Below are 57,671 nucleotides of genomic sequence, written 5' to 3'. Positions count from 1 at the left end.
AGGCGAGGACCATGGGGAACGGCGCGCTCAACGGTGCGGTGATCGCGGTCGCCGGCGCGGGCGGACCCGCCGGGCGTGCGGCGCTGCGGCGGCTCGCCGAGGCGGGTGCGACCGTCGTCGGCGCGGACAACGACCCGGAACGGCTCGCCGAGGCCGTGGACGCCGCGCGGTACGCGCACGGCGGCGCCACCGTCACCGGCGAGACGGTCGACCTGCTCGACCTCGACTCCACCCGGGACTGGGCCGCGCGCACCGAGAAGGAGTTCGGCCGCGTCGACGGCCTGGTCCACCTCGTCGGCGGCTGGCGCGGCAGCGAGACGTTCGTCAAGACCAGCCTCGACGACTGGGACTTCCTGGAGCTGCTGCTGATCCGCACCGTCCAGCACACCTCGCTGGCCTTCTACGAGGGCCTCCAGCGCAGCGACCGCGGCCGGTACCTGCTGATCAGCGCCGCGGGCGCGACGAAGCCGACCGCGGGCAACGCCTCGTACGCCGCCGCCAAGGCCGCCGCCGAGGCGTGGACGCTCGCCCTGGCCGACGCCTTCCGCAAGGCGGGGGGCGAGCGGGGGCTGACGTCGGCGGCTGCGATCCTGGTGGTGAAGGCGTTGGTGCACGACGCGATGCGCGCCGAGCGCCCCCACGCGAAGTTCGCGGGCTTCACGGACGTCGAGGATCTCGCCGAGGCCGTCGTCGGCGTCTGGGACCGGCCCGCCGCCGAAGTGAACGGAAGCCGTCTGTGGCTCACAGAGAAGCCGTGAACCCTGCGAAGACCGACGCGCGTCGCCACCACGACCCCGAGGTCCGCGGTTTCGCCAGCGACAACTACGCCGGGGCCCACCCGGAGGTGCTCGCCGCCCTGGCCCTGGCCAACGGCGGCCACCAGGTCGCCTACGGCGAGGACGACTACACGCAGAACCTCCAGCGGATCGTCCGCAGCCACTTCGGCGCCACCGCCGAGGCGTTCCCGGTCTTCAACGGCACCGGGGCGAACGTCGTCGCGCTCCAGGCGGTCACCGACCGCTGGGGCGCGGTGGTGTGCGCCGAGAGCGCGCACATCAACGTCGACGAGGGCGGCGCGCCGGAGCGCATGGGCGGGCTCAAGCTGCTCACCGTGCCCACCCCGGACGGCAAGCTCACCCCCGAGCTGATCGACCGGCAGGCGTACGGCTGGGAGGACGAGCACCGCGCGATGCCGCAGGTCGTCTCGATCACCCAGAGCACCGAGCTGGGCACCCTCTACACCCCGGACGAGATCCGCGCGATCTGCGACCACGCCCACGCGCACGGCATGAAGGTGCACCTGGACGGCTCCCGGATATCCAACGCCGCCGCCTCCCTGGACGTCCCCATGCGGACCTTCACCAACGCGGTCGGCGTCGACATCCTCTCGCTCGGCGGCACCAAGAACGGCGCCCTGTTCGGCGAGGCGGTCGTGGTCGTCAACCAGGACGCCGTCCGGCACATGAGGCACCTGCGCAAGCTGTCCATGCAGCTCGCCTCCAAGATGCGCTTCGTGTCCGTGCAACTGGAGGCGCTGCTGGCGAAGGACCTGTGGCTGCGCAACGCCCGCCACTCCAACGAGATGGCGCAGCGCCTCGCCGAGGGCGTGCGGGCGGTGCACGGCGTGGAGATCCTCTACCCGGTGCAGGCCAACGCGGTCTTCGCGCGCCTCCCGCACGACGTGAGCGAGCGGCTCCAGAAGCGGTTCCGCTTCTACTTCTGGGACGAGACCGCGGGCGACGTCCGCTGGATGTGCTCCTACGACACCACCGAGGACGACGTGGACGCCTTCGTCGCCGCGCTCAAGGAGGAGATGGCCCGCTAAGCCTCTGCATAAGTATGCGGTCACCTGAAAAGTCATTGACTGTCGGGTGATCGCATACCTATGCTCTGCGGACATGCAGCTGATCCAGAACACCCCCGACCTCTCGGTATATCTCCAGGCCGACGAGGTCATCGACCACGAGCACCCGACGGTACGGGACACCGCGGCACGGCTCGCCAGGGGCGCCACCGACTCGTATGCCTATGCGCGGGTCGCCTACGAGTTCGTCCGCGACACCATCCCGCACTCCCAGGACTCCGGCGATCTGCGCGTCACCTGGCGCGCCTCCGACGTGCTCGCCCAGCGCACCGGCATCTGCTACGCCAAGGCCCACGCGCTCGCCGCGCTGCTGCGCGCCGAGGACATCCCCACCGCGCTCTGCTACCAGCGGCTGGCCGACGGCGACGGGACCGGACACGCCGTCCACGGACTGGTCGCCGTACGGTTCCACGGGGCCTGGCACCGGCAGGACCCGCGCGGCAACAAGCCCGGTGTGGACGCCCGCTTCTCCCTGGACGGGGAGCGGCTGGCGTGGGTGACCGACCCGCTGTCGGGCGAGGTCGACTACCCCGTGTTGTACGCCGAGCCGCACCCGCTCGTCCTGGACGCCCTCAGGAGCGCCCGGGACCGGCCGCACCTGTGGCGGACGCTGCCCACGGCGCTCGGTGCGGAAGGCTGACCTCAGCTCGCCTCGGCCGCGCGGACCTGCTCCGGCGTCGGGGCCGTGCCGCCGAGGTGGGCGGGCAGCCACCAGGAGTCGTCCGCGCCCTTGGGGCGGGCGGGGTAGGCGCGCTGGGCGGCGTCGAGCAGTTCCTGCACGCGCTCGCGCAGCCGCCGGGTGAGGGCGCCCGCGTACTGCTCCCGGGACGCCTCGATCGCCTCGCCGACCCGGATGGTCACCGGGATGTGGCTGCGCCTGAAGTTGCGCGGGTGGCCCTTCGTCCACAGCCGCTGGGTGCCCCAGACCGCCATCGGGACGAGCGGCACGCCCGCCTCCTGGGCCAGGCGCGCGGCGCCCGACTTGAAGCTCTTCAGCGTGAACGAGGGGGAGATGGTGGCTTCCGGGAACACCCCGATCACCTCACCCGAGCGCAGCGAGTCCAGGGCGTGCGCGTAGGCCGCCTCGCCCTGCTCCCGGTCGACCGGGATGTGCTTCATGCCGCGCATCAGCGGGCCGGAGACCTTGTGGCGGAAGACGGAGTCCTTCGCCATGAAGCGGACCAGGCGCTTCTGCGGCAGCGCGGCGAGGCCGTTGAAGATGAAGTCCAGGTAGCTGATGTGATTGCTCACCAGCACGGCACCACCCGAGCGCGGAATGTTCTCCGACCCCTTGCAGTCGATCTTCAGGTCCCACGCCTTGAACATCGTGAGGGCGAGACCGATGACGGGACGGTAGACAAGCTCGGCCATGGACGGTGGTGGCCCTTCCTTCTTCGCCTCTGCCTGGGAAGGGGATCCCGGCGGGAAAGTTACGCAGCCGTAGGTTTACGGCATCTCGCAGATCGTGCCCGAAGAACGCACGGGTAGCCAGCCCTGGTGCCGGTAACCGGGGAGATCCTCGTCACGTCCGCCCGGACGGCCGGGGAATCAACGCGCCACCGGGGGCGCTGAGACAGGGGACGGCCGGAGAGGGAGCAGCGGGAGGGGCGGTATGCGGGAGGACGGAGAACGGCTGCGCGCGGCCGACCTGGGCGGACCACTCGGCGAACGCGCCACCCTCGTGCAGTTCTCCACCGCGTTCTGCGCGCCCTGCCGCGCCACCCGGCGGGTCCTCGGCGAGGTCGCCGCCCTGGTCGAGGGCGTCACCCATGTCGAGGTCGACGCCGAGGCCCGGCTGGACCTGGTACGCGCCCTGGGCGTCCACAAGACGCCGACTGTACTGGTACTCGATGCCGGGGGCCGTATCGTGCGGAGGGCGGCCGGACAGCCGCGCAAGGCGGATGTGATCGCGGCACTGGGAGCGGCCGTCCAGGGGTGAGAGCGCTGGTGAGAGTCATCTCCCACTTCCTGGGACGAACTTGACTGTGCGGACCAACTATCGTCAGTCTGACTGTATGTCTGCGGAGACGACTCCATGACGGCAACGTCCGACCTCGGGGTACACCAGCTCGCCTCACCCGACCTGCTGCGGTCCGCCTTCCGGCACCACGCGGCCGGGGTCGCGGTGATCACCGCCCGTGGCGAGACGGGCCCCGTCGGCTTCACCGCCACCTCCCTGACCTCGGTCTCCGCCGAGCCCCCGATGCTCTCCTTCGGCATCAGCGGGGGCTCCTCCTGTTGGCCGGCGGTGTCCGCCGCCGACCACGTGGGCATCCACATCCTGGGCGAGCGCCAGCGCGAGCTGGCCGCCACCTTCGCCCGCAGCGGCGCCGACCGCTTCGCCGCCCCCACCTCCTGGCGGGAGGGCCCGGAGGGCGTTCCCGTCCTCGACGACGTGCTCGTCTGGCTGGTGTGCCGGGTGGTGGCGCTGGTGCCCGCGGCGGACAACCGGATCGTGCTGGCCGAGGTCGCCGGGGGCGACACCACGGGCACCGGTCGTCCGCTCCTCTACCACCAGGGCCGTTTCACCGGGCTGCGGGATTGACCACTCTCCGCCCCGCTCTGCGGAGCCGTCCTATTCCGGTTACGCTGCGTTGCGAAGGTCACAGTTCAAAGCGCTTGCTTAGCGGGCATGAACTAGGTGTACTGACGAGTAATATTCCGGTCGGAGCGCGGGCCGCCCCAACCGGGAATGGCCGCTTGGGGCGCCTATGCTGCCTGCAAGAGGCAGCCGAGAAATGACGATGCAGTAGGAGAGCCGGCGTGAGCTTGAGGATCGTTGTCACTGTGAAGTACGTGCCCGACGCCACTGGCGACCGGCACTTCGCCGATGACCTGACCGTCGACCGCGACGACGTGGACGGCCTGCTCTCCGAACTGGACGAGTACGCGGTCGAGCAGGCGCTCCAGATCGCCGAGGACGCCGACGACGCCGAGGTCACCGTCCTCACCGTGGGTCCGGAGGACGCCAAGGACGCCCTGCGCAAGGCCCTGTCGATGGGCGCGGACAAGGCGATCCACGTCGAGGACGACGACCTGCACGGCACCGACGCCATCGGCACCTCCCTGGTGCTGGCCAAGGCCATCGAGAAGGCCGGTTACGACCTGGTCGTCTCCGGCATGGCCTCCACCGACGGCACCATGGGCGTCGTCCCCGCGCTGCTGGCGGAGCGCCTGGGCGTCCCGCAGGTCACGCTGCTCTCCGAGGTCTCCGTCGAGGACGGCACCGTCAAGGGTCGCCGGGACGGCGACGCCGCGAGCGAGCAGCTGGAGGCGCGGCTCCCCGCGGTCGTGTCCGTCACCGACCAGTCGGGCGAGGCGCGTTACCCGTCGTTCAAGGGCATCATGGCCGCCAAGAAGAAGCCGGTGGAGTCCTGGGACCTCTCCGACCTCGACATCGACGAGGACGAGGTCGGCCTGGAGAACGCCTACACCACGGTCGACGCCGCGGCCGAGCGTCCCGCGCGCACCGCGGGCACGATCGTCAAGGACGAGGGCGAGGGCGGCAAGCAGCTCGCTGAGTTCCTCGCGGGCCAGAAGTTCATCTGAGCCCCAGTTCGCTGACCGCCCCTCATCTTCCGCAAGCAGGAGAGAAGAAGTCCCATGGCTGAAGTTCTCGTCTACGTCGACCACGTGGACGGCGCCGTCCGCAAGCCGACCCTTGAGCTGCTCACCCTCGCCCGCCGCGTCGGCGAGCCGGTCGCCGTCGCGCTGGGCAACGGCGCCGCGGACACCGCCGCCGCGCTCGCCGAGCACGGCGCGACCCGCGTCCTCACCCACGAGGCCGCCGAGTACGCCGACTACCTGGTCGTACCGAAGGTCGACGCCCTCCAGGCCGCCTACGAGGCCGTGTCCCCGGCCGCCGTGCTGGTGCCGTCCTCCGCCGAGGGCAAGGAGATCGCCGCCCGGCTGGCGCTGCGCATCGGCTCCGGCATCATCACCGACGCCGTCGACCTGGAGGCCGGTGACGAGGGTCCGGTGGCCACCCAGTCGGTGTTCGCCGCCGCCTTCACCACCAAGTCCCGCGTCACCAAGGGCACCCCGGTCATCACGGTGAAGCCGAACAGCGCCGCCGTCGAGGCCGCCCCGGCCGCCGGTGCGGTCGAGGCCCTGTCGGTGACCTTCTCCGAGAAGGCCACCGGTACGAAGGTCACCGCGCGCACGCCGCGTGAGTCGACCGGGCGTCCGGAGCTGACCGAGGCCGCGATCGTCGTCTCCGGTGGCCGCGGTGTCAACGGCGCCGAGAACTTCGCGATCATCGAGGCGCTCGCCGACTCGCTCGGCGCGGCCGTCGGCGCCTCGCGCGCCGCGGTGGACGCCGGCTGGTACCCGCACACCAACCAGGTCGGCCAGACCGGCAAGTCGGTCTCGCCGCAGCTCTACATCGCCTCCGGCATCTCCGGTGCCATCCAGCACCGCGCCGGTATGCAGACCTCGAAGACGATCGTGGCCGTCAACAAGGACCCCGAGGCCCCGATCTTCGACCTGGTGGACTACGGCGTCGTCGGCGACCTGTTCGACGTCGTCCCGCAGCTCACCGAAGAGGTCAAGACCCGCAAGGGCTGATCCCGCGCCAGCGCCACGAGGCCCCCGCGACCGACGCCGGTCGCGGGGGCCTCCGCGTCCGGGGGAAGGTGTTGACCGGCGGGAAGGGCGCCGGATAACTTCATTCAACAAATTGTTGATCTCGTATCGCGGAAGACGTGAGGACGTGGCATGGGCCAGGGGCAGCAGGAGCAGGTGGCGACGAGCCTCCCGGGCACCGTCACCGAGCAGGTCAGCGCCTCCCTCGCACCCGTCGACGCCGAACTGCGGCGCCGCTACCCCGGGGACCCCGGCACCCGCCAGCCCGTCCACACCGTCTACGTCCCCGGCGACGCCCTCACCGCCGACACCCCGCGCGCCTGGGGCGACCGCGCCCTCGCCGCCCTCGACGAGCACGCCCCGGACGCCGCCGCCCTCGCCGCCGTCCTCGGCCTCGACGACGACCTCGCCGAAGCCGTGTACGCGCGCGTGCGGGCCAAACTGGAACGCGAACCCGTGGAGGACCTCCGCGTCGACTTCGAGGACGGCTACGGCCCCCGCCCCGACGCCGAGGAGGACCGGACGGCCGCCCGCGCGGCCCGCCTGGTCGCCGCGGCGTACGCCGACGGCACCGCGGCCCCCTACACGGGCATCCGCGTGAAGTGCCTGGAGGCCGCCGTCCGCGACCGGGGCATCCGCACCCTCGACATCTTCCTCACCGGCCTGATGGCGTCCGGCGGGCTGCCCGACGGGCTGGTCCTGACCCTGCCCAAGGTGACCTACCCCGAGCAGGTCACCGCCATGGTCCGGCTCCTGGAGGCCTTCGAGGAGGCGCACGGCCTCGCCCCCGGGCGGCTCGGCTTCGAGATACAGGTCGAGACCAGCCAGGCCGTCCTCGCCGCCGACGGCACCGCCACCGTCGCCCGCATGATCCAGGCCGCCCAGGGCCGCGCCACCGGACTGCACTACGGCACCTTCGACTACAGCGCCTGCCTCGGCGTCTCCGCCGCCCACCAGGCCAGCGACCACCCCGCCGCCGACCACGCCAAGGCGGTCATGCAGGTCGCCGCCGCGGGCACCGGCGTACGCGTCTGCGACGGCTCCACCAACGTCCTGCCGGTCGGCCCCACCGAGCGGGTCCACGACGCCTGGCGGCTGCACTACGGCCTCACCCGCCGCGCCCTCGCCCGCGCCTACTACCAGGGCTGGGACATGCACCCCGGCCACCTGCCCACCCGCTACGCCGCCGTCTTCGCCTTCTACCGCGAGGGCTTCGCCGAGGCCGCCGCCCGCCTCGCCCGCTACGTCGGCCGCGCCACCGGCGACGTCATGGACGAACCCGCCACCGCCAAGGCCCTCAGCGGCTACCTGCTGCGCGGCCTGGACTGCGGCGCCCTCGACACCGCCGAGGTGTCCCGCGCGACGGCGCTCACGCGGGCCGACCTGGAGGGCTTCGCGCGGCCCCGGCGGGGGATCTGACGGCCGCGGGGGCGTGACCGGGCCCGTTCAGTGGGTTACGTAGGCCTCGAGTCCCGACCGCGTGACGAGCTTCTCCTCCGCCAGCAGCCGGGTCCCCCGGGCGCACAGCTCCGGGTTCCCGCGGGCGCGGGCACAGAACTCCTCGGGGGTCACCCCGAACAGCTCCCGCAACCTCGGCAGGGCCAGCAGGAGCTCGCTGAGGAGGGCGCGCTGGCCGGGGTGGCCGCGGGGGACGCCGGTGCCGTCGTGGAGGACGCCGTGCTGGTTGACGTAGACATGGGCACCCGGGAGGCGCTCGCCGCCGTCCAGTTCGACGCTCACCTCGCCGTCGGGCAGCCAGGCGCGGCGGTAGTTGCCGTCCGGCACGGGTACGCCCTCGCTGGCGTCGATGGCGGCGAGCTGGCGCGGGTCCAGCCAGAGGACGAACAGCTCGCGCACCGTCCCCGGCGCGCTGACCGGGGAGGCGCTGACGTAGCCCATCCGGCTCACGTGCGCGGAGACGCCGACGTCGACGCCGGTGACCCGGGCCCTGACCATGGGCAGCGGCCCGTCCACGCCGACCCGGGCCATCTTGTGGCGCAGCTGCCCGGGGCTGGCGTTGGAGCCGACGGCGAGGACCGGTGTGCGGTCCTCGTGCACCAGCCGGGTGAGGGGCAGGAACCGGTCGCCGTCCAGCAGCCCGGACTCCGACGGCCAGGCGCCGGGGTACGTCAGCGGGTGCTCGCGGGGCGCCGCGGCGAGACCCAGTGACTCCAGGGTGCGGTCGTCGACGGGCGCGGGGGTGTCGTCGTGAGGGTGCAGGGCCGTCTCCGGTCTACTCCGGGCGTGCGGGGTTCAGTCGGCCGGGGGGAGTTCACCCGAGCCGCGGGTGACGAGGCGGGTCGGCAGTTCTATCCGCTCCGGCAGCAGCAGGGTGCCGTCGAGCTGGCGGAAGAGGCGCTCGGCGGCGGTGCGGCCGAGGGCGGCGGAGTCCTGGGCCACGACCGTGACACCCGGCTGGAGCAGATCGGCCAGCTCGATGTCGTCGAAGCCGACGAGGGCGACCGGGCGGAGCTGTTCGGCGAGGACGCGGATCACGGTCACCGTCACCCGGTTGTTGCCGGTGAAGACCGCGGTGACCGGGTCGGGACCGGAGAGCATCTCCCGCGCGGACCGCCGCACCCGCTCCGGGTCGGTGACGCCGAGGGACATCCAGGCGTCCGCGACCGCTATCCCCGCGGCCTCCATCGCCGCCCGGTAGCCGCGCAGCCGCTCCGCCGCGGTGTGGATGCGGGGCATGTCGCCGATGAAGCCGATCCTGCGGTGCCCGTGCGCGATCAGGTGGGCGACGCCGTCGCGGGCGCCGCCGAAGTTGTCCGACAGCACCACGTCGGCGTCGATCTGCCCGGCCGGACGGTCCACGAAGACCGTGGCGACGCCCGCCTTCAGCTCGGGCTCCAGATAGCGGTGGTCGTCCCCGGCCGGGATCACGACCAGCCCGTCCACCCGCCGCGCGCACAGCGCGAGGACCAGTTCCTGCTCGCGGTCGGGGTCCTCGGCACTCGATCCGTTGATGAGCAGGGCGCCGTGCGCGCGGGCCACCTCCTCCACGGCCCGGCTGAGCGGCCCGTAGAACGGGTCGGCGAGGTCCTCCAGGACCAGGCCGATGCTCGCCGTACGGCCCTTGCGCAGCACCCGCGCGCTGTCGTTGCGGCGGAAGCCGAGCGCGTCGATGGCCTCCTGGACGCGGCGCTCCGTCTCCGGGGTGACCCCGGGCTCACCGTTGACGACGCGCGAGACCGTCTTCAGTCCGACCCCGGCACGCGCGGCGACGTCCTTCATGGTCGGGCGGTTGCCGTAGCGGTTCTCGGACCGGCGGTAGGTGTCGGGCACGTTTCGGCGTCCTGTCCTGTCGTTCACGGGGGTGCGTCGGCTCGTCGTTTGTATGAGGATGTGGCGTCGAGCATAGAGCCTGGACAACGTTGTCAGGCGCAGGGGACACTGTCCTCGCTGACTTCCGGCCCGCGCCCCCACCGCTGGACCGGCCTGCCCTTTTCCCCGCCGACGGGGGAAAGCCGACCTGGTTGACGGGGAGTTCTGAGACTCATGCACACCGATCTCGTGGCCGCACTCGACATCGGCGGGACCAAGATCGCCGGAGCGCTGATCGACGGTCACGGCCGGATCCTGGTGCGGGCGCAGCGCCCGACGCCCGCCCAGCAGGGCGGCGACACCGTGATGCGGGCCGTCGAAGAGGTGCTCGGCGAGCTGACCGCCGCGCCGCTGTGGGCCCGCGCGGGCGCCGTGGGCATCGGCAGCGCGGGGCCGGTGGACGCCTCCGCGGGCACCGTCAGCCCGGTGAACGTGCCCGGCTGGCGGGACTACCCGCTGGTCGAACGGGTCCGGGCGGTGACCGGGGGGCTGCCGGTCGAGCTGATCGGCGACGGCGTCGCGATCACCGCCGCCGAGCACTGGCAGGGCGCGGCACGCGGGCACGACAACGCGCTGTGCATGGTGGTCTCCACCGGCGTCGGGGGCGGTCTGGTCCTGGGCGGCCGACTGCATCCCGGGCCCACCGGCAACGCGGGTCACATAGGGCACATCAGCGTCGACCTCGACGGTGACCCCTGCCCGTGCGGGGCGCGCGGCTGCGTCGAGCGCATCGCGAGCGGCCCGAACATCGCCCGCCGGGCGCTGGCGGACGGCTGGCGCCCCGGCCCCGACGGCGACACCTCCGCCGCCGCGGTGGCCGCCGCGGCCCGGACCGGGGACCCGGTGGCGGTGGCCTCCTTCGAGCGGGCCGCGCGGGCGCTGGCCGCCGGGATCGCCGCCACCGCGACCCTCGTCGAGATCGACATCGCCGTGATCGGCGGCGGCGTCGGCAAGGCGGGCGACGTCCTCTTCGCCCCGCTGCGCAAGGCCCTGGGCGACTACGCCACCCTCTCCTTCGTCCGCCACCTGACCGTGGCCCCGGCCCGGATGGGCACGGACGCGGGCCTGGTGGGGGCGGCAGCGGCGGTGCTGGTGGGGCGGGAGAGGGCGGCCGCGGCAGGGGTGTGACGGAGGGGCCCGCGTGGCGGGACGGGTCGCGCTGCCCCTCCCACCGGCTCCGTCGTCTTCGTGAACCGGGCGTGACCTCCGTCCGGTTCCGGCCGTTGGGCCGGGCATGAAGAAGCGCAGCATGTTCGCCATCGCCTCCCTCGCCGCCGGGTTCGTCGTCGCGGCGGTCACCCCGTCGCACGCCGCCGTCGGTCCGCTGGGCGGGGTGGACGTCGAGAAGACCCTCGGCACCGTCGGCAAGACCCTCGGCAAGGACAGCCTGGACATGGGCGACGACGCCAAGGACGACGCAGCCGACGACGACGGGGCGCGGGAGAAGTAGGACTGACCAGCGCGACAGCCGCCCCGAGGCGCCGGGCCCCCACCGCGGGGGCGCCGGCGCCCGTCGCTTTTCGGGCCCTCAACTGCGGCTGGTTTCCATGGCAGGGTGGAGCGGGCAAGCCACAGGGGTCCAAAAGAGGAGGGGGGAAACGTGATCGTTGTTTGGATCAACGGCGCGTTCGGTGCGGGGAAGACCACCACCGCACGGGAACTGATCGAACTGATCCCGAACAGCACGCTCTTCGACCCCGAGGTCATCGGCGGGGCGCTCACCCACCTGCTGCCCGCCAAGCACCTGGCCGAGGTCGGCGACTACCAGGACCTGCCCATCTGGCGTCGGCTCGTCATCGACACGGCGTCCGCGATGCTGGCCGAACTCGGGGGCACCCTGGTCGTGCCCATGACCCTGCTGCGACAGGAGTACCGCGACGAGATCTTCGGCGGCCTCGCCGCCCGCCGGATACCGGTCCGGCACGTGCTGCTCGCCCCGGCCGAAACGATACTGCGCGAGCGGATGACACGCCGCGAGCCGCCCCGCCTCACGGACCCGGACCTCCGCGTGCGCCAGGGTTCCTACGACCACATGGAGCCGTACCGCACCGCCCTCGCCGCCTGGCTCACCGCCGACGCCCACCCCGTCGACAACGGCGGCCTCACCCCGTACGAGACCGCCGCCCGGATCGCCGAGGCCGTCACCTCCGGCACCGCGCCCGCCTGCGACATCGTGCAGTCCCCGGAGCCCACCGCCGAGACCCTCGCCGCGGGCGTCCTGCTCTTCGACGAGGACGACCGCGTGCTGCTCGTCGACCCCACGTACAAGCCGGGCTGGGAGTTCCCCGGCGGCGTCGTCGAACCGGGCGAGGCGCCCGCCCGCGCCGGGATCCGCGAGGTCGCCGAGGAGACCGGCATCCACCTCGACGAGCTGCCCCGGCTGCTCCTCGTCGACTGGGAACCGCCCGCCCAGCCCCGCTACGGCGGTCTGCGCCTCCTCTTCGACGGCGGACGGCTCGGACCCGCCGAGACCGCGCGGCTGCTGCTGCCCGGTCCCGAGCTGCGCGCCTGGCGCTTCGTCACCGAGGAGGAGGCGGCGGGGCTGCTCCCGCCGGTCCGCTACGAACGCCTCCGGTGGGCCCTGCGGGCCAGGGAGCGCGGGGCGGTGGTGTACGCGGAGGCGGGGATCCCGGTCGGCGGGTGGGGGTGAGGCGGGGGCGGGGCCGGCCGACGGGCGCCCCGTCGGGCCCGCGTGCCGTCGCCCCGCCCGCCCGGCTCAGCTCGCCGCGTAGTTGCGCAGGAACAGGGCCTCCGCCACCGACAGGCGCTCCAGTTCCTCCGGCGACACGCTCTCGTTCACGGCGTGGATCTGGGCCTCCGGCTCGCTCAGCCCGATCAGCAGGATCTCCGCCTCCGGGTAGAGGGCGGCGAGGGTGTTGCACAGCGGGATCGAGCCGCCCTGACCGGCGTACTGCATCCGCTGCCCGGGGTACGCCACCGCCATCGCGTCGGCCATCGCCTGGTACGCCGGGCTGCCGGTGTCGGCGCGGAACGCCTGACCCTGCCCGACCTGCTCCACGCTCACCCGCGCGCCCCACGGCGTGTGAGCCTCCAGGTGGGCCGTCAGCAGCTTGGTCGCCTCCGCCGCGTCCACGCCCGGCGGCACCCGCAGGCTGACCGACGCCCGCGCGCTGGCCTGCACGGACGGCGTGGCGCCCACCACGGGCGGGCAGTCGATGCCGAGCACGGTCACCGCCGGGCGGGCCCAGATCCGGTCGGCGACCGTGCCCGAGCCGATCAGGCCGACGCCGTCGAGCACCTTGGCGTCCGCGCGGAACTGTTCCTCGTCGTACTGGATGCCGTCCCACGACGCCTCGCCCGTGAGCCCGTCGACGGTCGTCGAACCGTCCTCGGCGCGCAGCGAGTCCAGTACGCGGACCAGGGCGGCCAGCGCGTCCGGTGCGGCGCCGCCGAACTGGCCGGAGTGCAGGTTGCCCGCCAGGGTGTCGACCGTCACCCGCAGCAGCGTCATCCCGCGCAGGGTGGCGGTGACCGTCGGCAGGCCGACGCGGAAGTTGCCCGCGTCGCCGATCACGATGGTGTCGGCCGCCAGCAGCTCCGGGTGGTCCTCGGCGTACCGCTCCAGACCGCCGGTGCCCTGCTCCTCCGAGCCCTCGGCGATCACCTTGACGTGCACGGGTATGCCGCCGTTGGCCTTCAGCGCCCGCAGCGCCAGCAGGTGCATGACCACGCCGCCCTTGCAGTCGGCGGTGCCGCGCCCGTACCAGCGTCCGTCGCGCTCGGTCAGCTCGAACGGCGGCGTCGCCCATCCGGCCTCGTCCAGCGGCGGCTGCACGTCGTAGTGGGCGTACAGCAGGACCGTCCTGGCGCCCTCGGGGCCGGGCAGGTAGCCGTAGACCGACTGGGTGCCGTCCGGGGTGTCGAGCAGGGCCACGTCCTCGAAGCCCTCGGCACGCAGCGCGTCGGCGACCCAGCGCGCCGCGCCCTCGCTCTCCTCGCGCGGGAACTGGTCGAAGTCCGCCACCGACTTGAAGGCCACCAGTTCGGTGAGTTCCGCCTTCGCCCGGGGCATCAGCGAGGCGACGGTCTCGGCGACCGGATTCGACGACATGGGCACGCTCCTTGTGGGTGCGACGTTGTACTTCTGGGTGGCTGTCGCGCGTCTCCGGCCGTCCGGTCGCGGTGACCGGGCGCCCGGGAGCCGGACGCCGCCGATCCTCCCACAGTGGCCTGCGGAGATCGTCGCCGTAGGATGCGGGAGACAACACGGGCAGGCGGCTGGATCGGGAGCAGTAGACCATCGTGAGCAGCGAGAACTCTTCGGCGGACGATGTGCGGCAGGTGTGGGACGTCGTCGTGGTGGGCGCGGGACCCGCCGGGGCGTCGGCGGCGTACGCCGCGGCGGTCGCGGGGCGCCGCGTGCTGTTGCTGGAGAAGGCGGAGCTGCCCCGGTACAAGACCTGCGGCGGCGGCATCATCGGCCCCTCACGCGACGCCCTGCCACCGGGCTTCGAACTGCCGCTGCGGGACCGGGTGCACGCCGTGACGTTCTCCCACAACGGCCGCTTCACCCGCACCCGGCGCTCCCGGCAGACGCTGTTCGGGCTGGTCAACCGGCCCGAGTTCGACCAGCAGCTGGTCGAGCACGCGCAGAAGGCGGGCTCCGAGCTGCGCACCGGCGTCACGGTGTCGCGGGTCGAGCAGCACGGCTCGGCGGTGCCCGACCGGCGCACGGTCGCCGTCGTCCTGCAGGGCGGGGAGACGGTGCTCGCGCGGGCCGTCGTCGGCGCGGACGGCAGCGCCAGCCGGATAGGGGCGCACGTCGGGGTCAAGCTCGACCAGGTCGACCTCGGCCTGGAGGCGGAGATCCCGGTGCCGGAGACCGTCGCCGAGGACTGGCGGGGGCGGGTGCTGCTCGACTGGGGTCCCATCCCCGGCAGCTACGGGTGGGTCTTCCCCAAGGGCGACACGCTCACCGTCGGCGTGATCTCCGCGCGCGGCGAGGGCGCGGCCACCAAGCGCTACCTGGAGGACTTCGTCGGGCGGCTGGGCCTCGCCGGGTTCGAGCCCAGCGTCTCCTCCGGCCACCTGACCCGCTGCCGGGCCGACGACTCGCCGCTGTCGCGCGGGCGGGTGCTGGTCTGCGGGGACGCGGCGGGCCTGCTGGAGCCGTGGACCCGCGAGGGTATCTCCTTCGCGCTGCGCTCCGGGCGGCTGGCGGGGGAGTGGGCGGTGCGGATCGCCGAGGCGCACGACGCCGTGGACACCCGACGGCAGGCGCTGAACTACGCCTTCGCGGTCAAGGCGGGCCTCGGCGTGGAGATGGCCGTCGGCAAGCGGCTGCTGACCGTCTTCGAGCGGCGGCCCGGCGTCTTCCACGCGGCGCTGACCGGACTGCGGCCCGCCTGGCGGGCGTTCACGGACATCACCCGGGGCTCCACCACCCTGGGCGAGATGGTCCGGACCCGGCCGATGGTGCAGCGCGCCCTCGCCATGCTGGACCGCCGCGTCGGGGGCGGCGACGGCACGCTCCCGGTGGGCGGACCGGCGGCGGAGAAGTCCGACGGGGACGGTGACGGGAACGTCACCGCGTGACGGTGACGCGGAAGACGGGGTGGTCGGGGGCGGCGGCGATGATCTCCTCGTCGGAGGACCTGGCCGTGACGCCCTGGAAGTACTGGTTGACCTCCCAGCCCCACTTCTCCAGGTAGCCGCGCAGGACCGGGAGCTTCTCGTCGTCGGGAAGCTCCACCACGGTGAAGGCGCGCACCTTGCGCCCGACGCGCAGCTCCCCGCCCCCGGCGGCGCGCATGTTGCGCACCCACTGGGAGTGGCCGCGGGCCGAGACCAGGTACTGCGCGCCGTCGTGGGTGTAGGGGTTGACGGGGATGCGCTGCAGGGCGCCGCTCTTGCGGCCGCGCACGGACAGCTCGGCGGTCCCCGCGAGGCTGACGCCGTGCCGGGCGAGCCAGCCGACGACGGTGTTGAAGCGCGCGGCGACGGGGCCTGCCTGGAAGTAGTAGGGCTGCGATGACGCCATGGGAGCCTCCGGTGACGGGATGAGAGCGGTGCTTCCTTTGGAGAGCACTGCTCTCGCTTGAGAACAGTGTGCGCTGTGTCGGCACAGGAAAGCAAGAGCGGTGCTCTCTTTCGAGTGCGCTGCTCTTGTTTCGTGCGACACTCGTCCCCATGAGCACCGCACACGGAGTCCGCGCCCGCGCCAGGATCGAAGTCACCGCCGCCATCAAGGACGCGGCACGCGAGCAACTCGCCGCCGACGGCGCCGCCAAGCTCTCCCTGCGTGCCGTCGCCCGCGAACTCGGCATGGCCTCCTCCGCGCTCTACCGCTACTTCCCCAGCCGCGACGACCTGCTCACCGAGCTGATCATCGACGCCTACGACTCCCTCGGCGCGGCCGCCGAGACCGCGCACGACGAGGTCGCCGACGCCCCTCCGACGCGGCGCTGGCGCCGGGTGTGCGAGGCGGTGCGCGCCTGGGCGCTCGCGCACCCGCACGAGTACGCGCTGATCTACGGCTCTCCCGTGCCCGGCTACAGCGCGCCCCAGACCACCGTCCCGGCCGCCGCCCGGGTCGGGCTGCTGCTCATCCGCGTCCTGCGCGACGCGCACCAGACGCACGGCCTGACCCCGCCCCCGCTCGCCGCCGGACTCCGCGCCGAGGCCGAGCGGATGACCGCCGACCTCGCCCCCGACCTGCCGCCGGAGGCGGTCGCGGCGCTCGTCGCGGCCTGGGCGCAGCTGTTCGGGCTGGTCGGGTTCGAGGTGTTCGGCCAGTTCAACCGGGTCGTGGAGGACCGCGAGCCGTTCTTCCAGCAGGCCGCGGCCCACCTCGCACGCGGGGTCGGTCTGAGAGACCCGCACTAGGTGTTCCGTCCACGGAGGTCGGTGACGGCGATCAGGGTGGCGTGTGATCTTGAAAGGGGTGAGGGCCTTCTGGCTCGGTGTGGATCGCGACATCTGCACCGGGGACAAGAAAGGCCCTGCCCCACCGTGACGCGCCCGTTGACCGGGGGCGGTACTCGCCCGGTGCCGGGCCGGTCCGCGCGGGAGAGCGGGCACGGGCGGGCGTCCGGCGCGGACGAGCCGCCGCGCTCGTACTTCCCAGGGAGTACGCGTGATCACCTCGCGCGGGGGACGTCGGCGTCGCCGTGCGGCGTCTAGCGTGGCGGGCATGGACGAGCAGGGCGTACGGGGCTCGGGGTCGCCGCCGACCGGGCGGTTCCGGCGTGGTGCCGCGTGGTGGCGGAGTGGGCCGCCGTGGGTCTCCCGCTGGGGTGCCGAGGGTGGGCGGGACGGCGGAGCCGCCTGGCCCTGGCCGTCCACGCTGCTGCTGACCGTCTTCGTGCTGGTCGGCTCCTCCTTCGCCGCGCACGGGCAGGAGGGCGAGCGGGCGGCCCTCGACCCGTTCGCGCGGGTGCTGCTGCTGGTCGCCGCGGGGCTGCTGCTGTGGCGACGGCGGCACCCGGTGGCCGTGCTCTTCGGCACGTCCGCCGCCGCCGCGACCTACCTGGGCGCCGGTTACCCGTACGGGCCGGTCTTCCTGACCGTCGCCGTCGCCTGCTTCAGTGCCGTCGTCGCCGGACACCGCCGGGCCGCCTGGGCCGCGGTGGGGGCGCTGTGGGCGGCGCACGTGCTGGTGGCCCACTGGCTGTACCGGTGGCTGCCGCCGACCGGGGACGCGGCGGTGTCCTGGGGACAGGAGGCCGTCGTCCTCGCCTGGGTGGTGGCGATCATGGCCGTCGCCGAGCTGGCGCGCGCCCGGCGCGAGCAGTGGGCCCGGGACCGGGCCGAGCGGGCGCAGGCGGCGCGGCGGCGCGCGGACGAGGAGCGGCTGCGCATCGCCCGTGAACTGCACGACGTCCTCGCGCACAGCATCTCCGTGATCAACGTGCAGGCGGGCGTCGGCCTCGCCCTCCTGGACAGCGACCCCGAGCAGGCACGCACCGCGCTCACCACCATCAAGGCCGCCAGCAAGGAGGCGCTGGGCGAGGTACGCCAGGTACTCGACAACCTCCGCGCCCCGGGCGAGGCGCCCCGCGCGCCCGCCCCCGGCCTGGACCGGCTGCCGGAGCTGGTGACCCAGGCGGCGGGCGCGGGCCTCACCGTCGAGGTCGAGGGCGAGCCGCCCCGGCTGCCCCCCGGCACCGACCTCGCCGCGTTCCGGATCGTGCAGGAGGCCCTCACCAACGTCGTACGGCACTCAGGTTCCCGGCACGCGCGCGTGCGGCTCGACAAAGCGGCCGGTACGGCGGGGGATCCGCGGGGCGCCGCGCTGCGGCTGTGCGTCGACGACGACGGGCCCGCGACCGGGGCCGACGCGGGCGGCAGCGGCAACGGTCTGGCCGGGATGCGGGAGCGGGCCGCCGCGCTGGGTGGCACCATCGAGGCGGGTCCGCGTCCGGACGGCGGCTTCCGGGTGCTCGCCGTGCTGCCGCTGGACGGCGCCACCGCCAAGGAGGGGGAACGGTGATCCGCGTACTGCTCGCCGACGACCAGTCACTGGTCCGCGCCGGGTTCCGGGCCCTGCTGGACGCGCAGCCCGACATCGAGGTGGCCGGGGAGGCCGCCGACGGCGAGGAGGCCCTGCGGCTGGTGAGGGAACTGCGGCCCGACGTCGTCCTCATGGACATCCGGATGCCCGCGCTCGACGGTCTATCCGCCACCCGGCACCTCACCGCCGACCCCGCCCTCGCGGACGTCAGGGTCGTCATGCTGACCACCTTCGAACTCGACGAGTACGTCTTCGAGGCGATCCGCTCGGGCGCCTCCGGGTTCCTGGTCAAGGACACCGAGCCGGAGGAGCTGCTGCGCGCGGTACGGGCGGTGGTCGCGGGCGACGCGCTGCTCTCGCCCGGGGTGACCCGCCGCCTGATCGCGGAGTTCGCGGCGCGTTCCAAGGAGCCCGCCCGGGCGGACGCCCTCGCCGAACTCACCGAGCGGGAGCGGGAGGTGATGGCACTGGTCGGCATCGGCCTGTCCAACGAGGAGATCGCCCGACGGCTCGTCGTCAGCCCGCTCACCGCCAAGACCCACGTGAGCCGCGCCATGGTGAAGCTGGGCGCCCGTGACCGCGCCCAACTGGTCGTCCTCGCCTACGAGTCGGGGTTGGTACGGCCGGGCTGGCTGGGCTGATCGGCTCCGCCCCGCCGGAAGCGGACGAGGACGGCGACGACCCGGACGGCGAAGAGGAGCGGCGCGAGCACCGTGCCGGTGCGCAGCAGCGCCGTCTCCACGGGGCGCGGCAGGTCGAACAACACGTTTCACACAGGGGCTGGAGTGAGGTGGGTGCGAGTCCGCCCCGCCGCCCGCGGGGCACGCGCGAGCGCCCGCCCCGCCTCGTGGCGGGAGCGGGCGCTCGTGGGTGCGGTGGGGAGCCGGGTCAGTCGCGGACGGCCACCCGCTCGCCCTCGGACTCCGCCTCCGGCGCGGCCGACTTGGCGACCACCACGGACGGACGGGCGGGGCGGGTGCGCAGTCCCGTCAGGGTGATGAGCAGGCCCGCGAGGGCGATGCCCATGATGACGACCAGGCCGGGGCGGTAGCTGTCCAGGACGGCCTGCGGGGAGGGGTCACCGGGGGTGTGCGCGGTCACCACCGCCGTCACCACGGCGAGGAAGATCGCGCCGCCGACCTGCACCGAGGTGTTGAGCAGTCCGGAGACCATGCCCTGCTCGTGGTCATCGACCCCGTTGGTGGCCTGGATGTTGAGCGAGGGGAAGACCAGCGCGCAGGCCGCGCCGATCAGCAACATGCTCGGCAGGATCGCCACCGCGTAGACCGGTTCGAGGTCGACGCCGAGGAACAGCGCGTAGCCGACGGCCAGGAAGGCGAAGCCCAGGGTGAGCAGCCGCGGGGTGCCGAACCGGTCGACGATCGCGCCCATCTTGGTGGCGGAGAGCGCGACCAGCACACCGGCGGGCAGGAAGGCGAGCGCCGTGTGCAGCGCGGACCAGCCCAGCAGGGACTGCATGTAGAGCGTGACCAGGAACTGGAAGCCGACGTACGACCCGAAGAAGGCCATCGCGCCGAGCTGGGCGCGGATCTGGTTGCCGGAGCGCAGCACGCCGAGCCGGATCAGCGGTCCGGGCGAGCGGCGTTCGACGGCCACGAAGACGGTCAGCAGGACGGCGACGGCCAGGAAGGACAGCAGTGTGCGGGCGCTGGCCCAGCCGACCTCGGGCGCCTGTACGACCGTGAACACCAGCAGCAGCATCGAGGCGGTACCGAGGACGGCGCCGGGGATGTCGTAGCCGTTGTGGTCCTTCTCGCGGGCGCTGCGGGGCAGCAGCTTCAGTCCGGCGAGCAGGGCCAGCAGGGCGATCGGCGCGGGCAGCAGCATGGTGAGCCGCCAACTGGCCTCGGTGAGCAGGCCGGAGAGCACCAGGCCCATGGAGAACCCGGTGGCGGCGCAGGTGGTGTAGATGGACAGGGCGCGGTTGCGCAGGGTGCCCTGCGGGAACGTGGTGGTGATGATCGACAGGCCCGCGGGGGCGGTGAAGGCCGCGCTGAGGCCCTTGACGAAGCGGCTGGCTATCAGCAGCGGACCCGAGTCGACGAGCCCGCCGAGCAGGGACGCGAGTGCGAAGACGCCGAGCGCGACCAGGAACACCTGGCGGCGCCCCAGCAGGTCGGCGGTCCGGCCGCCGAGGAGCAGCAGACCGCCGTAGCCCAGGATGTAGCCGCTGACGATCCACTGGAGCGTCGAGGTGGACAGGTCGAGGTCGGAGCCGATGGAGGGGAGGGCGACGCCGACCATGGAGACGTCGAGCGCGTCGAGGAACATCGCGGCGCAGAGCACCAGCAGGGTGCCCCAGAGCCGGGGCGTCCAGCGTCCCTCGGACGCGGGGAGGGTGTGCGGAGTGGTCATGGACCCCGACACTACATGCACATGCATGAGATGCAAGTGCATTTAATTCAGATGCATTGAGTTTGCCTCTCTGCTACCGTGCGGACATGGCGGCGAAGACGGTCGAACAGGCTCTCGTGGAGCAGTGGCGCGACATCCTGGCGCTGCACTCCCGCACCCAGTGCGAGATCGACCGCGCGCTGCACCAGCACGGCCTGTGCGCGAGTGACTTCGAGGTGCTCGACGTGCTCGCCGGGGACGGCGACGCGGCGGACCGCGTCCGCCCCTACCGCGTCCAGGAGATCGCCGAGCGCGTCCACCTCAGCCAGAGCGCCCTGTCCCGGCTGATCGCGCGGCTGGAGAAGGACGGGCTCGTGGAACGCGGCATGTGTCCGGAGGACCGCCGCGGTGTGCGCGTGGGGCTCACGGCACGCGGGCGCGCGCTGCACGGGCAGGTGCTGCCGGTGCAGCGCGCGGTCCTGACACGGATGCTGGCGGGCTGAACCCGTCGTACGCGACGGCTCAGCTCCAGGTGACGGCGGAGGTCGCGCGCCACAGGTCGGCGACCGCGCCGTCCCCGCTCACCTCCGGGAACGGCGCCCGGTTCCACAGCGCCAGGTAGAGTCCGCCCGCCGGGCCGGAGATCTCGCAGTCGGCGTCGGTGGCGTCGCTCCCGCTCTCCGTCTCCAGGGGGGCGTCGGACAGCCGTACGGTCCACAGTCCGCCGCCGTCCGGGACGTCCGTCGCCCGTATCCGCAGTACCCGGGGCTCGGCGCTGCGGACCCGGCTCCCGCCGCGGGCGTGGAAGCCGCGCAGCAACTCGTCGATGCCGTCGACCGCGAAGGCCGGGTCGACCTCGGCGGGCGCGCCGTCGCGGGCCGACTCGGCGTCGTGGCGGTGCACGGTCGTCTCGTGCGCCTGCCGCCGGGCCCAGAACGCCAGCGGTGACGGGGCGGGCAGGAAGTGCCAGCAGTCCAGGTCGGACGGGGCGGCGGCGAGGGTGTCGACCAGCGTCCGGTGGCCCTGCGCGAACCAGTCGAGGAGCGCGTCGCCGTCGAGGTCGGGCAGCCCGCCGTCAGGTCGGTACGAGGTGTGCTTCTCGGCGACGAACGCGGTGGCCCAGCGGTGCACCATGCCGGTGTGCCGCAGCAGGTCGCGCACCTGCCAGCCCGGACAGGTCGGCACCTTGGCGGCGGGCCCGGCCCCGGCGGCGGCAGCGGCAAGGGCACGGCCCTCCCGGTCCAGGACGTCGATGTAGTCGGCGGTATCCATGCGGGGAGTCTGCCCGAGGGAGGGGGCTCCAGGGCAAGGGGCGTCTCATGGACGGGTTGGACGGACCGGGGCGCTGGTTCCGCGGGTGGCGGGTGGCGGGTGCTGGTCGTGGGGGCGGGGGTGGGGGCGCTGGTCGCGCGGGTGGCGGGCGTTGGGTCAGCAGGTGGGGGGCCGCTGGTTCCGCGGGTGGGGGCGCTGGTCGCGGGGGTGGTGGGGACTGGTTCCGCTTTTCGGACGGGGCGGTGCGGGAACCCGGCGGGCCCCCGTATCGAGGAGGCCGACGTGACCGGCGCATCGCACCCGTCCCAGAACCCGGCGGCCCGGCACCCCCAACCGGACTTCCCCGCGCAGGACCAGCCGCACCCGGGCTGGACGGGACCCATGGACCCGCCTCCCGACCACGGCGAGGAGAGCTACCGCGGCAGCGGGCGACTGGCGGACCGCAAGGCCGTGATCACCGGTGGGGACTCCGGTATCGGGCGCGCGGTCGCCCTGGCCTTCGCCCGTGAGGGGGCCGACGTCCTCTTCACGTACCTGGAAGGGGAGGAGGACGACGCCCGGGAGACCGCCCGGCTGGTGGAGGACGCGGGCCGCAAGGCCGTCGCCGTCTCCTGCGACATCCGCGAGGAGGCCAACTGCCGGGAGTTGGCCGAGCGGGCCGCCGCCGAGTTCGGCCGGATCGACGTGCTCGTCAACAACGCGGCGTTCCAGATGTCCCAGCCCGACGGCATCGAGGCCATCCCCACCGAGCAGTTCGACCGGGTGATGCGGACCAACCTGTACGGGATGTTCTGGCTCACCAAGTTCGCCCTGCCGCACGTCCCGGCGGGCGGCAGCGTCATCAACTCCACCTCGGCGCAGGCGTACAAGCCCAGCCCGCACCTGCTCGACTACGCGATGACCAAGGGCGCCATCGTCACCTTCACCCACGGGCTCGCCCAGATGGTCGCGGAGCGCGGCATCCGCGTCAACGCGGTCGCGCCGGGCCCGGTGTGGACCCCGCTGATCCCGGCGACGCTGCCCGACACGGTCGAGTTCGGCAAGCAGAGCCCGCTCGGCCGTCCCGCCCAGCCCGCCGAACTCGCCCCCGCCTACGTGTACCTGGCGTCCCAGGAGGCCAGCTTCGTGACGGCGGAGATCCTCAACGCCACGGGCGGCACACCGCTGCCGTAGCGGCGAACTTCCCGGTTCCGGGCGGATCGCCCGCGAGGTCTACGGGGCAGACTACAGACGGTCGCGCGCTCCCGCGCGACCGCTGCCCGCGTCGGAGACCTCGACGGGAGGGACGTCCTATGAGGACCGGACCCCAGCGTTATCCGGGTGCCTCGACGGCGTACTGGTACCAGAACGCCTATCCGGGCTCTCCGATGGAGACCAACGTCATACTCTGGCACTCCACGGAGGGCACCTCGCTGCCCTCGTACGGAGGTGGCGCGTCCGCGCCGAACTTCACCGCGAAGCCCGACTTCGCCGCCAGACGCCTTGTCTGGTACCAGCACTTCGACTTCGACACGTCGAGCCGGGCCCTGCGCAACCTCTCCGGCGGCGTGGAGACGAACACGCTGAACGTCTGCCAGGTGGAGATCGTCGGTACCTGCGACCCGACCACCCACCGGCGGTGGGGTTCGACGCGCCACCTCTACACGCCCGAACTGCCCTCCTGGGTGGTGCGGGACCTGGCCGCGTTCGCCCGCTGGGCGCACGAGCGGCACGGCGTGCCGCTCACCTCCGGGCTGACCTTCAAGCCGTACCCCAGCTCGTACGGCTCCAACGGTGTGCGCCTGTCGGCCTCGCGGTGGCTCGGCTTCAAGGGCCACTGCGGGCACCAGCACGCCCCGGAGAACGACCACGGTGACCCCGGCGCGTTCCCCATGGCCGCCATCCTCGACGCCGCCAAGGGCACCCCCCAGGAGGACGACATGCCCCAGTACGTCAACCTCGGTCTCTCCGAGTCCTACACCCTGCGGCCCGGGGCCTGGGACTCCATCGAGTTCACCAGGGAGTGGAGCGACGAGACCGGCCACCACGCCACCAACGGCAGCGTGTGGGCGCGCGGTCCGGCCCGCTTCACCGGCTCCCTCAGCCTGACCGTCCTCGGCCTCCCGGCCGGTGCGGTGGTGCAGGCCCGGATGTCGGAGTACGAGGGCGACGAGCACCGCGCCGACCACCCCATCCACGAGATCGTCGGCACCTCGGGCAGCACCTTCGCCGTCATCCCGGTGACCAAACGGCTCGGCTCCCGCCGGGGGATGCGCGTCCGGCTCTTCAACCAGGCCGACGTGCCGGTCACCGTCAACAGTGCCGTCCTCACCGTGATGGTGTGGAAGGAGAACTGACGGTCACGCCACCGGCGCCCCCGACCCGGCGGCCGTCCGCGGGTCCGGGGTGCCGGGCGGGGTCGGCGGCAGGGCGTCGGCGATCGTCGCCATGATCGTGGGTGCCGTGCTGTGCAGGAAGAAGTGGCCGCCGGGCAGCATCCGCAGCTGGGATCCGCCCGACGTCTGCCGACGCCAGCCGTGCAGCCGGGCCGGGGAGACCAGGGCGTCCGCGTCGCCGCCGAACACCGTCAGCGGCACCGGCAGCGGGGGCTCGTCCCGGTACTCGTAGCTCTCCAGCACCGAGAAGTCGGCGCGCACGGTGGGCAGGACCAGCTCCATCAGCTCGGCGTCGTCCAGCAGGCTCTGCGGAGTGCCGCCGAGCTGGCGCAGGTGGTCCAGCACCTCCGCGTCCGGCGCGTCGTGGAGCCGCCGCCCGTCGTCGGGAGCGTCGGGCGCGGAGCGGCCGGAGACGAACAGGTGGGCGGGCAGCGGCAGGCCCCGCCGGACCAGGGTCCGGGTCAGCTCGAAGGCGAGCAGACCGCCCATGCTGTGCCCGAAGACCGCGAACGGCCGGTCCAGGAACGGCGTGAGGGCACCGGCCAGCGCGTCCACCAGCGGCCGCAGCCTGCTGATCGGGGGATCGGCGATACGGCCACCGCGGCCGGGCAGTTCCAGCGGGCACACCTGGATGTGCGCGGGCGCGAGCGGGTGCCAGGCGCGGTACGCCGCGGCGGCACCGCCCGCGTACGGGAGGCAGAACAGCCGGTAGGCGGCGTCCTCCCGGGGTCTCCAGGCGCCGAACCACGGGTCGTTCACTTCGCGTCTCCTTCAACAGCTCGGGCCGGTTCCCCGGCGGGCGGTGCGCGGTCAGCCCGCGGCGACGGTGTCCACCAGCTTCAGCGCGCGGGAGGGACAGCGCCCCACCACGCCCCGGACGGCCGGGAACCGCTCGGGCGGCGGGTCGGAGCGCAGCACCACCACGGTGCCGTCGTCGTCGGACTGGTCGAACAGGTCGGGCGCGGCCAGTGCGCACATGCCCGAACTGACGCAGACCTCGGGATCGGCCTCGATGCGCATCCTCGTCGCTCCAGGTGGTCAAGGGGTGGTCGGGAACGGGGGGTGAATCACGCGTTGATGCGAGGGTGGCGGTGATGCGGCAACTGCTTCACCACGTCGCCCCTTTGCTGCCCTATTCGTCTTCCTCGCCCGGGCGCACGGCCCAACCTTCCAAGAACGGGGGGAGACCAGTCAAGGGCCACGGGGGCGGCCAGGGCCTTGTGCCCGGCCGCCCTGGGGGCCGGTCGGAGATCCACTCAAGAGATGGTCCACACCCGGTCGACGTTCGAGCAAGACGCGCGTAGATGTACCTTCCCCGACCCTTTCGCAACCTTGACACCCCTGTTGACGGCGGCCGATATTAGCCGCCGTAAGGACGCACCCCTGGTACGAGCGCCACCGCCGCACAACCGACCGCGCACGTCAAGTCCGGCCGGCATTCCGCGCGCTACCCCACCGGCGTTTCTCCCACGTCGCGCGTCTGCGGGTGTTACCGCCCTTTCCGGCGAACTCACGGGACGGCTCACCCCACGCCGTCCACTGGAGAACTACGGAGGAACTACCTCGTGTCCGAAGCCCGGGCCGGTGAAGAGCCGCAGTCACCCACCAACGAACCCGTCGTTTCCCAGCAGACGCACTTAGTCCCCGTCAACTCCCTGGTGGCAGCCGACTCACCGCGGCTGACGGGGGAGGTCGAGGAGCACGCCAGGACGCTCGCCGAGTCGGAGGCCGCCCTGCCGCCCATCGTCGTCCACCGGCCCACCATGCGGGTCGTCGACGGGATGCACCGGCTGCGGGCGGCCGTGCTCCGCGGGGACGACGTCATCGAGGCCCGGTTCGTGGAGGGCTCCGCGCAGGACGCCTTCGTCCTCGCCGTCAAACTCAACGCCGAACACGGGATGCCGCTGTCCCGGCAGGACCGGGTGGCCGCCGCGGTGCGCATCGTGGAGAGCCACCCGGCCTGGTCCGACCGGCGGATCGCCGCCGTCACCGGCCTGTCCCCGGGGATGGTGGGATCGCTGCGCGCCCGCTCCGGCAACGCCCCCCAACTGGCCCTGCGCATCGGACGGGACGGCCGCCACCGCCCGGTCAACGGGGCCGCCGGACGGCTGGCCGCCAGCAAGGTCATCGCCGAGAGCCCGAACGCCTCGCTGCGGGAGATCGCGAGCAGGGCCGGCATAGCGGTGGCCACCGCACGGGACGTACGCAAGCGGATCCGGCTCGGCCAGGACCCGGTGACGCCGCGGCTGGCCCTCAGCATGAAGGTCGGCGACGACTCCGGCGAGCGGTCCGACGAGGCCGCGGCGGCGCCGCTGGGCCTGGAGACCACGCTGTCCAGTATGCGCCGGGACCCCTCGCTGCGGATGTCGCAGGTCGGGCGGACGCTGCTGCAACTGCTGCGCACCCATCTGCTCACCACGGAGCAGCGCCAGGACCTCATCAACGGCATCCCCGCCCACCGCGCCGCCGACGTGGCGCAGATGGCCCGGCTCTGCGCCTCCCGGTGGCTCCAGTTCGCCCGCGACGTCGAGGGCAGGCTCCCTGCCGCTGAGACCGGAGCGGGGCAGCAGCAGGTACGGCACCTCTCGCGCGGCGCCTGAGCCCCCGGGTACCGGCCGACACTCCCGCCGCGGGCCGACGGCGCCCGCACCGAGACACCACCCACGACCCAGGACGCACGGCCGGCGACCCCAGCGGCGCCGGTCGGGAGGGGACCCGAGATGGCCAGCCCGTTCGACGACCAGCAGGCGCGATACCTCGTGATCGTCAACGCCGAGAACCAGCACTCGCTCTGGCCCGCGTTCGCCGCGGTGCCCGACGGGTGGACCGTGGCGCACCAGGAGGCGGGGCACCGGGAGTGCCTGGAGTACATCGAGCGCGCCTGGACCGACATGCGGCCCGGCAGTCTGGTCACCGCGGTCAGCGGGGACTGAGGCGGGGACCGGCGGCGGCGCCCGGCGGGCGCCGCCCGCCCTCCGCTACCCGGCCACGGGTTCGGGCTCGGTACGGAACCGGTTGATCGCGGCCTCGTGACGCGCCCGCAGTTCCACGTCCCGCACCCCGAGCCCCTCCTGCGGAGCGAGGCACAGCACACCGACCTTGCCCTGGTGCCGGTTGTGGTGGACGTCGTACACCGCCTGCGGGGTCTGCTCCAGCGGCACCACGCGGGAGAGGGTGGGGTGGACGCGCCCCTTGGTGATGAGCCGGTTCGCCTCCCACGCCTCCCGGTAGTTGGCGAAGTGGGTGCCGACGATCCGCTTGAGGTGCATCCACAGGTAGCGGTTGTCGTACGTGTGCTCGTAGCCGCTGGTGGAGGCGCAGCTGACGATGGTGCCGCCGCGGCGCGCCACGAACACGCTCGCCCCGAACGTCTCCCGGCCGGGGTGCTCGAAGACGATGTCCGGGTCGTCGCCACCGGTCAGTTCCCGGATCCGGGACCCGAACCGCCGCCACTCACGCAGGTCCTGGGTGTGCTCGTCGGACCAGAAGCGGTACCCCTCCGCCGACCGGTCGATCACCAGCTCCGCGCCCATCCGACGGCACACCTCCGCCTTGCGCGGGCTGGACACCACGCACACCGGCGTGCCCCCGCCGTTGAGGACGAGCTGGGTGGCGTACGAGCCGAGACCGCCGGACGCGCCCCAGATCAGCACCGTGTCGCCCTGCTTCATGCGCGCCCCGTTGGGCGACACGAGCTGCCGGTAGGCGGTGGAGTTGACCAGGCCGGAGGCGGCGGCCTCCTCCCAGGTGAGGTGGTCCGGCTTCGGCATCAGCTGGTTCGCCTTGACCAGCGCCAGCTCGGCCAGCCCGCCGAAGTTGGTCTCGAACCCCCAGATCCGCTGCTCCGGGTCGAGCATCGCGTCGGCGTGCCCGTCGGGGTGGTCCAGCTCCACCGACAGGCAGTGCGCCACCACCTCGTCGCCGGGGCGCCAGGCGGTCACCCCGTCACCGCAGCGCAGCACCACCCCGGCCAGGTCGGAGCCGAGCACGTGGTACGGCAGGTCGTGCCGCGCCGCCTGCGGTGACGTCTTCCCGTACCGGGACAGGAAGCGGAACGTCGGCATCGGCTCGAAGATCGACGACCACACGGTGTTGTGGTTGATCCCGCTGGCCATCACCGCGACGAGTACCTCGCCCGCGGCGGGCCGCGGTACGGCGACCTCGTCGAGGTGCAGCGACGCGCGCGGGTCCTTGTCCCTGCCGTCGAGTCCGTCGAACATCGCGACCTCGTCGGCGTGCAGCGTGACGCCCCGGCAGAAATCGGGCACCGGAAGGGCCGCGACGGCCCCTGGCTCACCGGCCAGGATCGCGTCGAGGATCTTCTGCATCTTTCGGGCCTTTCGTTCGGAGAAAAAGGACATGCAAGAATTGCGGGATTCGCGAATCATTCATGCTGCACTCGGTCGCCGTACGAGTCCAGCGAGCCGTTAAGCGCCGTACCGCGCCGGGTGTTCAAGTGTCCGGGACGGCCAGTTGAACACCCCGGCTTCCGGCCGTCCCGCCACCGGTAGTCAGACGTTCCCGCAGGGCCTCAAACGCTGGCGGAGCGGTCCTCAACAGACGGCTGAAATCCGCTTGAGAACTCGAATGCTTTGACGATGCGGGTGTGCTCGTGGATGCTGACTTGCCGAGCAGGACAGACCTTTCCGGAATTCAATTCCGGAAAGGGCTCTCCCGTAGGTTGTCCAAAGTGAGAGGACGGTTTGATGCCGGGCCCCGATTCCGAATCGCTCGTCGATCATTTCCGAGCGGCCTTCGGTGAGAACCCGCGGTTCCAGACCTTCCGGTTCCTCGTGGACGGTGAGGGAGAGCCGCAGTGCCTGACCAACGCCGAGGTCGACCTGCGGGCGCGCGCCATCGCCGCCGTCCTGCGCGAACGCTTCCCGGTGGGGGAGCGGGCGCTGATCCTGTGCCCGGCCGGGCTGGACTACATGGTGTCCTTCTTCGCCTGCCTGTACGCGGGCATCATCGCCGTCCCCGCCTACCCGCCGGACCCGGCGTTCCTCAAGCGGACCCTGCCGCGGCTGGTCGCCGTCATGGAGGACGCCGAGCCGGTGGTGATCCTCGCCCCGGCGAAGACCGTCGCCCTGGCCGACTCCTTCGCCGAACACGCCCCGGCGCTGCGGGACATCACCTGGGTCGCGGTCGACGACCTGGACACCGCGGCGGCCGACGGCTGGCGCCACCCCGGCACCCGCCGGGACGACATCGCCTTCCTCCAGTACACCTCCGGCTCCACCAGCCGTCCCAAGGGCGTGATGGTCAGCCACGGCAACCTGCTGCACAACTTCGACGCCATGAACGGCAGGTTCTTCTCCGAGGACCCCGACCCGCACGTGGTGAGCTGGCTGCCGCCCTTCCACGACATGGGCCTGATCTTCGCCCTGCTCACCCCGGCCTACGCCGGGTTCCCGGTCACGTTCATGGCGCCGTACTCCTTCCTCAAGCGCCCGTTCCGCTGGCTGAAGGCGCTCTCCGACACCGGGGGGACCGCCAGCGCCGCGCCCAACTTCGCCTACGACCTCGCGGTGGCCAAGGTGACGCCGCAGGAGCGCGAGACGCTGGACCTGAGCCGGTGGCGGGTGGCCGCCAACGGCGCGGAGCCGGTGCGGCGGGAGACCCTGGAGCGCTTCTCCGCCGCCTTCGCCGACTGCGGGTTCCGGCCCGCCGCGCACGCGCCGTCCTACGGCCTCGCCGAGGGCACCCTGATGGTCTCCACCAGCGACCCGCTGACCGACCCGGTCTGGCGCGACCTGACGCCGGACGCCCTGGCGGCGGGCTCGGCCGTGGACGCCGCGCCGGGCGAGCCGTCCCGGACGCTGCTGGGCTGCGGCTACTCGGTGCTCGACCAGCGGGTGGTGATCGCGGACCCGGAGACCCGCACCGCCGTGCCGGAGGGCCGGATCGGCGAGATCTGGGTGGCCGGGCCGAGCATCGCCCACGGCTACTGGCGCCGGGGCCCGGAGACCGAGGAGACCTTCCGCGCCCAGCTGGCCGACACCGGCGAGGGCCCCTTCCTGCGCACCGGCGACCTCGGCTTCGTGGACGGTCCCGAGCTGTACGTCACCGGCCGCCGCAAGGACGTCGTCATCATCGCGGGCCGCAACCACTACCCGCAGGACATCGAACGCACCGTGGAGGAGGTGGACCGCGGGCTGCGCCCGGGCTGCGGGGTGGCGGGCTCCCGGGACATCGGCGGCGAGGAGCGGCTGATCGTCGTCCAGGAGTACCGCGGCAGCAAGGATCCCGCGGAACACCAGCGGGTCATCGCCGCGATCCGGGCGGAACTCGCCCGGGAGCACAGCCTCCAGGCGTTCGCGGTCGCCCTGGTGCGGGCGGGCACCGTGCCGAAGACGTCCAGCGGCAAGCTCCAGCGCTCCGCCTGCCTGGACGCCTTCATGGACGACAGCCTCAAGGCGGTCGCCGTCTGGCGGCAGGACCGGGACGGCGCGCTGCCCACGGCACCCGCCGCGTCCGCCGCGCCCGCCGCGCCCGCCGCGTCCGTCGCGCCCGCCGCGCCCGCCGCGCCCACGGCGCCCGTCGTGACCGCCGTCGAGATCGAGGGGTGGCTGCGGGAGGCGCTGGCCGACGCGGTCAGCAGCCGGGCCCAGGACATCGACCCCGCCCTGCCGTTCGCCTCGTACGGCCTGCAGTCGGTGCAGATGGTCACGATGGCCGGTGACCTCGAACGCCACCTCGGCCGCCCGGTGGACGCCACCGCGGCGTGGCAGCACCCCACCGTGGAGAAACTCGCCCGGCACCTGGCGGGCGGGCCGGGTACGGCGGACGCGCCGGAGGCTGGCACGGGCGCCGCGCCTGGCACCGGCACAGGCACCGCGCCTGACACCGCCACCGTCGTCGTGCCGGCCCCCGACGCCGCCGCCCAGCCCGGCGAAGGCGCCGCCGAGCCCGTAGCCGTCGTCGGTATCGGCTGCCGCTTCCCCGGCGGGGCCGACGGGCCGGACCGCTTCTGGCGGCTGCTGAGCGAGGGCCGCGACGCGGTCACCGAGGTGCCCGCGGAGCGCTGGAAGACCGAGGACTTCAGCGCCGACGACCCCAAGACCCCCGGCCGCACCAACAGCCGCTGGGGCGGTTTCCTGGCGGACGTCGACCAGTTCGACCGCGGCTTCTTCGGCATCGCGCGCCAGGAGGCCGCGCGCATGGACCCGCAGCAGCGGCTGCTCGCCGAGGTCGCCTTCGAGGCGCTGGAGGACGCCGGGCTGCCCGCCGACCGGCTCGCCGGCTCACCGACCGGCGTGTTCGTCGGCATCTCCTCCTTCGACTACGCCGCGCACCAACTGCGCGACCTGGACGCCATCGACGCCTACACCGGCACCGGCAGCGCGCTGAGCATCTCCGCCAACCGCCTGTCGTACCTGCTGGACCTGCGCGGCCCCAGCATGGCCGTCGACACCGCGTGCTCCTCCTCGCTGGTCTCGGTCCTCCAGGCCGCCGCGAGCCTCGCCCAGGGCGACTGCGACCTGGCGCTGGCCGGTGGGGTGAACCTGGTGCTGTCCCCGGCGCTCGCCATCAACTTCAGCAAGGCGGGCGTGATGTCCGCCGACGGCCGCTGCAAGCCCTTCGACGCCAGCGCCAACGGCTACGTCCGCTCCGAGGGCGCCGGGATCGTCGTCCTCAAGCCGCTCAGCCGCGCGCTCGCCGACGGCGACCGGGTCTACGCCGTGATCCGCGGCGGCGCCGTCAACTCCGACGGCGCCAGCAACGGCCTCATGGCCCCCAACCCGCAGGCCCAGGAAGCCGTCCTGCGCGCCGCCTACACCCGCGCCGGGGTCCGCCCGGCGGACGTGCGCTACGTCGAGGCGCACGGCACCGGCACCATCCTGGGCGACCCGATCGAGGCCAAGGCGCTCGGCGCCGTCCTCGGCGAGGGCCGCGACCCGGAACGGCCGTGCCTGATCGGCTCGGTGAAGTCCAACGTCGGGCACATGGAGTCGGCCGCGGGCATCGGCGGTCTGATCAAGACCGCCCTGGTGCTGCACCACCGCACCGTGCCGCCGACCGTGCACTACCGCGAGCCCAACCCGCACATCCCCTTCGACGCGCTGCCGCTGCGGGTGGCGGACGCCCTCCAGCCGTGGCCCGACCACGACGGCCCCGCCCTCGCGGGCGTCAGCTCCTTCGGCTTCGGCGGCACCAACGCCCACGTCGTCCTCCAGGAGGCGCCGCCCACCCCCGCCGCCGCCCCGCCCGCACCCGACGGCGCGGTGCTGCTGCCCGTTTCGGCCCGCGACGAGGGCGCGCTGCGCGAGCTGGCCGCCCGCTACGAGACCCTCCTGGCCGACGCCGGGGACGGCCTCACCCCCGGCGTCCTCGCCTCGGCGGCGGCGCTGCGCCGCACCCACCACGAGCACCGGCTGGCCGCCACCGGCAGCACCCTCGGCGAACTGCGCGCCGCCCTGGCCGCCTTCGGCCGCGGCGAGCAGAGCACCGGGCTCGCCTCCGGCGTCCGGCGCGTCGGCTGGCGCCCCCGGCCGGTGTTCGTGTTCTCCGGGCAGGGCCCCCGCTGGTGGCCGGTCGCCGCCGACCTGCTCGACGGCGCACACGGCGAACCGGCGTTCCGCGCCGTCGTCGAACGCGCCGACGCGCTGCTGCGCCGCCACACCGACTGGTCGCTCCTCGACCAGCTCACCGCCGACCCCGACCGCTCCCGGCTGTCGGACACCGCCGTCGGCCAGCCCGCGCTCGTCGCCGTGCAGATCGCCCTCGCCACGCTGTGGCGGTCCTGGGGCGTGGAACCGGCCGCCGTCCTCGGGCACAGCGTCGGCGAGATCGCCGCCGCGCACGTGGCGGGCGCGCTGTCCCTGGAGGACGCCCTCGTCGTCGCGCTGCACCGCGGCACCGCCCTGCACACCGCCGCGGGCAAGGGCCGGATGGCCGTCGTCGGCCTCTCCCTGGACGAGGCGCGGCGGCTGCTCGACGAGCGCAAGCCCGGACCGGTGTGGGTGGCCGCCGCCAACAGCCCCGGCGCCACCGTCCTGTCCGGCGAGAGCGCCGCCCTGACGGCGCTGGCCGCCACCCTGGAGGCCGAGGGCGTCTACTGCCGGCTCCTGGAGTCCGTCGACTTCGCCTCCCACTGCCCGCTGATGGAACCCGTCGCGGCCGAACTGTGGCGGCTGCTGTCCGGCCTGACCCCGCGCGTCGCCGCCCTCCCGATGCTCTCCACCGTCACCGGCGAGCCCGTCGCCGGTGACCGGCTCGACGCGGAGTACTGGGCCGCCAACCTCACCCGCCCGGTGCTGTTCGACACCGCCGTCACCGCGCTCGCCGAGTCCGGGCACGACGTGTTCGTCGAACTCTCCCCGCACCCGATGCTCACCGACGCCATGACCGAGCGGCTGTCCTCGTACGAGCACACGGTCACCGTGTCCTCGCTGCGCCGCGACGGCTCCGGCCGGGCCGCCGTGCTGACCGGGCTCGGACAGCTCTACAGCGCCGGGTTCCCGGTCGACTGGACCCGCGTGTACGGCACGTCCGGCCCGCTGCCCGCCCTGCCCACGTATCCGTGGCAGCGCACCCGGTGCTGGTTCGGCCAGGACACCGCCGTACGCCGTGCCGTCTGGGACGGCCACCCCGTGCTGCGCTCCTTCACACGCTCCGCGGTCGCCCCGCACGCCGAGCACTGGTCCGCGCCCGTGGACCTGGAAGGCTTCGGCTACCTCAAGGACCACCAGCTCGTCGGCGGCCCCGTACTCCCCGCGAGCCTGGTCCTGGACGCCGCGCTCGCCGCCGCCCGCACCCGGCTCGGGCCGGACGCGGCCGTCACCGACCTGCACCTGACCCGGCTGACCCCGGTGCCCGACCGGTGCGCCGACGCCACCGTGCAGCTCGTCCTCCAGCCGGAGACCGCCGAGACCGGCTCGGTACGCCTGTTCAGCCGCGCCGGGGAGGACGACGACTGGGCACCCGCCGCCCACGGCTCCTGCCACCGCGCCGCCGGGCACGAACACTCCGGCGCCGTGCCGCTGGCCGAGCTGCGCGCCCGCTGCGCCGACGCCGTCGACGCCCGCGACCACTACGCCGCGCTGCACCGCTCCGGCCTGCGGTACGGACCGGCGTTCCAGGGCATCGCGGAGCTGTGGCGCGGCTCCGGCGAGGCCCTCGCCCGGCTGCGCGACGCGACGGAACTGACCGACGACCGCGGCGCCCACCTCGTCCACCCGGCCGTCCTGGACAGCGCCCTGCAGGTCCTGGGCGCGGCCCTCGGGGCCCACCAGCCGTCCCCGGACCGCACCTACCTGCCGGTGCGGGTGGGCCACTTCACCCTCCTCACCGACCGCGCCGCACCCCGCTGGGCCCATGCCACGGTCCCCGCGCCGGGACCGGACGCCGACGAGATCACCGACGCCACGGTGGTGCTGTACGACGACTCCGGCACCGTCCTCGGCGAGCTGACCGGGGTCGCCCTGCGCGCGGCGCACCGCGCGGACGCCGGTGACCCGGCCGGGCGGGACCTGTACCGGATCGACTGGGCCGAACCGGCCGCCGACGAGCCGGCCCCCTCGGCCCGGCCCGGCCGGTGGCTGCTGCTCGCCGACCGCGGCGGCGTCGGCACCGGCGTCGAGGCCGCGCTCACCGCCCGCGGCGGCACCTGCGTGACCGTGACCGCCGGACCCGGATACCGCCGTACGGCACCCGGCCGGTACGAGATCGACCCCGCCAGCCCGGACGACCTCGCCGCCCTGCTGGCCGACGTCACGGCGTCCGACGCCCTCGACGGTGTCGTGGACGCCCGGGTCCTGGACCTCGGCCTGGCCGAGGACGCCACCGTCGAGCAGGTCGTCGACGCGCAGGACGCCGCCTGCGTGCCCGTCCTGCACCTGGTGCAGCGCCTCGCCGCCGCCGCGCCGGAGCCGACGCCCCGTCTGGTGCTGCTCACCCGGGGCGCCCAGCAGGCCGACGACGCCGACCGGCCCGCCGTCGCCCAGTCACCGCTGTGGGGTCTGGCCCGGGTCATCGGCCTGGAACACGGCGAGCTGCGCCCGCTGGTCGTCGACCTCGACCCGGCCCGCCCCGCCGACGAGGCCGAGCACGTCGTGGCGGAGCTGCTCCGCGGCGGCGACGACGACCAGGTGGCCCTGCGCGCCGGAGCCCGCCGCACCCCGGCCCTGCGGCCCTGGAAGGACAACGGCACCGGACAGCGGGAGCCGCGGTGGTCCTTCGACGCCGACCGGGACGGCAACCACCGCCTCCTCGCGGCACGTCCGGGCCTGCTGTCCAGCCTGCGGTCGACCCTGTGGGACCGGACCCCGCCCGGGCCCGGCCAGGTGGAGATCGAGGTGGCCGCGGCGGGCCTGAACTTCAGCGACGTGCTCAAGGCGCTGAACACCTACCCGGGCGCCGAGGGCGTCGTGCCGCTGGGCGCCGAGTGCGCGGGCCGGATCAGCGCCGTCGGCGAGGGCGTGACGCAGTACCGGGTCGGGGACCCGGTGATCGCGGTCGGCGGCAGCAGCATGGCCGCCTTCACCACCGTCGCCGCCGACCTGGCCGCCCCGCTGCCCGAGGGACTCACCCCCGAGCAGGGCGCCGCGCTGCCCATCGCGTTCCTCACCGCCGTGCACGCCCTGGAGCGGCTCGCCCGCCTCCGCAAGGGCGAGAAGGTGCTCATCCACTCCGCGACCGGCGGTGTCGGCCTCGCCGCCCTCCAGGTCGCCCAGCGCAACGGCGCCCAGGTCTACGCCACCGCGGGCACCGAGGAGAAACGCGCGCTGCTGCGCTCCCTCGGCGTGGAGCACGTGACGGACTCCCGCTCCCTCGCCTTCGCCGACGAGATCGAGCGGGCCACCGACGGACGCGGCGTGGACGTGGTGCTCAACTCGACCACCGGCGAGGCCCTGGTCCGCAGTATGCGGCTGCTGGCGCCCGGCGGCCGGTTCGTGGAGATCGGCAAGCGGGACATCCACGACGACAGCCACATCGGCCTGGGCTTCTTCAAGGACAACCGGGCGTTCTTCGCCGTCGACCTGGAACGCAGCATCCGCGAGCGGGACGACCTCGTCCCGGAACTCCTGCACGAGGTCACCCAGGGCTTCGCCCGCGGCGAGTTCACCGCGCTGCCGGTGACCGTCCACCCGTACGCCGAGTCCGCCGCCGCGTTCACCGCGATGGCCCGGGCCCAGCACACCGGCAAGCTCGTGCTCCGACCCGACCCGCGGGAACAGGTCACCACGGGCCCGGAGCGGGCCCCCGTCCGGCCGGGCGCGACCTACCTGATCACCGGCGGTCTGGGCGCCCTCGGCCTGGAGACCGCCCGCTACCTGACCGAGCAGGGCGCCCGGCACCTGGTGCTGGTCGGCCGCAGCGCCCCGTCGCCCGAGGCGGAACGGGCGGTGGCAGCGCTGCGCGCCACGGCCGAGGTGAGCACCGTACGCGCCGACCTGTCGCGGTACGACGCCGTGGCGGAGGTCGTCGCCCGGATCGACGGCGAGATGCCGCCGCTCGCGGGAGTCGTGCACGCCGCCGGTGTCCTGGACGACGGACTGCTGACCGGACTGGACCGGGACCGGTTCCGCGCGACCGCCGCGCCGAAGTCCCTCGCCGCCTGGCACCTGCACCGCGCCACCGCCGACCGCGAGCTGGACTTCTTCGTCCTGTACTCGTCCGCCGCCGCGGTACTCGGCTCGCCCGGCCAGGGCAACTACGCCGCCGCCAGCGCCTTCGTCGACGCCCTCGCCCACCACCGCAGGTCGCTCGGCCTGCCCGCGCTGAGCATCGACTGGGGTCCCTGGTCGCGGATCGGCCTGGCGGCCCGGCCCGACCGCGGCGGCGCGCTCGCCACCCGTGGCGTGCGGAGCATCAGCCCCGAACAGGGCATCGCCACCCTGGACCTGCTGCTGCGCGGCTCCGCGACCCAGGTGTGCGTGCTCCCGCTGGACCGCGACGCCCTGCGCGGCCACCCCGCCGCGGGCCTGCTGCGCACCCTCGCCGACCGGCCCGAGCGGACCGGGGCCGAGGCGCAGGACGACGTACGGCGCCGGATGCTCGCGGTCGAGCCCGGCCGCCGCCGCAGGGCGGTGCTGACCGAGCACTGCAAGGCCCTCGCGGCCCGCGTCGTGGGCGGCCAGCCGGCCGCGATCGACAGCAGCGCCCCGTTCACCGCCATGGGCTTCGACTCCCTGCTCTCCCTGGAGCTGCGCGTGGGCCTCGAATCCTCCCTCGCCCTCTCCCTGCCCTCGACCGTGACCTGGCGCTTCCCCACCATCGACCAGCTCGTGCCGTTCCTGGCCGAGCGCATGGAGATCGAGCTGGAGACCGCGCCCGAACCGGTGCGGCAGCCCGCGCCCGCCACCCCGGAAGCCGTCGAGGAGGACGGCCCGCCGGACCTCGACACGATGTCAGCCGCCGAACTCGAAGCGCTGCTGCTGGCCAAGACGAAGCAGATCGACGAAGGAGGCCGGCCATGACGGAACCGGGCCAGGACGGCGTGTCCGCCGCCACGCTCAAGCGCGCCTATCTGACCATGGCGCGACTGCAACGCCAGGTCGAGGAGTACGAGCGGGCCAGGAGCGAACCGATCGCCATCGTCGGCGTCGGCTGCCGCTTCCCCGGCGGCGTCACCGACACCGACACCTACTGGCGGCTGCTCACCGACGGCGTCGACGCCATCCGCGACATCCCCGCCGACCGCTGGGACAACGACGCCTTCTACGACGAGGAGCGCGGCAAGCCGGGCACCATCAACACCCGCTCCGGCGGCTTCCTGGACCGCATCGACCAGTTCGACCACGACTTCTTCGGCATCTCCCGGCGCGAGGCGCTGGCCATGGACCCCCACCAGCGGCTGACCCTCGAAGTGGCCTGGGAGGCGCTGGAGAACGCCGGGCAGGCGCCCTCCGCGCTGGCCGGGAGCCGTACCGGCGTCTTCATGGGCGTGGCGACCTCGGACTACGTCACCGCGCAGATCCGGCACATCGAGGACGTCAGCGCCTACACCAGCTCGGGCGCCGCCCTCAGCTTCATCCCCGGCCGCATCGCCTACCTCCTCGACCTGCGCGGCCCCAACTTCGCCGTGGACACCGCCTGTTCCTCCTCGCTGGTCGCGGTGCACCAGGCGTGCCAGAGCCTGCGCACGGGGGAGTGCGACACCGCGCTCGCGGGTGGCGTCAACGTGGTGATGTCGCCGGTGCTGCTGGTGTCCCAGTCGCAGTTCGGGTCGGTGTCCCGGCAGGGCCGGGCGATGACCTTCTCCGACAGCGCGGACGGCTACGTGCGCGGCGAGGGCTGCGGAGTCGTCGTCCTCAAGCGGCTCTCCGACGCCGTGCGGGACGGCGACCGCGTGCTGGCCCTGGTCCGCGGCGGCGCCGTCAACCAGGACGGCCGCAGCTCCGGCATCACCGCGCCCAACGGGGCGGCCCAGCGCGAGGTGTACCGGGCCGCCCTCGACGCCAGCGGCGTCAAGCCGCACCAGGTCGGCCTCATCGAGACGCACGGCACCGGCACCCGGCTCGGCGACCCGATCGAGGCCGAGTCGCTCGCCGACGTCTACGGACGGCCGGACGGCGACCCCGTCTACCTCGGCGCCGTCAAGACCAACCTCGGCCACCTGGAGGCCGCGGCCGGAGCCGCCGGGCTCATCAAGGCCGCGCTCTGCCTGGCGCACGGCGAGATCCCGCCCAACCTGCACTTCACCAAGCTCAACGCGAACATCTCCTTCGAGGGCACCACCTTCGCCGTCCCCACCCGGGTCACCCCCTGGCCGGAGTCGGAGGAGCCGCGGTTCGCGGCCGTGAGCAGCTTCGGGCTCAGCGGCACCAACGCCCACCTGATCCTGCAACAGGCACCGGCGGCCCCCGCGCCCGCCCCCGACGAGCGCCGCCCCGCCTCGGTGCTGCCGCTGTCGGCCAGGAGCGAGACCGCCCTCGCCCACCTCGCCCGCCGCTACCAGGACCGCCTCACCGCCGCGGACGACACTCCGCTGGCCGACCTGTGCCACACCGCGGGCACCGGCCGCTCCCGGTTCCGGCACCGGCTCGCCGCCGTGGGTGGCACCCGCCAGGAGGTCGCCGACCAGCTGGCGGCCTTCCTGCGCGGCGAGAGCGCCCCCGGACTGGTCCACGACGAGGCCGAGAACACCGAGGTCGTCTTCCTCTTCACCGGCCAGGGCGCCCAGCGCCCCGGCATGACGGCCCGCCTCTACGAGACCCAGCCCACCTTCCGCGAGGCGATCGACACCTGCGCCGGGATCCTGGAGCCGCTGCTCGAACGGCCGCTGCTGTCCGTGCTCTACCCGGCGGACCCCGACGACGGCCGGATCAACGACACCGCCTACGCCCAACCCGCCACGTTCGCCGTGGAGTACGCGATGGCGGCGCTGTGGCGGTCCTGGGGCGTCGAACCGGCCGCCGTCCTCGGCCACAGCTTCGGCGAGATCGTCGCCGCCTGCGTCGCGGGCGCCATGTCGCTGGAGGACGGCCTGCGGTTCACCGTCGACCGGGCCCGCATCATCCAGGAGTTCTGCAAGCCCGGCACGATGGCCGCGGTGTTCGCGCCCGAGGCGGAGGTCGCCGCCCGGATCGCCGACGACCCCGACCGGATCTCCATCGCCGCCGTCAACGGCCCCGCCAACACCACCATCTCCGGGGAGCGGGAGCTGGTGGAGGAGGTCTGCGCCGACTTCGCCGCCCGCGGGATCACCGTCAAGTCGCTGCGCATCGCCTCCGCGGGCCACTCACCGCTGATGGACCCGGTGGTCGACCCGCTGCGCGACGCCGCCCGGAAGATCACCTTCAACGCCCCCGCCATCCCGCTCGTCTCCAACGTCACCGGCGAGCTGTGGCCGTGGGACCAGGCGCCCGAGGCCGACTACTGGTGCCGCCACGTCCGGCAGGCGGTGCGGTTCGCCGACGGGGTGCGCACCCTGCACGACCTGGGCTACCGCGCCTTCGTGGAGGTCGGCCCCGCTCCCACGCTGCTCGGCCTGGTCAGCGACACGCTGCCCGCCGACCACGACGACCTGCTGCTGCCCAGCCTGCGCCCGCGCACCGACGACTGGGAGGTGCTGCTGCCCACCGTCGCCGCCCTGTACGCGCGCGGCGCAAGCGTCGACTGGGCGGGCTTCGACCAGGACTACACCCGGTCGAGGGCCGCGCTGCCCACCTACCCGTTCGACCCGACCGAGTGCTGGCAGCCGCCCAGGCCCTGGCACGACGGCGCCGCCCCCGCCCCCCGCTCCGAGGACGGGGCATCCGTCGACGCCCCCCGCGAGGAGACCGAGAAGGCCCCGGCCCGGCGCCGCGGCAGGCGCAAGCAGAGCCCGATCCCCACGGCCGAGGAGCTGCTGGGCCTGCCGGAGGCGGAGCGCCTGCCCACGCTCACCGACCGGTTCGTGCTCGTCGTCAGGAACGTGCTCGGCTCGGCGTCCGCCTCCGTCGGCGTGGACGAGCAGCTGACCGGCCTCGGCCTGGACTCGCTGATGGCCGTGGAACTGCGCAACGACATCCAGAGCAGGCTGCGGGTCACCCTCCCGGTCACCGACTTCCTCGGCGGCGCCACCATCCGGACCGTCGCGGAACGCGCCCTCGCCCAGCTCACCGCCGACGGCGCCGCGACACCCGCCCGGGACGGCGGGTCCGCCCGGGGCGCGCGCTCCGCGCCGATCCGCCGCCGACGGCGTACGGAGGACAGCACCGCCGCCGACGTGCTGGCCCAGCTGGACGCCCCCGCCCCCGGCACGACGGGAGAGGACCGGCCGTGACCGACGACCTCGCCACCCGGCTGGCCGCCCTGACCCCCGAGCAACGGGCCCGCTTCGAGGAGCTGATGGCCGAACGCGCCACGGCCGGGGACACCTTCCCGCTGTCCGTGCTGCAACGCGGCACCTGGTTCCTCGAACAGCTCCGGCCGGGGAACCCCGGCTACATCGTGCCCGGCGCCGCCCGTGTCGTCGGGCCGCTGGACGCGACCGTGCTGCGGGCCGCCGTAGCCGAGATCGTGCGCCGCCACGAGGCGCTGCGCACCACCTTCCGCGTCCAGGACGGCGCCCCGGTCCAGGTCGTCCACCCCGAACTGACCGTGGACGTCCCCGAGACCGACCTGCGCGGCGAGCGGTTCACGCCCGCCGAGCGGCAGCGCCGGATCGACGAGGCGCTCGCCGAGCCCTTCGACATCACCACCGGCCCGCTGCTGCGGGTACGGCTGCTGCGCACCGGCGCCGACGAGTCGGTGCTGGTGACCGCCATGCACCACCTGATCTCCGACCGCTGGTCCACCGCGGTCTTCCTGACCGAACTCTCCGAGCTGTACGAGGCGTTCGCCGCCGGACGGCCCTCACCGCTGCCCGAACTGGAGATCCAGTACGGCGACTTCTCCGACTGGCAGCACCAGCAGCTCGCCGAGGGCGCCTGGGACGCGGACCTGGCGTACTGGCGCCAGCACCTCGACGGCGCCCCCGCGGCGCTCGACCTGCCCACCGACCGGCCCCGCCCGGCCGTCCAGGGCTTCAACGGCCGCTCCGTCCCCGTCGAACTGCCCGAGCCGCTGATGCGCGCGCTGGGCGCGCTGGCCGGACGGCACGGCGCGACCCCGTACATGGCGCTGCTCGCCGTGCTCCAGATCCTGCTGCACCGCCACAGCGGCCAGGACGACATCGTCGTGGGCGTGCCCATCGCGCAGCGGGACCGCGTCGAGGTCGAGCCGGTGATCGGCTACTTCGTCAACACCCTGGCGATCCGCGCGGAACTGGGCGGCAACCCCTCGTTCAGCACCGTGCTGCACCGGGTCCGGGACGCCTGCCTGGGCGCCTACGCCCACCAGGACGTGCCGTTCGAGCTGGTGGTGGCCGACCTGAAGCTGGCCCGCGACCTCAGCCGCCCGCCGCTGTGCCAGGTCAGCTTCAGCTACGGCCGGGAGCCGGTGCCGCCCCGGGCGCTGGGCGGCGCGCACCTGAGCAGGCTGCCGGTGCGCAGCGAGGGCGCCCGCTTCGACCTGGAGCTCCAGGCGTTCGACAGCGGCGGCGCGCTCACCGGCTGGTTCGAGTACGACCGCGACCTGTTCGACGAGTCCACGGTCGTCCGCCTCGCCGCCCGCTTCCACCGGCTGGCCGAGCAGGCCGCCGCGCACCCCGACACCCCGGTGGACGACTTCGAGCTCCTCGACGACGCCGAACGGCACCTCGTCCTCAGCGAGTGGAACGCCACGGACCACGACTGGGGCACCGAGGACGGCTGGGTCCACCAGTGCGTCGAGGCGCGGGCCCGCCGCCACCCCGACGCCGAGGCGGTCCGCTTCGACGGCGAGTCACTGACCTACGACGCCCTCAACCGCCGTGCCAACCGCCTCGCGCACCGGCTGCGCCGCCACGGCGTCGGCCGCGACACCGTCGTCGGCGTGGCCATGGAACGCTCCCTCGACCTGGTGGTCAGCCTGCTGGCGGTCCTCAAGGCGGGCGGCGCGTACCTGCCGCTCGACCTCGACCTGCCCGAGGCGCGCCTCGCGGCCATCCTCGAGGACGCCCGGCCGCCGGTGGTGCTCACCCACGGCCCGGTGACCGACCGGCTGCCCCCGCTCGACCGCCCCGTCCTCGACACCGACGCCCTCGCCGCCGAACTGGCCGCCGAACCCGAGGACGACCCCGACGTCCCCGTGGACGGCGAGGACCTGGCCTACGTCATCTTCACCTCCGGCTCCACCGGCCGCCCCAAGGGCGTGATGAACGTCCACGCCGCCCTGCGCAACCGGCTGCTGTGGATGCAGGACGCCTACCGCCTCGACGCCTCCGACCGGGTGCTCCAGAAGACCCCGTTCTCGTTCGACGTGTCGGTGTGGGAGTTCTTCTGGCCGCTGCTGAGCGGCGCCACCCTCGTCGTCGCCCGCCCCGGCGGTCACCGCGACAGCGGCTACCTCGCCCAGGTCATCCAGGACGAGGCGATCACCACCGTCCACTTCGTGCCGTCCATGCTCCAGGTCTTCCTCACCGAACCGGTGGAGAAGTGCACCAGCCTGCGCCGGGTCGTATGCAGCGGCGAGGAGCTGACCCGCGACCTGCACGACCGGTTCCTCGCCCGCTCCCAGGCCGACCTGCACAACCTGTACGGCCCCACCGAGGCCGCCATCGACGTCACCGCCTGGCACTGCCGCCCCGACGACACCGACCGGCGCCCCGTCCCCATCGGCCGCCCCATCGCCAACACCCGGCTCTACGTGCTCGACCAGCGGAGCCGCCCGGTGCCCGTCGGCGTGCCCGGCGAACTCCACATCGGCGGGCGGGGACTGGCCCGCGGCTACCTCAACCGCCCCGACCTGACCGCCGAGCGCTTCGTCGACGACCCCTTCGTCCCCGGCGCGCGCGTCTACCGCACCGGCGACCTGGCCCGGTACCGGGCCGACGGTGCCCTGGAGTTCCTCGGCCGGGTCGACCACCAGATCAAGCTGCGCGGCCAGCGCATCGAACTCGGCGAGATCGAGGCGGTGCTGACGGCGCACGAGGCGGTCCGGGAGGCCGTCGTGGTCGCCCGCGAACACGCCCCCGGCGACGTCCGGCTCGCGGCCTACGTGACCCCCGCCGCCGACACCGCCCCGGCCCCCGGCGACCTCGCCACCCACCTGCGGCGCAGTCTCCCCGAGTACATGGTGCCCGCGTCCTTCACCACCCTGGAGCGGCTCCCGCTCACCCCCAGCGGCAAGACCGACCGCAAGGCACTGCCCGCGCCCGAGACCACCCGCCCCGACCTGGGAACCCGGTTCGTCGCCCCCCGCGACGAGACGGAGCACGCCCTCGCCGCCCTCTGGCGCGACCTGCTCGGCGTGGAACGCGTCGGCACCCGCGACAACTTCTTCGACCTCGGCGGGCACTCCCTGCTGATGGCCGAGTTCCGGACCGTCCTCGCCGCCTCCCTCGGCCACGACCTGACCATGGTGGAGCTGTTCCAGCACCCCACGGTCGGCTCACTGGCCGAGTACCTCAGCGGTGCGCGGGCGGCGTCCGGGTCCCGAGACGGCGCCCGCGAGCGCGCCGAGAACCGTCGACAGTCCCGCAACCGGCGGCAGCAGGCAGCCGAACGTCGGGCTCTTTCCCGCGAAGACAGGTGATCACGTGTCAGAGCCAGACCACGACCAGGAGCACGGCGAGGACCGGGACCTCGACCGCATCGCCGTCATCGGCATGGCGGGCCGCTTCCCCGGCTCCCCGGACGTCGAGACGTTCTGGACCAGCCTCGAACAGGGCCGGGAGGGCATCAGCACCTTCACCGACGAGGAACTCGTCGCCGACGGCGTCGACCCGGCCCTGCTGGAGCGCGACGACTACGTCAGGGCCAAGGGGTTCCTGAAGGACGCCGACCTGTTCGACGAGGGCTTCTTCGGCTACAGCCCCCGCGAGGCCGAGATCCTCGACCCCCAGCACCGGATCTTCCTCGAATGCGCCTGGCAGGCCCTGGAGTCGGCCGGGGTCGACCCGCACCGCTTCGAGGGCCGGATCGGCGTGTTCGCCGGGGCGGGCTTCAACTCGTACCTGCCGCTCAACCTGATGAACAACCAGCGGGTCCTGGACGCGGCGGGCATGTACCAGGTCATGCTCGGCGGCGACAAGGACTTCCTGGCCACCCGGACCTCGTACAAACTGGACCTCAAGGGGCCGAGCGTCACCGTCCAGACCGCCTGCTCCACCTCGCTGACCGCGGTGCACCTGGCCTGCCAGAGCCTCCTCAACGGCGAGTGCGAGATCGCCGTCGCGGGCGGCGTGTCGGTCTCCGCGCCGCTGCGCAGCGGCTACGTGCACGAACCCGGCGGCATCCTGTCACCCGACGGGCACTGCCGCGCCTTCGACACCGCGGCGTCCGGAACCGTCGCGGGCAACGGCGTCGGCGTGGTGGTGCTCCGCCGCCTCGCCGACGCCCGGGTCGGCCACGACACCGTCGACGCCGTCATCCTCGCCACCGCCGTCAACAACGACGGCTCCCTGAAGGCCGGGTACACCGCGCCCAGCGTCGACGGCCAGACCGACGTCATCACCGAGGCGCTGGCCCTCGCCGACGTCGACCCCGCCACCATCGGCTACGTCGAGACCCACGGCACCGGCACCCCGCTCGGCGACCCCATCGAGATCGCCGCCCTCACCCGGGCGTACCGGGACGGCACCGACGACCGCGGCTACTGCGCCATCGGCTCGGTGAAGAGCAACGTCGGGCACCTCGACGCCGCCGCCGGGGTCACCGGCCTGATCAAGGCGGCCCTCGCCCTGAAGCACCGGGCCATCCCGCCGACCCTGCACTGCGACCGGCCCAACCCCGACCTCGCCCTGGACACCAGCCCGTTCTACGTCAACACCGAGCTGCGCCCCTGGCCGCGCACCGACGCCCCGCGCCGGGCGGGCGTCAGCTCCTTCGGCATCGGCGGCACCAACGTGCACGTCGTCCTGGAGGAGGCGCCGCCCACGGCCCCCGCCGACCCGGGCACCGGACGCGAGCGGCACCTGCTGACGCTGTCCGGCCGGACGCCCCAGGCGCTCGCCGACCACGCGCGGCGCCTCGCCGACCATCTCGACGCCCACCCGGACACCGACCTCGACGCCGCCGCCCACACGCTGGCCCGCCGCAGGCACGCCTTCGACCACCGCGCCACCGTCGTCTGCCAGGACACCGGCGACGCCGTCACGGCGCTGCGCGGCCTCGCCGGGGCCGCTCCCGCCCCGGCGTGCGCCGAACGGGCCCCGGTGGCGTTCCTGTTCCCCGGGCAGGGCGCCCAGTACGTCGGCATGGGCCGTGCGCTGTACGGCCGTGAACCGGTGTTCGCCGCCGAGTTCGACCAGTGCGCCGACCTGTTCGCCGAACACCTCGGCGTCGACCTGCGCACCCTGGTCTTCGCCCCGGACGGGGACGCGGCGGCCACCGCCCGGCTGACCCGCACCGAGTTCGCCCAGGCCGCCCTGTTCAGCGTCGAGTACGCGCTCGCCCGGCTGTGGAACTCCTGGGGCGTGACCCCGCGGGCCATGGCGGGCCACAGCGTCGGCGAGTTCACCGCCGCCTGCCTGGCCGGGGTGTTCTCCCTGCCCGACGCGGTCCGCCTGGTCGCCGCCCGCGGCCGACTGGTCGGGGCGATGCCGGAGGGCGCCATGCTCAGCGTCTTCCTGCCCGAGGCGGAGACCGCCGGGTGGCTGGAGGAGGGGCTGTCCGTCGCGGCCGTCAACTCCACCGCCCTGACCGTGGTCTCCGGCAGCGAGGAGGCGATCGACGCCCTGGCGGCCCGGCTGACGGCCGCCTCCGTCGCCTGCCGACGGCTGCACACCTCGCACGCCTTCCACTCGCCGGACATGACCGGCGCCGTCGAACCCTTCACCGACGAGGTGCGCACGGCCGTCCTCAAGGCCCCGCAGATCCCGTTCCTGTCCAACGTCACCGGCACCTGGATCACCGACGAGCAGGCCACCAGCCCCGAGTACTGGGGCAGCCACCTGCGCCGGCCCGTCCGGTTCCGGGACGCCCTCGACACGCTGCTCGCCGACCCGGCCCTGGTGGCCCTGGAGGTCGGCCCCGGACAGACCCTCGCCAACTTCACACGCGCCCACCGCGCCTGGACCGCCGACCGCACCGTGGCGGGCTCGCTGCCGCACCCCGGCGACCACACCGACGACGGCGCCCTGCTGCTGGCGAGCCTGGGCGCGCTCTGGAGCGCCGGGGCGGAACCGGACTGGGACGCCTTCTACGGCGACACCCCCCGCCGCCCGGTCCGGCTGCCCGGGTACGCCTTCCAGCGGCGGCGCTACTGGGTCGAACCCGACCCGCGGACCACGCCCCGCGCGCAGGCACCCGCGGCCCTCTCCCCGGCCGACTGGTTCTCCGCCCCCGGCTGGAAGCGGCTGCCGTTCACCCCGCGCCCCGACGCCTCCGGCGCCGTCTGGGTGCTGCTCGGCGCCGAACTGCCCCTCGGGCGCGCGCTGGCCGCCCGACTGACGGCCGCGGGCGAACAGGTCGTCCGGGTCACCGCGCCCGGCGCGGACACCGACGGCGACCACACCGCCGACCCCGCCGACCGTGGACAGCTGGCCGCGCTGCTGCGCTCCCCGGCCGTCCAGGACGCCGGGGAAGGGCGGGACCTCCACCTGGTGCACCTGTGGAGCACGGCGACCGCACCGGCCGACGGCCCGCTCACCGAGGGGCACCTCGACGACGCGCGGCGCCTCGGCTTCGACAGCCTCCTCGCCCTCGCCCAGGCACTCGCCGACGCCCGCCCCGCCGCGCCCGTCACGCTCGACGTGCTGTGCCGCGGCGTGTTCGCCGTCACCGGGGACGAACCGCTCCAGCCGGAGAACGCCACCCTCCTCGGCGCCCGCACCGTCATCCCGCAGGAGACCCCGGGCGTCACCTGCCGCGCCCTGGACATCACCGGCGCCCAGCCCCACGAGACGCTGGCCGAGGCCGTGCACACCGCGCTGGCCGCGCCCGTCGCCGACCCCGAGCTGGCGCTGCGCGGACGGCACTGGTGGTGCCGCGACTTCGACCGGGTGCCCCTGCACGGCACGGACGGCACGGCCGGCACGGGCCTGCGCGACGGCGGCGGCTACCTGATCACCGGCGGACTCGGCGGCATCGGCCTGGCGATGGCCGAGCACATCGCCCGCACCGCCGACCGGCCCGTGATCGGCCTGCTCGGCCGCTCCGCCTTCCCGGCCGAGGACACCTGGGACGCCTGGCTCGCCGACCACGACGACCACGACCCGGTCAGCGTCCGGGTGCGCCGCCTGCGGCACCTGACGGAGCTGGGCGCCCGGGTCCTCGTGCTGCGGGCCGACGTCACCGACGAGGAGCAGACCGCCGCCGCGGCCCAACGGGTGCGCGACCTGGCGGGCGCGCTGCACGGCGTCGTCCACGCCGCGGGACGGCCCTCCCAGGGCATGATCCTCACCAAGACCCGCGCCGAGAGCGACGACGTGCTCGCCGCCAAGACCCGCGGCACCCTGGTCCTCGACCGCGTCTGCCGCGCGGACCGGCTGGACTTCCTGCTGCTGTGCTCCTCCGTCACCGCCCTGCTGGGCGGCCCCGGCCAGAGCGACTACGCCGCCGCCAACTCCTTCCTGGACGCCTTCGCCCAGTACAAGCGGCAGGTGAGCGACGTCCCGGTCACGGCCGTCGGCTGGGACACCTGGCGGGAGGTCGGCATGGCGGCCGGGCTGGGGGACCGGTTCGGCTCCGGCGCCACCGGCGCCACCGGCGACCCGACCGGGCACCCGCTGCTCCAGCGCCTGGCGCACACCGGCCCCGCGTCGCGCACGTACACCACCACGCTCAGCACCGCGGACCACTGGATCGTCAACGACCACCGCATCATGGGCCACGGCCTCGTGCCCGGCACCGCCTACCTGGAGCTGGTGCGGGCCGCCGTCGCCGGACAGGCCGAGGGCCGCGTGATCGAGATCGGCGACGTGCAGTACCTGACGCCGGTCGTCGTCCCCGACGGGCAGACCCGCGAGGTGTTCACCACCGTCGAGGAGCGCGACGGCCAGTGGCGGTTCGCGGTACGCAGCCGGAGCGGCGCCCCCGGGGCGGCGGCCTGGACCGACCACGCCCTGGGCACCGTCGCCTTCCACGACCCCGGTCCCGACACCGTGCGGGACCTGGCCGCGCTGGTCGCCGACTGCGACGTCACGGACGTACTGGACACCACCGACGCGATCACGCGGGGCCTGCGGCTCGACCGGTTCCAGTCCGGCGGCCCGATCGAGTTCTCCTTCGGCCCCCGCTGGGACTGCATGGACCGCATCGAGGTCGGCCCGCGGAGCCTGTTCGCCACCCTGAGCCTCGGCCCGGAGCACTCGGCCGACCTGGACGACTACCTGCTGCACCCGGCGCTGCTCGACGCCGTCGGCGGCACCGCCCGGGTCTACGCCACCGACACCTACTACCTGCCCTTCAGCTACCGGAGCCTGCGCGTCCACCACGGGCTGACCCCGACCGTCCACTGCCACGCCCGGCTCAAGGAGTCCGCCGACGCCACCGGCGAGACCATGACCTGCGACTTCGAGGTCCTCGACCCGGACGGCCGGGTGCTGGTGGAGATCACCGACTTCACCATCAAGCGGATCAACGACCTGCACGGCCTGCGGGAGCAGATCGCGCGGGCCGCCGTGCCGCCCGCCGACCCGGAGACCGAGGACGGGGGCGGTGTCCTGCGCGCCCTCAGCGCGGGCATCAGCGAGCGGCAGGGCCAGGACGCCTTCGCCCGCGTCCTGGCCGCCCCGGACCGGCCCGGCCACCTGCTGGTCTGCCACCGGGACGTGGCGGAACTGCGCGCGCTCGCCCGCACCCTGACCCCGGAGCTGCTCGCCGCGGAGATGGACCGGTTCGCCCCGCCCGGCGGCGTCCACCCGCGCCCGGACCTCGCCACCCCCTACGTCGCCCCGCGCACCGAGCGGGAGGAGGCCGTCGCCGGGGTCTGGTGCGACATCCTCGGCCTGGAACGGGTCGGCGTCGACGACGACTTCTTCGCCCTGGGCGGCCACTCGCTGGCCGCCGTCCAGATCGGCACCCGCGTCAAGGGCCTGCTGGGCGTCGAACTCGACCTGCGGGCGTTCTTCGAGAACCCCACCGTCGCGCACACCGCCGCCCTGCTGTCCGCCGGACCCGCCCAGGAGCGGCCGGAGGACACCATCGAGGTCCTCGCCCGCGACGACGGGCCGGACCCCGAAGGGCTCGACGACCTCTCCGACGAGGAAGTGGAAGCCCAGCTGCGCGCCCTGCTGGCCGCCGAGGCGGGCGACGAGACGACCGGCGGGGGGCACGCGTGACCGGATCACCGGCCCCCGTCGCCCTGGTCTCGGGCGGCTCGCGCGGCATCGGCAGGGCGATCGCCCTGCGGCTCGCCCAGGACGGCTACGACATCGCGACCTGCTACGCGGCCAGCGACGACGCCGCCCGCGCCCTGGAGAAGGAGATCACCGCGCTGGGCCGCCGCGCCCACGTCCGCCGCGCCGACGTCAGCGACCCGGCCGCCGTGGACGCGCTGGTCGAGGAGGCCGAGAGCGCGCTCGGCCCGCTCGACGCCGTCGTCACCTCCGCCGCCGTACTGCGCGACAACCCGCTGATCGCGATGGAGGACGAGGACTGGCACGACGTGCTGCGCGTCAACCTCGACGGCGTCTACCACGTCTGCCGCTCCGCCATCGAGGGCATGGTCAGGCGCCGCCGCGGCGCGATCGTCGCCCTGTCCTCGATCGCGGGCATCCACGGCAACGCCGGACAGACCAACTACGCCGCCTCCAAGGCCGGGATCATCGGCTTCGTCAGCTCCCTCGCGCGCGAGGTGGGCCGGTACCAGGTCCGCGCCAACGTGGTGGCGCCCGGCTTCATCACCACCGACCCGGTCATGAACCTCCCGCAGGAGCTGCGGGACGGCTTCGCCCAGCGCATCGCGCTCGGCCGGTTCGGCCGCCCGGAGGAGGTCGCCGACCTCGTCTCCTTCCTGGTCTCGGACCGCGCCCGCTACATCACCGGCTCCACCTTCCGGATCGACGGCGGCATGAGCGGCTGACCAGGACCCGGGCAGGCCCGGGACCACCCGACGACCACCACCGGAAAGCGGCTCACGGCAGTCGTCCGCCGCCGAACCAACGATCAGGAGCAGGGCGCATGACCGACATCGACCTGACCAGCCTCACCCCGGAGCAGAAGCGCGCGCTGCTGGCGGAGCGGCTGCGGCGTGCGGGCGGCGGTCGGACACCGGCGCGCAGGCGGCGGTTCCCCGCGTCGTTCCCGCAGCAGCGCATGTGGTTCCTGGACCAGCTCAACCCGGGCAGCGCCGCCTACAACATCCCGGCCGCGGCCCGGGTGCACGGCCCGCTCGACGTGGAGCTGTGGCGCCGCAGCCTCGCCGAGATCGTCCGCCGCCACGAGTCGCTGCGCACCACCTTCGACGCGGAGGACGGCGAGCCCGTCCAGGTCGTCCACGACTCCGGTGAGCTGGAGCTGACCGTCGTCGAGTGCGGGCACCTGCGTGGCCCCGACGGCGAGGAGGGCGTCAGGGAGCTGGCGCGCCGGGAGTTCGCCCGCCCCTTCGACCTGGGCACCGGGCCGCTGATGCGGATGACGTTCCTGCGGCTGGCCGACGACGAGCACGTCCTGCTGCTCACCATGCACCACATCGTCGCCGACCTGTGGTCGACGTCGGTGCTCTTCGGCGAGCTGATCGCCCTCTACCAGGGCTACCTCACCGGCACCGCCCCGGAACTGCCCGAACTGCCCGTCCAGTACGCCGACTACGCGGCCTGGCAGCGCGGGAAGCTCGCGGGACCTGGCTTCACCGCCGAGCTGGAGCACTGGAAGAAGACCCTCGACGGCGCCGCGCCGATCCTCGAACTCCCCACCGACCGGCCGCGCCCCGCCGTCCTCGGCACGTCCGGCGGTTCGCGCCCCTTCCGGCTGCCCGCCGAGGTGATGAACGGCGTGCGCGAGCTGAGCCGCCGTACCGGCGTCACCCCGTTCATGACGCTGCTCGCCGCCTACGTCGTGCTGCTGCACCGCTACAGCAGGCAGGAGGACGTCGTCGTCGGCGTGCCGGTGGCCAACCGCGGGCAGTCCCAGGTCGAGCGGCTCATCGGCTACTTCGTCAACACCCTCGCGATCCGCAACGACGTCTCCGGGAACCCGACGTTCACCGAACTGCTCGGCCGGGTGCGCGGCGCGGCCCTCGACGCCTTCGCCCACCAGGAGGTGCCGTTCGAGCGGCTGGTGGAGGAGCTGGCGCCGGAGCGGGACCTGTCGCGGTCGCCGGTCTTCCAGGTGTCGTTCGTGTTCCAGAACATCCCGGTGCCCGAGTTCGACGTCGCGGGGCTGCGCTTCGAGCTGCTGGAGGTGGCGAGTACCACGGCGCGGTTCGACCTCGAACTCCAGGTGTTCGAGCGGGGCGAGGCGCTCGACGGCTGGTTCGAGTACAACACCGAGCTGTTCGACGCGGCCACGGTCGACCGCATGGGCGGCCACCTCAGGGTGCTCCTGGACCACCTGCTCGCCGACCCCGACCAGCCCGTCCTGGACGTCGCCCTGCTCACCGAGGAGGAGGAGCGGGCCCAGCGCCGGGAACGGGAGGACACCCGCGCCGAGTGGCCCGACGCGCTGCTCACCCACCAGCGCGTCGAACGGCAGGCGGCGCTGCGGCCGGACGCCGAGGCCGTGTACTGCCAGGGCGAGACGCTCACCTACGCCCAACTGGACGCGTCCGCCAACCGGCTGGCCCGCAGGCTGCGGAGCCTCGGCGTCGGACGGGACGTCCTCGTCGGGGTCTGCCTGGAACGCTCCCTGGACATGGTCGTCGCGGTGCTGGCCGTGCTGAAGGCGGGCGGCGCCTACGTGCCGGTCGACCCCGGGCTGCCCAGGGACCGGATGGCGTTCATGATCGAGGACTCCGGGCTGCCCGTCCTGGTCACCCAGAGCTCGGTGGCGCCCCACCTGCCGGAGTCCGAGGCCACCACCCTGTGCGTCGACACGCTGCGGGACGAACTCGCCGCCGAGTCCGCCGAAGCCCTCGACGGGCCCGTCGACGGCGCCGACCTCGCGTACGTCATCTACACCTCCGGCTCCACCGGCCGCCCGAAGGGCGTCCAGCTCCCGCACCGGGCGCTGCGCAACCTGTTCCACGCCATGAAGCAGTGGCCCGGCATCGACGCCGAGGACAGCCTGCTCGCCGTCACCACGCTGTCGTTCGACATCGCCACCCTGGAACTGCTGCTGCCGCTGGTCGAGGGCGCCCGCGTCGTCCTCGCCACCCGCGAGGTCGCCACCGACGGGCACCTGCTCGCCGAGGAGATGGCGCGTACCGGCGCCACCATGATGCAGGCCACCCCGTCGACCTGGCGGATGCTGCTCGACGCGGGCTGGCCGGGCAGGCCGGGGCTGCGCGGGCTGATCTGCGGTGAGGCACTGCCCCCCGACGTGGCGCGGCGCCTGCGCGCCAAGGGCGTCGACCTGTGGAACATGTACGGCCCGAGCGAGACCACCATCTACTCGCTGGGCACCCGCATCGTCGACGACACGATCACCATCGGCAGGCCCATCGCCAACACCGAGGTGCACATCCTCGACCCCGAGGGCCGGCCGGTGCCGCCCGGCGTCCCCGGCGAACTGTGCATCGGCGGCGCCGGACTGGCGCGCGGCTACCTCAACCGGCCCGAGCTGACGGCCCGGCAGTTCATCGCCAACCCCTTCGCGTCCGACCTCGCCGACCGCCTCTACCGCACCGGCGACCTGGTGCGGCGCCGGGTGGACGGCACCGTCGACTACCTGGGCCGGATCGACCACCAGGTCAAACTGCGCGGCTACCGGATCGAGCTGGGCGAGATCGAGTCGGTGCTGCGGTGGCAGGAGCAGGTACGGGACTCCGCCGTCGTGGTCCGCGAGGACCGGCCCGGCGACCAGCGGCTCGTCGCCTACGTGGTCCCGGAACAGGCACCCGGCAGCCCCGACGAACTCCGCCGCCGGCTGCGGTCCGCGCTCAACGGCACCCTGCCCGACTACATGGTCCCCTCGGCGTTCGTGTTCCTCGACGCGCTGCCGCTCACCCCCAGCGGCAAGACCGACCGCAACGCCCTGCCCGCCCCCGAACGGGGCGAGGAGACCCGCGCCGCGACGGCGTACGCCGCTCCCCGCGACGCCGACGAGACGGCCCTGTGCGACCTGTTCGCGCAGGTGCTGGGCGTCCCCAAGGTCGGCATCGACGACAGCTTCTTCGCCCTCGGCGGGCACTCGCTGCTCGCCACCCGGCTGGTCGCCAGGATCCGCGCCGCCCTCGGCGTCGAGCTGCCGGTGCGCGCCCTGTTCGAGAAGCAGACCGTCGCCCAGCTCGCCGAGCTGCTGCGCGACGGCGGCGGCGACACCCGGCCCGCGCTCACCCCGATGGACCGGCCCGACCCGCTGCCGCTGTCGTTCGCCCAGCAACGGCTGTGGTTCCTGCACCAGATGGAGGGCCCGTCGCCCACCTACAACCTCCCGGTGGTGCTGCGCCTGACCGGCGCGCTGGACGTGGACTGCCTGCGGGCGGCCCTCGCCGACGTCGTCGCCCGCCACGAGGCGCTGCGGACCGTCTTCCCCGACACCGGCCCCGTGGCGCGGCAGCACGTCCTCGACCCCGCCGAGGCACGGCCCGCGCTGCCGGTGACCGAGGTCGACGAGGCCGGGCTGGACGACGCGGTCGCCGCCGCCGTCCGCCACGCCGTCGACCTGACCACGGACATCCCGCTGCACGCCGAGCTGTTCAGCGTCGGTGCCGACACCCATGTGCTGGCCGTCGTCGTCCACCACATCGCGGCCGACGGCTGGTCGCTGGCGCCGCTCCGGCACGACCTGGCGACCGCCTACCGGGCACGGCTCGCCGGACACGCGCCCGACTGGCAGCCGCTGCCCGTGCAGTACGCCGACTACACGCTGTGGCAGCGCCAGCACCTCGGCGCGCCGGACGACCCCGCCAGCACCTGGTCCCGCCAACTGGACTACTGGCGCGGCGCCCTGGACGGCCTGCCGGAGCGGATCGCCCTCCCGGTCGACCGGCCCCACCCGGCGGAGGCGTCCCACGACGGGGACACGCTCACCTTCCGCTGGGAGCAGGACCTGCACGAGGGCCTCGCCCGGCTCGCCCGCGACTGCGACACCAGCGTGTTCATGGTGCTCAACGCCGCCCTCGCGGTGCTCCTCAGCCGCCTCGGCGCCGGTACGGACATCCCCCTCGGCGTGGCCACCGCGGGCCGCTCCGACCAGGCCACCGAGAACCTGATCGGCTTCTTCGCCAACACCCTCGTCCTGCGCACCCGGACCTCCGACCGCCAGACGTTCCGGGACCTCCTCACGGAGGTGCGCGAACGCACCCTCGACGCGCTCGCGCACCAGGACATCCCGTTCGAGGCCCTCGTCGACAGCCTGCGCCCGACCCGGTCGATGGCGCACCACCCGCTCGTCCAGGTCCTGCTCTCCTGGCAGAACGTCACCGACGAGAGCCTGGACCTGCCGGGCGTCGCGGCGGAGCCGCTGGTGGCGGGCACCGGCACCGCGCGGATGGACCTGGTCTTCCTGCTCCGCGAACACCTGGCGGACGACGGCGTGCCGCGCGGCATCGACGGCGGCATCGAGTACCGCGCCGACCTCTTCGACCCGGAGACCGTGCGCACGATGGTGCGCCGACTGCGCCAGGTACTGCTCGCGATGATCGCCGACCCGGACCAGGCGGTCGGCGACGTCGACCTGCTCACCCCGGCCGAGCGGCACCGCCTGCTCACGGAGTGGAACGGCGCGGGCGGTGAGGTCCCCGCGGCCGGGCTGGCCGAGCTGTTCACGGCGCAGGCCGCCCGCACCCCGGACGCCACCGCGGTCAGCTGCGGCGACGAGCGGCTGACCTACGGCGAACTCGCCGCCGCCGCCGACCGGCTCGCCGTACGGCTGCGCGGCCTCGGCGTCGGCGCCGACGGCGGCGAGGACGCCGTATGCCTGCTCATGGAACGCTCCGTGCGGCTGCCCGTGGCGATCCTGGCCGTGATCAAGGCCGGTGGTGTGTACGTGCCGCTCGACCCCCGCTACCCCGCGTCCCGGATGCGGCTGATCATGGCCGACACCCGGGCGGACGTCCTTCTCGTGGACGGGGAGGGGCTGGAGCACCCCACCACCGACGGGCTGCGCGTGCTCGACGTGGCCGCCGAACTGGCCACCGCGCCCGACGGCGCCGTCCCCACCCCCGCGGGCGGCCCGGACCGCATGGCCTACGTCATGTACACCTCCGGCTCCACCGGGCGGCCCAAGGGCGTCGCGGTCACCCACCGCAACGTCGCCAGCCTCGCCGCCGACCACGTGTGGCGCGGCGGCCACCACACCCGCGTCCTCATGCACGCCCCGACCGCGTTCGACGCCTCCACCTACGAGCTGTGGGTGCCGCTGCTGTCCGGCGGCGAGGTGGTCGTCGCGCCCGGCGGCGAACTCGACCCGGACGCGCTGGTGCGCACCCTCGTCGAACACCGCGTCACCTCCGCGTTCTTCACCGCCGCCCTGTTCAACCTGCTCGTGGAGCGCGACCCCGCCGCGCTCGCCGGGATGCGCGAGGTGCTCGCGGGCGGCGAGGCCCTGTCGCCGCCCGTGGTCGCCCGGGCGCTGGCCGCGTGGCCGGAGACCGTGCTCACCAACGGGTACGGGCCCACGGAGACCACCACCTTCGCCGTGCTGCACAGCACCCGCGAGGTCACCGACGGCACCGTGCCGATCGGCACACCGATGGACGACACCCGCGCCTACGTCCTCGACGAGCGGCTGCGGCCGGTGCCCGCGGGCGTCCCCGGCGAGCTGTACCTCGCCGGATCCGGCCTGGCCCGCGGCTACCTCGGGCAGCCCGCGCTCACCGCGCAGCGGTTCGTCGCCTGCCCGTACGGCACACCGGGCGAGCGGATGTACCGCACCGGCGACCTGGCCCGCTGGCGCGCGGACGGGCGCCTCGAATACCTCGGCCGCACCGACGACCAGGTCAAGATCCGCGGCTTCCGCATCGAACCGGCCGAGATCGAGAAGGCGCTCGGCACCCACCCGGCGGTGGCGGACGCCGCCGTGACGGTGCGGGAGAAGCCCTCCGGCGGCAAGGACCTCGTCGGTTACGCCGTCCTCGCCGACGGCGCGCACGCCGAACCCGCCGAGCTGCGCGCGTTCGTCGCCGAGCGGCTGCCGCAGTACATGGTGCCGGTCGTGGTGATGGTCCTCGACGCCTTCCCGATGACCGGCAACGGCAAGCTCGACCGCCGCGCCCTGCCCGCGCCCGACCTGGGCGCCGCCACCGGGTCCCGGGCCGCCCGGACCCCGGCCGAGCGGACCCTGTGCGCCGTGTTCGCCGAGATCCTCGGGGTGCCCGAGGTCGGCGCCGACACCGGCTTCTTCGACCTGGGCGGCGACAGCATCCAGGCCACCCAGCTCGTCGCCCAGGCCCGCACCGCCGGGCTGGTCTTCACCGTCCGGGACGTGTTCACCCACCAGACGGTGGCGGGCATCGCCCGGGTGGCGCGCACCGCCGACGACGACACCGGGGCGAGCGTCACGGACGTCGGCACCGGCGAGATCCCGCTGCTGCCCGTCGTGGAACGGCAACGGCGACTCGGCGGCTCCGCGGTCGGCTTCGACCTGTCCGCCACCGTCGGCCTGCCCTCCGACGTGGACGAGGACCGGCTCACCACGGCACTCCAGGCGCTGGTCGACCGGCACGACGCCCTGCGCACCCGCCTGGTCACCGGACCCGACGGACAGTGGACGCTGCACGCCGACGAGGCCGGCGCGGTGCGCGTCGCGGACGTCCTGCGCCGGGTCGACACCGGCGGCCTGACCGACACCGCCGCGCGCACCCTCGTCGCCGAGGAGACCGCCGCCGCCAAGCAGCGGCTCGACCCGGCCAGCGGCGCCATGCTGCAACCGGTCTGGTTCGACGCCGGACCCGGACGCCCGGGCCGACTGCTGCTCGCCGTCCA

37 protein-coding genes (1 of these 37 running past the window's edge) are annotated in these 57,671 nt (G+C 73.9%); 26 read left to right on the top strand and 11 right to left on the bottom strand.

The window, feature by feature from the left end; genetic code table 11:
* Positions 1 to 11 precede the first annotated feature (11 nt).
* The 3 genes from ABZ659_RS17055 (at position 12) to ABZ659_RS17045 (ending at position 2,504) form a co-directional block, all read left to right on the top strand.
* Complete coding sequence (locus ABZ659_RS17055; RefSeq protein ID WP_360219821.1) at positions 12 to 758, top strand: SDR family oxidoreductase; 747 nt, start codon at positions 12 to 14, stop codon at positions 756 to 758.
* Positions 755 to 1,825 carry a low specificity L-threonine aldolase gene (locus tag ABZ659_RS17050; protein WP_360219818.1) on the top strand — a complete coding sequence of 357 codons (1,071 nt, stop codon included), beginning with the start codon at positions 755 to 757 and terminating at the stop codon, positions 1,823 to 1,825. Before ABZ659_RS17055 ends, ABZ659_RS17050 begins: the two co-directional genes overlap by 4 nt.
* A 73-nt stretch (positions 1,826 to 1,898) precedes the next feature.
* Positions 1,899 to 2,504, top strand: coding sequence for a transglutaminase domain-containing protein (locus tag ABZ659_RS17045; protein WP_360219815.1), 606 nt, complete (start codon positions 1,899 to 1,901; stop codon positions 2,502 to 2,504).
* 2 nt (positions 2,505 to 2,506) lie between these two features.
* On the opposite strand, the gene ABZ659_RS17040 is transcribed toward ABZ659_RS17045, so the two are convergent.
* Positions 2,507 to 3,235, bottom strand: a complete 729-nt coding sequence (locus tag ABZ659_RS17040) for a lysophospholipid acyltransferase family protein (protein ID WP_360219812.1) — start codon at positions 3,233 to 3,235, stop codon at positions 2,507 to 2,509.
* A 241-nt stretch (positions 3,236 to 3,476) separates the two neighbouring features.
* Between ABZ659_RS17040 and ABZ659_RS17035 the strand changes: the two genes are divergently transcribed.
* From ABZ659_RS17035 to ABZ659_RS17015, 5 genes are all read left to right on the top strand, one after another.
* Positions 3,477 to 3,803 carry a thioredoxin family protein gene (locus ABZ659_RS17035; protein WP_360219809.1) on the top strand — a complete coding sequence of 109 codons (327 nt, stop codon included), beginning with the start codon at positions 3,477 to 3,479 and terminating at the stop codon, positions 3,801 to 3,803.
* Between the two features lie 96 nt (positions 3,804 to 3,899).
* Entirely contained in the window at positions 3,900 to 4,409 is a 510-nt protein-coding gene (locus ABZ659_RS17030; protein ID WP_360219806.1) for a flavin reductase family protein, read from the top strand.
* 218 nt (positions 4,410 to 4,627) lie between these two features.
* A complete protein-coding gene (locus ABZ659_RS17025) occupies positions 4,628 to 5,413 on the top strand; it encodes an electron transfer flavoprotein subunit beta/FixA family protein (RefSeq protein WP_360219802.1) in 786 nt (261 codons plus the stop codon).
* A 54-nt stretch (positions 5,414 to 5,467) separates the two neighbouring features.
* Complete coding sequence (locus tag ABZ659_RS17020; protein ID WP_360219799.1) at positions 5,468 to 6,430, top strand: electron transfer flavoprotein subunit alpha/FixB family protein; 963 nt, start codon at positions 5,468 to 5,470, stop codon at positions 6,428 to 6,430.
* Positions 6,431 to 6,580: 150 nt separating this feature from the next.
* Positions 6,581 to 7,867, top strand: coding sequence for an aldolase/citrate lyase family protein (locus ABZ659_RS17015; RefSeq protein WP_360219796.1), 1,287 nt, complete (start codon positions 6,581 to 6,583; stop codon positions 7,865 to 7,867).
* Positions 7,868 to 7,894: 27 nt separating this feature from the next.
* On the opposite strand, the gene ABZ659_RS17010 is transcribed toward ABZ659_RS17015, so the two are convergent.
* Together ABZ659_RS17010 and ABZ659_RS17005 are read right to left on the bottom strand one after the other, a co-directional pair.
* Positions 7,895 to 8,668: a hypothetical protein gene (locus tag ABZ659_RS17010; protein ID WP_360220031.1), complete on the bottom strand. Its 774-nt coding sequence runs from the start codon at positions 8,666 to 8,668 to the stop codon at positions 7,895 to 7,897.
* A 33-nt stretch (positions 8,669 to 8,701) separates the two neighbouring features.
* Positions 8,702 to 9,766 (bottom strand): LacI family DNA-binding transcriptional regulator, encoded by a 1,065-nt coding sequence (locus ABZ659_RS17005; protein ID WP_360219793.1) that lies wholly within the window; start codon positions 9,764 to 9,766, stop codon positions 8,702 to 8,704.
* A 186-nt stretch (positions 9,767 to 9,952) separates the two neighbouring features.
* Here ABZ659_RS17005 and ABZ659_RS17000 point away from each other — a divergent pair, with 186 nt between their 5' ends.
* The 3 genes from ABZ659_RS17000 to ABZ659_RS16990 all read left to right on the top strand — a co-directional run bounded on the left by ABZ659_RS17000 (position 9,953) and on the right by ABZ659_RS16990 (position 12,428).
* Positions 9,953 to 10,906, top strand: coding sequence for an ROK family protein (locus tag ABZ659_RS17000; protein ID WP_360219790.1), 954 nt, complete (start codon positions 9,953 to 9,955; stop codon positions 10,904 to 10,906).
* Between the two features lie 106 nt (positions 10,907 to 11,012).
* Positions 11,013 to 11,228, top strand: a complete 216-nt coding sequence (locus ABZ659_RS16995; RefSeq protein ID WP_360219787.1) for a hypothetical protein — start codon at positions 11,013 to 11,015, stop codon at positions 11,226 to 11,228.
* A gap of 150 nt (positions 11,229 to 11,378) precedes the next feature.
* Positions 11,379 to 12,428: an NUDIX domain-containing protein gene (locus tag ABZ659_RS16990; protein WP_360219784.1), complete on the top strand. Its 1,050-nt coding sequence runs from the start codon at positions 11,379 to 11,381 to the stop codon at positions 12,426 to 12,428.
* 66 nt (positions 12,429 to 12,494) lie between these two features.
* Here the strand turns inward: ABZ659_RS16990 and ABZ659_RS16985 are convergent, their stop codons facing one another.
* Positions 12,495 to 13,850 carry a dipeptidase gene (locus tag ABZ659_RS16985; protein ID WP_360219781.1) on the bottom strand — a complete coding sequence of 452 codons (1,356 nt, stop codon included), beginning with the start codon at positions 13,848 to 13,850 and terminating at the stop codon, positions 12,495 to 12,497.
* Positions 13,851 to 14,041: 191 nt separating this feature from the next.
* On the opposite strand from ABZ659_RS16985, the gene ABZ659_RS16980 reads away from it, so the two are divergent.
* The gene (locus ABZ659_RS16980; protein ID WP_360219778.1) at positions 14,042 to 15,334 is read left to right on the top strand and encodes a geranylgeranyl reductase family protein; all 1,293 of its coding nucleotides are present in this window, start codon (positions 14,042 to 14,044) and stop codon (positions 15,332 to 15,334) included.
* Here the strand turns inward: ABZ659_RS16980 and ABZ659_RS16975 are convergent.
* Positions 15,324 to 15,779 (bottom strand): nitroreductase family deazaflavin-dependent oxidoreductase, encoded by a 456-nt coding sequence (locus tag ABZ659_RS16975; protein WP_360219775.1) that lies wholly within the window; start codon positions 15,777 to 15,779, stop codon positions 15,324 to 15,326. The two genes, ABZ659_RS16980 and ABZ659_RS16975, sit on opposite strands and share 11 nt — an antisense overlap.
* Before the next feature lie 149 nt (positions 15,780 to 15,928).
* On the opposite strand from ABZ659_RS16975, the gene ABZ659_RS16970 reads away from it, so the two are divergent.
* From ABZ659_RS16970 to ABZ659_RS16960, 3 genes are all read left to right on the top strand, one after another.
* Positions 15,929 to 16,624 (top strand): TetR/AcrR family transcriptional regulator, encoded by a 696-nt coding sequence (locus tag ABZ659_RS16970; protein ID WP_360219772.1) that lies wholly within the window; start codon positions 15,929 to 15,931, stop codon positions 16,622 to 16,624.
* 307 nt (positions 16,625 to 16,931) lie between these two features.
* A complete protein-coding gene (locus ABZ659_RS16965) occupies positions 16,932 to 18,230 on the top strand; it encodes a sensor histidine kinase (protein WP_360219768.1) in 1,299 nt (432 codons plus the stop codon).
* Entirely contained in the window at positions 18,227 to 18,892 is a 666-nt protein-coding gene (locus tag ABZ659_RS16960) for a response regulator transcription factor (protein ID WP_360219765.1), read from the top strand. Before ABZ659_RS16965 ends, ABZ659_RS16960 begins: the two co-directional genes overlap by 4 nt.
* On the opposite strand, the gene ABZ659_RS16955 is transcribed toward ABZ659_RS16960, so the two are convergent.
* Positions 18,853 to 19,017 carry a DUF6332 family protein gene (locus ABZ659_RS16955; RefSeq protein ID WP_360219762.1) on the bottom strand — a complete coding sequence of 55 codons (165 nt, stop codon included), beginning with the start codon at positions 19,015 to 19,017 and terminating at the stop codon, positions 18,853 to 18,855. The two genes, ABZ659_RS16960 and ABZ659_RS16955, sit on opposite strands and share 40 nt — an antisense overlap.
* 122 nt (positions 19,018 to 19,139) lie before the next feature.
* Complete coding sequence (locus ABZ659_RS16950; RefSeq protein ID WP_360219759.1) at positions 19,140 to 20,627, bottom strand: MFS transporter; 1,488 nt, start codon at positions 20,625 to 20,627, stop codon at positions 19,140 to 19,142.
* Between the two features lie 86 nt (positions 20,628 to 20,713).
* Here ABZ659_RS16950 and ABZ659_RS16945 point away from each other — a divergent pair, with 86 nt between their 5' ends.
* The gene (locus ABZ659_RS16945; protein WP_360219756.1) at positions 20,714 to 21,109 is read left to right on the top strand and encodes a MarR family transcriptional regulator; all 396 of its coding nucleotides are present in this window, start codon (positions 20,714 to 20,716) and stop codon (positions 21,107 to 21,109) included.
* A gap of 19 nt (positions 21,110 to 21,128) precedes the next feature.
* On the opposite strand, the gene ABZ659_RS16940 is transcribed toward ABZ659_RS16945, so the two are convergent.
* Positions 21,129 to 21,878: a maleylpyruvate isomerase family mycothiol-dependent enzyme gene (locus ABZ659_RS16940; RefSeq protein WP_360219753.1), complete on the bottom strand. Its 750-nt coding sequence runs from the start codon at positions 21,876 to 21,878 to the stop codon at positions 21,129 to 21,131.
* Between the two features lie 282 nt (positions 21,879 to 22,160).
* Between ABZ659_RS16940 and ABZ659_RS16935 the strand changes: the two genes are divergently transcribed.
* Both ABZ659_RS16935 and ABZ659_RS16930 read left to right on the top strand, forming a co-directional pair.
* Positions 22,161 to 23,051, top strand: a complete 891-nt coding sequence (locus ABZ659_RS16935) for an SDR family oxidoreductase (RefSeq protein WP_360219750.1) — start codon at positions 22,161 to 22,163, stop codon at positions 23,049 to 23,051.
* Between the two features lie 119 nt (positions 23,052 to 23,170).
* Positions 23,171 to 24,214 carry an N-acetylmuramoyl-L-alanine amidase gene (locus tag ABZ659_RS16930; RefSeq protein WP_360219747.1) on the top strand — a complete coding sequence of 348 codons (1,044 nt, stop codon included), beginning with the start codon at positions 23,171 to 23,173 and terminating at the stop codon, positions 24,212 to 24,214.
* A gap of 3 nt (positions 24,215 to 24,217) precedes the next feature.
* On the opposite strand, the gene ABZ659_RS16925 is transcribed toward ABZ659_RS16930, so the two are convergent.
* Together ABZ659_RS16925 and ABZ659_RS16920 are read right to left on the bottom strand one after the other, a co-directional pair.
* Positions 24,218 to 25,012: a thioesterase domain-containing protein gene (locus tag ABZ659_RS16925; protein WP_360219744.1), complete on the bottom strand. Its 795-nt coding sequence runs from the start codon at positions 25,010 to 25,012 to the stop codon at positions 24,218 to 24,220.
* Positions 25,013 to 25,063: 51 nt separating this feature from the next.
* The gene (locus ABZ659_RS16920; protein ID WP_360219741.1) at positions 25,064 to 25,273 is read right to left on the bottom strand and encodes a ferredoxin; all 210 of its coding nucleotides are present in this window, start codon (positions 25,271 to 25,273) and stop codon (positions 25,064 to 25,066) included.
* Between the two features lie 545 nt (positions 25,274 to 25,818).
* Here ABZ659_RS16920 and ABZ659_RS16915 point away from each other — a divergent pair.
* Together ABZ659_RS16915 and ABZ659_RS16910 are read left to right on the top strand one after the other, a co-directional pair.
* A complete protein-coding gene (locus tag ABZ659_RS16915) occupies positions 25,819 to 26,853 on the top strand; it encodes a ParB N-terminal domain-containing protein (protein WP_360219738.1) in 1,035 nt (344 codons plus the stop codon).
* Positions 26,854 to 26,973: 120 nt separating this feature from the next.
* Positions 26,974 to 27,186: an MbtH family protein gene (locus ABZ659_RS16910; protein WP_360219735.1), complete on the top strand. Its 213-nt coding sequence runs from the start codon at positions 26,974 to 26,976 to the stop codon at positions 27,184 to 27,186.
* Between the two features lie 45 nt (positions 27,187 to 27,231).
* On the opposite strand, the gene ccrA is transcribed toward ABZ659_RS16910, so the two are convergent.
* A complete protein-coding gene (gene ccrA, locus ABZ659_RS16905; protein WP_360219732.1) occupies positions 27,232 to 28,581 on the bottom strand; it encodes a crotonyl-CoA carboxylase/reductase in 1,350 nt (449 codons plus the stop codon).
* 378 nt (positions 28,582 to 28,959) lie between these two features.
* Here ccrA and ABZ659_RS16900 point away from each other — a divergent pair, with 378 nt between their 5' ends.
* The 6 genes from ABZ659_RS16900 to ABZ659_RS16875 form a co-directional block, all read left to right on the top strand.
* On the top strand, positions 28,960 to 37,674 hold the full coding sequence (locus ABZ659_RS16900) for an SDR family NAD(P)-dependent oxidoreductase (protein ID WP_360219729.1): 8,715 nt from the start codon (positions 28,960 to 28,962) through the stop codon (positions 37,672 to 37,674).
* The gene (locus ABZ659_RS16895) at positions 37,671 to 40,964 is read left to right on the top strand and encodes a beta-ketoacyl synthase N-terminal-like domain-containing protein (protein WP_360219726.1); all 3,294 of its coding nucleotides are present in this window, start codon (positions 37,671 to 37,673) and stop codon (positions 40,962 to 40,964) included. The genes ABZ659_RS16900 and ABZ659_RS16895 overlap by 4 nt, the downstream gene beginning before the upstream one ends.
* Positions 40,961 to 44,296 carry an amino acid adenylation domain-containing protein gene (locus ABZ659_RS16890; RefSeq protein ID WP_360219723.1) on the top strand — a complete coding sequence of 1,112 codons (3,336 nt, stop codon included), beginning with the start codon at positions 40,961 to 40,963 and terminating at the stop codon, positions 44,294 to 44,296. The genes ABZ659_RS16895 and ABZ659_RS16890 overlap by 4 nt, the downstream gene beginning before the upstream one ends.
* Before the next feature lie 4 nt (positions 44,297 to 44,300).
* Positions 44,301 to 49,985: an SDR family NAD(P)-dependent oxidoreductase gene (locus ABZ659_RS16885; RefSeq protein WP_360219720.1), complete on the top strand. Its 5,685-nt coding sequence runs from the start codon at positions 44,301 to 44,303 to the stop codon at positions 49,983 to 49,985.
* Positions 49,982 to 50,728 carry a 3-oxoacyl-ACP reductase FabG gene (gene fabG / locus ABZ659_RS16880; RefSeq protein WP_360219717.1) on the top strand — a complete coding sequence of 249 codons (747 nt, stop codon included), beginning with the start codon at positions 49,982 to 49,984 and terminating at the stop codon, positions 50,726 to 50,728. The genes ABZ659_RS16885 and fabG overlap by 4 nt, the downstream gene beginning before the upstream one ends.
* Positions 50,729 to 50,826: 98 nt before the next feature.
* A protein-coding gene (locus ABZ659_RS16875; RefSeq protein WP_360219714.1) for an amino acid adenylation domain-containing protein crosses the window boundary here: on the top strand, positions 50,827 to 57,671 show its 5' portion. Its footprint extends 2,449 nt past the window's final position; 6,845 of the gene's 9,294 nt are visible here — the first part of the coding sequence; its start codon is at positions 50,827 to 50,829; its stop codon lies off the right edge, out of view.

It is taken from the genome of Streptomyces sp. NPDC006997, from assembly GCF_040635175.1.
Taxonomy (GTDB): Bacteria; Actinomycetota; Actinomycetes; order Streptomycetales; family Streptomycetaceae; genus Streptomyces.
This window is presented reverse-complemented; position numbering and strand designations above follow the sequence as displayed.

Excerpts from the sequence above, each read along its gene's own strand:
- ABZ659_RS17055 (WP_360219821.1), top strand. The coding sequence starts at position 12 with ATGGGGAACGGCGCGCTCAACGGTGCGGTGATCGCGGTCGCCGGCGCG.
- ABZ659_RS17045 (WP_360219815.1), top strand. The coding sequence starts at position 1,899 with ATGCAGCTGATCCAGAACACCCCCGACCTCTCGGTATATCTCCAGGCC.
- ABZ659_RS17040 (WP_360219812.1), bottom strand. The coding sequence starts at position 3,235 with ATGGCCGAGCTTGTCTACCGTCCCGTCATCGGTCTCGCCCTCACGATG.
- ABZ659_RS17035 (WP_360219809.1), top strand. The coding sequence starts at position 3,477 with ATGCGGGAGGACGGAGAACGGCTGCGCGCGGCCGACCTGGGCGGACCA.
- ABZ659_RS17030 (WP_360219806.1), top strand. The coding sequence starts at position 3,900 with ATGACGGCAACGTCCGACCTCGGGGTACACCAGCTCGCCTCACCCGAC.
- ABZ659_RS17020 (WP_360219799.1), top strand. The coding sequence starts at position 5,468 with ATGGCTGAAGTTCTCGTCTACGTCGACCACGTGGACGGCGCCGTCCGC.
- ABZ659_RS17015 (WP_360219796.1), top strand. The coding sequence starts at position 6,581 with ATGGGCCAGGGGCAGCAGGAGCAGGTGGCGACGAGCCTCCCGGGCACC.
- ABZ659_RS17000 (WP_360219790.1), top strand. The coding sequence starts at position 9,953 with ATGCACACCGATCTCGTGGCCGCACTCGACATCGGCGGGACCAAGATC.
- ABZ659_RS16995 (WP_360219787.1), top strand. The coding sequence starts at position 11,013 with ATGAAGAAGCGCAGCATGTTCGCCATCGCCTCCCTCGCCGCCGGGTTC.
- ABZ659_RS16985 (WP_360219781.1), bottom strand. The coding sequence starts at position 13,850 with ATGTCGTCGAATCCGGTCGCCGAGACCGTCGCCTCGCTGATGCCCCGG.
- ABZ659_RS16975 (WP_360219775.1), bottom strand. The coding sequence starts at position 15,779 with ATGGCGTCATCGCAGCCCTACTACTTCCAGGCAGGCCCCGTCGCCGCG.
- ABZ659_RS16970 (WP_360219772.1), top strand. The coding sequence starts at position 15,929 with ATGAGCACCGCACACGGAGTCCGCGCCCGCGCCAGGATCGAAGTCACC.
- ABZ659_RS16965 (WP_360219768.1), top strand. The coding sequence starts at position 16,932 with ATGGACGAGCAGGGCGTACGGGGCTCGGGGTCGCCGCCGACCGGGCGG.
- ABZ659_RS16950 (WP_360219759.1), bottom strand. The coding sequence starts at position 20,627 with ATGACCACTCCGCACACCCTCCCCGCGTCCGAGGGACGCTGGACGCCC.
- ABZ659_RS16945 (WP_360219756.1), top strand. The coding sequence starts at position 20,714 with ATGGCGGCGAAGACGGTCGAACAGGCTCTCGTGGAGCAGTGGCGCGAC.
- ABZ659_RS16940 (WP_360219753.1), bottom strand. The coding sequence starts at position 21,878 with ATGGATACCGCCGACTACATCGACGTCCTGGACCGGGAGGGCCGTGCC.
- ABZ659_RS16930 (WP_360219747.1), top strand. The coding sequence starts at position 23,171 with ATGAGGACCGGACCCCAGCGTTATCCGGGTGCCTCGACGGCGTACTGG.
- ABZ659_RS16920 (WP_360219741.1), bottom strand. The coding sequence starts at position 25,273 with ATGCGCATCGAGGCCGATCCCGAGGTCTGCGTCAGTTCGGGCATGTGC.
- ABZ659_RS16910 (WP_360219735.1), top strand. The coding sequence starts at position 26,974 with ATGGCCAGCCCGTTCGACGACCAGCAGGCGCGATACCTCGTGATCGTC.
- ccrA (WP_360219732.1), bottom strand. The coding sequence starts at position 28,581 with ATGCAGAAGATCCTCGACGCGATCCTGGCCGGTGAGCCAGGGGCCGTC.
- ABZ659_RS16900 (WP_360219729.1), top strand. The coding sequence starts at position 28,960 with ATGCCGGGCCCCGATTCCGAATCGCTCGTCGATCATTTCCGAGCGGCC.
- ABZ659_RS16895 (WP_360219726.1), top strand. The coding sequence starts at position 37,671 with ATGACGGAACCGGGCCAGGACGGCGTGTCCGCCGCCACGCTCAAGCGC.